Genomic DNA, 54,018 nt, shown 5'->3' on the forward strand with positions numbered 1-54,018 from the left:
CTCGCGCAGGCCCTCGGCCGCCTCAAGCAGGAACGCGGTCACGCGCTGCTCCCAAGACTTTTGGGACATCTCCCAATCCACCTCCGCCACGATCCGGGTCGTGACGGAGGTGCCAGATGAGGAGATGCCCCGAGGATGAGTTGACGGAGACGGAGGCCACGCCGCGCACCACCCTGGCAGGTCCGGGTGCGGCGCGGGCCGCCGAGACGAGACGCAAACACAAGGAACGGGCGCGCCAGCGCCGACGCCGGCACGCGCCCTGGGAGCGAAGCGCGCTCCATTCCGGCCGCCGGCCCCGATGAAAGGAGCCGGCCATGACCGGACGCGAGACCAACCCCGATCAGGACTTCACGATCGAACTGACACGCGTCGAGTACGAGGACGACGACCCCTTCGGCCCGGAGACCTACGTGATCACCTTCCGGGTCGAGCGGGAGGGCAGAGGATTCGACGTCACGGTCTGGCTGCTGGCTCACAGCGTGCCGACGGTCGATCTGATCCGGGCAGCGATGGTGCTGCTGCACGAAGTGGTGGCGAAGCTCACCGAGCAGACGAGGGCGTGGAAGGGCGGGACGGGCTGACCCAGGCACGCCGCTGTTCAGAAGTGCGAGCGCCGGGCGGCGAACGATTCGCGCGTGCCGCCCGGCGCCGCTACCATCCGAAGTTGCGACACGACGGGTGGAAGTCACATGCCGATCGAACTGAAGGATATCGTTGGTTGGGGCGTAACCGGCGGCCTCGGACTGGTAAGCTTGTGGCTCAACATACAGACGAGGCGAGACGCCAAGCGCACTTCGCGGAAACAAAAGGAGAGAATTTGGTCTCTCCATCAAGAAGACACCGTTGTCCCAGAGGCAGAAGGGGTTTTGTTGCGAATACATCTCGAAGAGCCAAATATGAACCGCTTTCGCCTTATATCTATAAAGGTCCAGCTGCCGAAAAGGGCGCTGGTATCCGAATTTGAAAACGTATTTGGTCATGACGGTCGATATATAGGCGCCAAGCCTATCTATTGGAAAAATATGATCGAGCCAAATATAGAGTTGAAGCAAGATCGAAGATACGCCGTCGATCGTGCAACCCATCTTTTCTTTGTGAAACCTGCGTCGATCAAAAGGCTGCGCAATCCCACAGATAGGGTGCGAATATCGATTAAGCTTGAGGAAGTCTCGTCCAGCAGATCCATCACGCGACTTAATGTCACTAGCGAGCCAATTGCATGGCCGAGCATACAGACGACGAGCGTCACGTGATCTGAAGTCTTGGATACGCCAGCTGATGTAGTTGCAGCGCACGCACCTGCGCGCGGTCTGCATATTGAGGAAGGCGCGGAGCACGGCGCGCGCTCTCAGCGCGCTGCGCAGACTATCACGTCCCGCGCACCACGCATCGATCCGCCGATCCGGCCAGGAGAGGAGGCAGCGGATCATTGTTCCTAATCCGCGCTTTTTGGGTGAATCAATGCAAGAAAACCAGCAGCCCGTTCAACAGACTCCCAATTTTCCAGGCGAGGTCTGGTTGTCCCCGACCTCCACCTTGTCCACGTAGACCTGTCTATATTGGCCCGCTCAAACAGCGCCCCAAGCGGCACGCCCGCCGCCTTCAGCGCTGATTCTATACGGCGAGTGCGGTCAGCGATCTGCATACATGTGCATATAGTGCATTAAAGCACGATGCACAAGCGGCAATGCACGATGCAGGCCTGCATCATATTTGGTATGATCCACCCGAGCGGAAGGCCCCTAGGCGTTGTAAGATGGAAGAAATAAGTGACTCAGCCACTGTTGCGTATATAAGGCATGTTCTCCATGAAATGCAGATAAGTCCAACCGCACTCGCAAAAAAGGCCGGTGTAAGCTCTACGACTTTGACTAGGCCTTTAAACAAGCCAGACCATAAATTTAATCTATCTGCGTCAACTATAGAAAAAATACACAAGATAAGTGGAATAAATCCGGGACCATTTTTTAATAATTCTGATTTTGCCTCGCGCTCGTTAGCGGCTATCCATGACAAAGATGCCTATGATCCAGAAATTTGGGGCGGCAATGACAGCGATTTAGTAGCGACCCTTGTTATCGGAGGAGCTGGACTAGGGGTTTGGCAGGAAATTGGAAAGGCATGGTCAACTCAATTAAACATAATGGACCTAACTTATACAGGATACAAAAGCAACGATTGCTTTGCAGTAAGAATACTTGACGATCATATTCTTAAACATGGCTACGTTGACGACTATTTGTTATGCATCAGATTCGGCGCTTATAAACATGAAGTCACTTCTGGCCAAACAGTCCTATTAGAACGCCGCCGTGACGGCGGCAGGCTCATTGAGCTTACCGCGCGCCGCGTGCAGAAGCTGAAAGAGGGTTGGCAACTTAGCACCTATGGCAGGGGCCGCCTGGCCCAGGATCAGGTCGTCCTTGCCGAATTGACAGGCGACCCTGACGCCGAGGTGATTGGTGTCGTCGGCTATGTGGTGAAGCCAATATAAATGATGCAGTGATGCATTTTCAGACTTGTGCATTTATGCATCGTCCCGCATGATGCCTTCCATCGCCGCTGGCGTGGAGGCCGCTCGTGCTATCCAACCACAACCCCTTCGTCCCCATCCTCATCGCCGCCGCCTACTTGTGCGCCGGCCACGCGCTCACCCGCCAGATGGAGGGTTGAGAGATGGAAGCGCTCACAACCTTCAACTTCGAGACCAAGCCGCTGCGCTTGGTCGATCGGAACGGCGAGAGTTGGTTCGTCGCTACCGACGCCGCCGGCATCCTCGGCTACGCCGCCGCCAAGGATCTGACCCGCACCCTGGATGACGACGAAAAGGGTGGGCACCGGGTGCCCACCCCTGGCGGCGAGCAGGAAGTCGCCATCATCAGCGAGGCGGGCCTGTACCGGGCCATCCTCCAGCGCCGGGCGACGAACTCCGTCCCGGCCGAGATCCGGCAGGCCATCACCCGCTTCCAGCGCTGGGTCTTCCACGAGGTGCTGCCGAGCTTCCGCCGGACCGGCACCTACGCGCCGGCTGAGCCCTCCGATGCGCCCGGGGTCGCCACTGCCTTCCGCTCCTACTTCTCCATCGGCGAGCTGATCGGCCTCGACCGCAACCAGGCGGCGTTGGCGGCCAACCGGGCGACGCGCACCACCACCGGCATCGATCCGCTGGCGCTGATGGGCGCGACCCATCTCCTGGCGCCGCAGCAGGCCCCGCTTCTCACCCCGACCGACCTCGGCAAGGAACTCGGCGGCCTCTCGGCCATCGCGACCAACAACATGCTGGCCGAGCGCGGCTTCCAGGAGGGGCGGCGCGATGCCAAGGACCGGCCCTACTGGGTTCCGACCGAAGCGGGCGAGCGCTTCGCCGTCTTCCTCGACACCGGCAAGAAGCATTCCGACGGCACGCCGGTGCGCCAGCTCAAGTGGTCGGCCGATATCGTCACCGCCCTGCGCGAAGCTACTGTGGCCGACGCGCCCGTAGCCTGACCCTCTTCTTCCCAGTTCCCGCCCTCGTCGGCTGAGAGCCGGCCCGGACGGGTCACCCCCGGGTCATCACGCCCGCTTCTTCCCACACAGCCAGACCCATCAGGAGGCTACCATGCTTCACGTCCCCGGTATGCCCGAAGGCGTTCACGTTTCATTCTCGCCGGAGCAGGTTTCTACCCTGGCTCTGAGCCAGCCCGATCCCGTCCTCGCCCTGATCGAGGCGCATCGAGCCGCCTATGCGGCGTGGGAGCCGCTTGGCGCTGCCTGGAACGACGCCCTCGGCGGAACGCCGGAATACGCTGCCGCGGAGGCCGCGCAGGCAGAGCCCTATCGGCGCGAACGGGAGGCATTCGGCGCCCTGCTGGCGACGCGACCGACCACGGCCGGCGGCCTCTGGGCCCTCACCACATACATCCCGGAGTTCCTTCACGAAGCGGGCTTCAGCGACGCATCGCACGAGCAGGCAACGCTCGATGCCTTGCGCGAGGGAGCGCTGCAGCTTGGGCTGGCGTCGGTGGTGTCCGAAGCCGTCAAAGTCCGGCCGGAGGGCTCGACCGCCGTCGATACCAGCCTGATCCAATGGGTTCGGGAACTCGCCGCGATCGAGGCTGAGCAGACCGCGATCCTGAAATCCGGCACCTATGCGGACGCCTACGACTCACCGGATTGGGTCCGGCTCGAAGGCCATCGCGAGACCATCCTGGAACGGGTGATCGCGACCCGTGCGCACACGATGGACGGGCTGAAGGCCAAGGCGTCCTTGCTCGATCTGGAGAGCGTCAAGCATTTTCAGAAGCCGACGGAGCGTCTGGCGGACTCGATGGCGACGGACATCGCCGCGATGCCCGTCGGCGCCCCGAAGACCTCAGAAGCCCTGGCCGCGCTGATCAAGGCGCACGAACTGGCCTACGGGCACGCCCTCTTCGCCGACACCTACGGCGAGCCGGATGCCGCCGCCCGCAGGCAGGCCAAGGAGGAGGCCTTCCGAGCGTTGCTGCACACCCCGCTGCATTCCGACGCCGATCGGGCCGCCTACGCCCTCGCCGTGATCGAGCGGCAGAGCAGCGCTCTCGTTGTCGATCGATCGCTCGGCCGGGACCACCCGATGCCGGTCGCCTACCGCAATCTCCGCCTCGGCGAGTACGCCCGGGAGCCGGTGGAGATGCGTGACATCGGCCGTGCGGCCGAGCCCGAGACACCCGAAGATCCCCACGTCGCGCTCCTGCCCGCCCTGCGGCAGGCCTTCGCGTGGAACTGCGCGGCCATGCCCATCCGCAACGATGCGCTGAGCGGAAGCCGAGAGGACGAGGCGTGCGGCGCCGTGCACGAGCATTGCTGGCGACTGGCCGGCCGCATCGTGGCGCTGCCGGCACCGAAGACCCCGGCCGGGTTGGGCGCGCTGGCGCTGGCGCTGTCCGTCGCGGCTGAAGGCGCGATCGGAGTGGAGCGCGGGGACGACCTCGACCACGAGCGCTACGGCGATGAGAAGCGCATGGCGGCTGCGATCCGCGCCATGATGGCGGCGACGGGTGTCGAACCTCTGCCGGGCTGGACCGGCTTCGGTGACGAGCCCGACCACGAGGCGCGGACGAACGCTGCAGCCGCGGCGGCCGGTTCGGGCTCCCTCCCGGCCTGGGCGCTGGCCGGCGAGGCGGGTCCGGATGCCGAGGACGTCATTGGCGAGGGATCGCCCGAGGTCGCTCCCTGCGCGCAGGCTCCTGCCGCCTCGCTGCCCAGCCACGATCTGTCCGGCTACTCCATCCCGCAGCTCTGCGCCCTGTTCGGTGTGTACGAGCGAGCCGAGGATCACTTCTACAGCGCTGCCTGGTGGCCGAAGCTCGGCGAGGCCGGCTCGTCCATGGTGACCAGCGAAGGCGACCGCTGCATGGCGCTCAAGGACGCCGTGGCGGACGAGTTGCAGAAGCGCACGCCGGTGCATGGCACAGATGCCGACGACCGCGGCGAAATGCTGATGCGCCGCACGCTTGTCCGGGGAAACTGGGACGCCACCGCCCAGCTGGTCTCCTGCCTTCGCGGCGAGGTCTCGGTCCTGCAGGGGGCGCACTGACCCATGGCGAATGCCATCTCCCTCCAGACCCGGCAGCCTCGTGCTGCCGGCCCCACCGGGGCGGCGCTTCCGCCGTTCCACCCGGCCACGGCCTGGGCCGGCCTTCCTCGCGAGACGCGGGACGCCCTCGGCACCACGCTGGTCGACCTCGTGTTCCAGGACTTCCTCTCGGGTGCCGCCTACGCCGAGGAGGACCGCGTGCTGACCGACGACGATCAGCGCAGCGCGGCCATCGAGCGGGCCGAGGGCTTGCTGAACCGGATCTACGACGACGTTGCCGCCGCGCTGCCGGCGCTGTTCGGCCCGGCCGGCGAGAACCCGGCTTGGGTCGAGGATTTCCGCGCCGGACGCCTAACCATCTCGCACGAGGGGGTGCTGTCGTGATCACCACCCACATCACCGACCCGCACGTTGCCTGCCGCCATCGCCTCCTGACCGCCTATGGCTGGTTCGTAGCTGCCCGGCCGATCGAAGGGGGTTCGAATCCCACCTCTTCCGCCCACAAATCCGCCCTGGCGGTGAACGAGGCGCGGCGCGAAGAAGTCCTACGCGTCCTCGCTTTACCGGCCCCGGTCACCCGGGACGGTCTGCGCGTCACCGGCTTGGCGATGGCGATAGCGGCGGAGGGGCGCGCCGCCGGCAGCGACGCGGGCCTGTACCTGACCCTCGCGGCCCGCGCGATCCTGGGCGCGACCGGGGAGAACCTGCCGCCGGGCTTCACCGGCTTCGGCGACGAGCCGGATCACGATGACCGCGACCGGGCTGCCTGGACCGGCACCGGGTCGCTGCCTGTCTGGGCTCAGTCCGGCAAGGCTGCGCCGGACGATGCCGACTTCCTGGCGGAGGTGCGGGCATGAACGCGATCTCCCGCATTCCTCCCACCCGCGGCCTCGTCGGGATCGATGTCCTGCTGATCGACGGACGCGCCATCCATCTCGACGACATCGCGACCGCCGAGGAGGGGCGCCAGTTGCTGGCGGTCCTCGACGGCGAGATTGCCAGGATCGAGGACCAGCTGTCCGCCGCCGATTTGCGCGGCGCGGACCCGGAGTGGCGCCGACGCGCCACCACCGCCCACAAGCGCAAGCGCCGGATCCGCCCCCGGCTGCAGGAGCGGATCGGCATCCTTCGGCGAGCCGAGCGGGACCAGGCGCATGCCGCCGACACCCTGGCTGCCTCCTCCGCCAAGGACGGCCGGCGCCGCGCCTTCATCCTCGCCGCCCAGGAACTCCTCAGCCACGAGGTCGTAACGGAGGTCTGGGCCCGCGCGGCCGAGATGAAGCCCGACCTGTTCGCGGACGGCAGGGTGGCAGGAGGATCGGCATGACCGAGCCCGATCCCATCCTTGCGGCCATCGCCACCCACCGCGCCGCCTACGACGCGTTCCAGGTCGCACCCGACGGCGAGGCCGCCATCCTCGCCGAGGAAGCCTACCGGGAGGCCGGCGAGGTCCTGGTCACGATGGCCTGCGCCACGCCCGCCGGTGCGATGAGGCTCCTCGAGCACCTGCGCTGGTGGCTCGCCGAGGAGGTCGCGTTCGCCGACAGCTACGGCCTGACCTACCGGGCCGCGCAGGTCCGCGTCGCCGATCTCACGGCGCTGGCCTGCTCGTGCTGGCCGGTCTCCGGGCGGGAGCCGGACCCGATCCTTCCGGCCATCGAAAAGGCGGAGGAGGCCGAGGGCGCTCATACTGCGGCACTCTCAGACCTCGACGAGACCGACGACGTGCAGGTGCGGGCCGCCAACACCGCGGCAGACGCGAGTTCGGCGGCCTTCGAGACGCTGACCACTATCCTGCCGACCACGCGGGCTGGGCTGTTCGCCCTGGCCGAGTTCTACGCCCGGGAGAGCGAGGAATTCGAGCCGATGTGCGCGGGCGGGCAGTACCTGCAGCATCTCGCGGCCGCCTTGAGGGTGAGTGATTCCACCGGCCTGATTTCGGGCACCTCATTGGCAAAAGCTGCGTCACATCAGCGGCTTGTCTGCATGATTCCGCGAACCGCTGCACACGCCTCATCATCGGCGAGGGCGCAGTGACGAACCGTGGCCCGATCGGCATGCTGATTCTTGCCCAGGTCCATCCAGGCCACCCGATAGCGCGCGGCCGCAGCCGTGTGCCGCTCGGGATGCCGCTGGTCGAGTGGCGAGCGGGGGGCGTCCCGGCCCCTACTGCTGAAGGGGAGAGGTGACGTGGAGCGGACGCAGATCCCCGGCGCCTGTCAGATCCTCGGCGTGTCCGCCCGGACCATTCAGCGGCTCGCGGTGGCGGGCCTGTTGCCGAGCGCCGTCAAAGTTGGTCGGGTGTGGACGTTCGACATCCAGGCGCTTCGGACCTGGCTCGTCGAGCAGGAGGTAAAACCGTGCCAGCGCATCGAAAGAAGGAAGCCCCAGAGGGCTGCTACTGGCGGGGCGAGGTCTTATGGGCTCGCTTCACCGTCGGGGGAAAAGAGTACCGTTTCAGCCTCAAGACAGGCGATCCGAGCGTTGCGCGAAATCGCGCGGCAGCAGAGCACGCCAAGATAGTGGCGGCCCATAGCTTCGGGGAGGACCGAAAGCTATGGGCCGATGCCGTGACTGCCTGGGGGCAGTACATGGTGAGCCAAGTCGGCGCTCGGACGTTCGATCGGTATACCAACTCCCTCGACATCATAGACGACCATCTGACCGGACTCCACGTCGATGAGGTGTCCGACGACACTGTTGCGGCCATCGTGCGGGCGCGGCGCGCGGCTGGCGTCTCCACGGCCACGATCCGTCGCGACCTGACCGCGCTGTCCAGCGTGCTTAGCTTCGCTGTCGACGAGAAGTGGCGGAAGGGCAACCCGGCGCTCGAGGCGATGCGCAGCCGGCGGCTGAAGGAGCGCCGCGACCCGATCGTGCTGCCGGATGATCGCGACATCGAGCGGGTGATCGCGCGGGCCCCCGGCCTCTTCGCGCATCTGATCCGGGCCGCGCTCCTTACCGGCTGCCGGCAGGACGAGCTCGTGACGCTGGAGCGACGGCACGTCGACCTGAACCGGCGCGCCATCTCCGTCCTCGGCAAGGGCAACAAGCGGCGCGAGGTCGGCTTGACCGAGGAGGCCGCCGCGCTGTTCGCGTCAATCCCGGTCAACCTGGCGACCCGAGCCGTCTTCTGGCACCCGGGGGCGAAGGGCCTGCCCGGCGGCCGCGCCCGGGAAGAGCCCGAGCCCGGCCCGTTCATCAACCCCGCCACGCGCTTCTCTTTATATACGCGCAGCGTCGCCGAGGCCGAGGCTACCGAGATCGCGGAGGCCGCTAAGCGTGGGAAGAAGCTCGAGCCGACGTTCCGGCGCTTCCGGTTTCACGACCTGCGCCACCGCTTCGCGGTCGACTACCTGCGGTCGGGCCGCGGTGGGATCTACACCCTCCAGCAGGAGATGGGGCACACGAGCATCAAGGTCACGGAGCTGTACCTGGCCTTCCTGACCCCCGAGGAGCAGGCTCGAGCGAAGGACATGCCTGCACAAAACACGGCACAGGTGCATCGGTTTCCGGGATTGACCGGGGCCTAACACGTTGCTACGGCTGCGGAATAGATGACCGCCGCGATTTCCGTCCATTGGTTTTGTAAACCGAAGGTCGGGAGTTCGATCCTCTCCACCGGCACCAGTTCCACCGGGCCGCCCGCGCGGTCCGTGCGTCGCGGAGGCCCCCGATGCCGTCCCTGCTCCGCTCGGCCTTCCCGCTGCTGCTCGCGCTGCTCGCCGGCCGGGCCCAGGCCGCCGACGAGCGGGGGCCTCATCGGAAGCCGGTGGCCGTCGTGGCCGACCGGAGCCTGGCCGTGGCGCCCGGCGCGCGGCTCCTGTTCTTCGCCTCCGCCGATCTCGACGCACCCCATCCCGAGACGACCCGGGCGGTGATCGTGCTGCACGGGCGGCTGCGGGATGCCGACGTCTACTACGCCTCCGCGCTCGCCGCCCGGGAGGCGGCCGGCCGGGCCGGGGACGGGGCGCTCCTCGTCGTGCCGCAATTCCTGAGCCAGACCGACTGGGCCGCGCATGCCCTCCCGCCGGACGTGCTGCGCTGGACGCTCGAAGGCTGGCAGGGCGGGGACGACGCGCTCGGCCCCGCACCCCTGAGCTCGTTCGACGCTCTCGACGCGATCCTGGCCCGGCTCGCCGACCGGCGCCTGTTCCCGAACCTGTCGCGGATCGTCGTCGCCGGCCATTCCGGCGGCGGCCAGGTGGCGCAGCGCTACGCGATGCTGTCGCGGGAAGGCGACGCCCTGGCGGGGCGGGGCGTCCGGGTGACCTACGTCGTCGCCAATCCCAGCAGCTACGCCTACGTCACGCCCGAGCGGCCCGGCCCGACCGCGGATTGCCCCGGCTACGACCGCTGGAAATACGGCCTGCAGGACCTGCCGCGCTATGCCGGCGGGGCCGCGCCGGCGGCCCTGGAGGCCGCCTACGTCGCCCGGCCGGTGACCTACCTGCTCGGCGGCTGGGACACCGACCCGCAGCATCCCGCCCTCGACCGGAGTTGCATGGCCGAGGCGCAGGGGCCGTTCCGGCTGGCCCGCGGCGAGGCCTACTGGGCGGCCCTGCGGGCTCGCCACCCCGACCTGCGCCAGCCGCTCCACGTCGTGCCGGGCGTCGGCCATGACGGGCGCCGGATGCTCGGCTCGGCCTGCGGCCTCGCGGCCCTGTTCGACGCGCCGGACTGCGGGCCCGGCGAGGACGGCGGTACGGATCCTGCCAGACCCCGCCCGATCGATCCCGCCGCCCCGGCCGGGGCGGCGCAGCCTCCACGGTAGCCCCACAGCATGAGCACGCTCCCCAAGGTCGCCTTCATCGGCACCGGCGGCACCCTATCGTCGGTGGGCCGCGACAGCCTCGACATCCTCGACTACACCGCCACCGGCCGGCGCCTCGAGGCCGAGGAGATCCTGGCGCGGGTGCCGGAGACCCGGGAGGTCGCCGAGGTGGTGCCGGTGCGCTACCGGGCGGTGACGAGCCCGGGGATCGGCTTCTCCGACTGGCGCACCCTGGTGCGGCTCTGCGAGGAGCTGGCGGGCGCGCACCCGGACCTCGCCGGCATCGTCATCGGGCACGGCACCGCCACCCTGGAGGAGACCGCCTACGCGCTGAGCCTCACCCTGACCGCCGACCTGCCGGTGGTGCTGGTCGGCTCGCAACGGCCGATCAGCGCCCTGTCGAGCGATGCCGGCCTCAACCTCGTCGCGGCGTTGCGCACCGCGGCCGCCCCGGAATCCCGCGGGCGCGGCGTGCTGGTGGTGCTCAACGACGAGATCCAGGCCGCCCGCGAGGTGACCAAGACCTCGGTGACCCGGATGCAGACCTTCCGCAGCCCGGATTTCGGGGTGCTCGGCCAGGTCGACGGCGAGCACGTGCGCTACTACCGCCGGTCCGAGCGCCGCCACGCCCCGGGTACGCCGTTCGACATCCGCACCCTCGACGCCCTGCCGCGGGTCGACATCTCCTACGCCTACGCGGATGCCGACGGCACGGCGGTGCGGGCCTTCGCGGCGGCGGGCGCCCGGGGCATCGTCTCGGCCGGACTCGCCCCCGGCATGACCCCTCCGGCGGAGGCCGAGGCCCTCGCCGAGGCCGCGGCCGCCGGCATCGCCGTCGTGCAATCGACCCGGGCCGGCAGCGGCGTCGTGCCCTCCACCGTGCGGCTGGCCTCCCACGGCATCGTCCCGGCCGACAACCTGACGCCGCAGAAGGCCCGCATCCTCCTCGCCCTCGCGCTCACGGTCACCCGCGATCCCGCCGCGCTGGCGGAAATCTTCGCGACCTACTGAGCCGGCCCGCGGGGCGCCCACACGCTTCCACAAGGCCTTGATGCCGCAGACGATTGCCAGGCCGACGGGGGCTGACTAGGCTTCCGGCGCCGAGCCCGGCGACTGCCCCCGCGGTCGGGCTGGCGGCAGGTCGGGCCGGCGCAGTCTGAACACCTCCGTCAGCGCCCGACCTGCTTGCGGGGGGGCAACAGGGAGGGCATCCGGGGAGTCCGCCGATGGTGCGCCTGAACGAGATCCGGGCCGGGGAGGTCGCCGTCGAGGCGCCCCGCGCGACCGATGCCGGTCTCGTCTTCGTCGGCCGGATCCGTACGCCCTGGACCGACCGCCTCGGCTGCCCGCGCCAGGGCCGCCTCGACGGGCCGACCTGCCGGATCGAGGTGTTTGCGCCCTGGCGCGACGCCCTCGACGGCGTGGCGCTCTACGAGCGCCTGGAGGTGCTGTACTGGCTCGACCGCTCGCGGCGCGACCTCGTGCGCCAGAGCCCGGCCAACGACGGCACGACCCGGGGCACCTTCTCGCTGCGCTCGCCGGTGCGGCCGAACCCGATCGGCACCAGCATCGTCGCGCTGGTCGGGATCGAGGACGGCGTGCTGCACGTGCGCGGCCTCGACTGCCTCGACGGGACGCCGCTCCTCGACATCAAGCCCGACCGCGGCCTGTTCGTGCCGCTGGCACCGCCCCAGGCCGGCGACGCGCAGGCGGGGGACGCGTGATGCGGGCCGCCGCCGTCGCGCTCCTCGCCGCGCTCCTCGGCGCGCCGGCCGCCTCGGCGCAAGACCCGCCCCCGGCCGCAGACGCTCCGGCGGCCGTGACGGCCCTGCCGATGCAGGAGGTCGCCCCGGGCATCTTCGTCTACGAAGCGCCCTACGCCCTCGCGGGGCGGCGCAACGACGGCGCCATCGCCAATGTCGGCTTCGTGATCGGGCGCGACGCGGTGGCGGTGATCGATACCGGCGGCAGCCTGCGGGCGGGGCAGCGCCTGCTCGCCGCCCTGCGCCAGCGCACCGCGCTGCCGGTGCGCTACGTCGTCAACACCCACGTCCATCCCGACCACGTGCTGGGCAACGCCGCCTTCGCGGGGGAGGGCACGACCTTCGTCGGCCACGCCGCCCTGCCCGACGCCCTGGCCGCCCGGGCGCAGGACTACCTGAAGGCCAATGCCGACCTCGTCGGCCCGGACTTCGCCGGAACTCGGATCGTGCCGCCGACGCTTCTCGTCTCGACGAGCCTCGACCTCGACCTCGGCGGCCGGGCGCTGCACCTCGAGGCCTGGCCGACCGCCCACACCAACAGCGACCTGACGGTGCGCGACCGGGAGACGGACACCTGGTTCCTCGGCGACCTCCTGTTCGTCGGCCACGTCCCGGCCCTTGACGGGCGCCTGTCGGGATGGATCGGGGTCCTGCGCCGCCTGCGGGCCGAGCCCGCCGCCCGGGTGGTGCCCGGCCACGGCCCCGCCTCGGTCGCCTGGCCCGCCGCCGCCGGTCCGATCGACCGCTACCTCGCAGTGCTCGAGAGCCAAGTGCGGGCGATGGTGCGCGACGGCGCGCCCATCGACCAGGCGGGGAAGGCCGCACGCGCGGAAGCCCAGAACTGGTCCCTCTTCGACGACTTCAACGCCCGCAACGCCACGACGGCCTACCAAGAGCTCGAGTGGGAGTAAGGAGCAGTTAAATATCCGGATGCGTCCAACCGCGGCACTTCCGTTGATGTGCGAACGGCAAAGCCGGCTCAACGTTCATGCTGCGCGGCACAATACCTATGCTGCCCTGCAGCATGGAAGGTCTCATATACCTTAGTTATGAAATTCGCGCTCGGGTGTCGCAGGCCGAGAGCCGGTTGGCGTGTTGACGGCGCCCCGATTTCTCTTAGAGTTCCTTCAGCTTCGGCTTCAACGGCGCCGCCAGGGGAGGGGGCGCTCGGTTCGCAAACACGGCAGGGATCTCACCGGTCCCCTCGTGCCAGGATCTCTGGCGGCCGGTTGTGACACGCTGACGAGGCCAACGACATCCCCAAACGCAAACAACAGGAACCGGCCCGATTCGTCCCGTTGCGGATGTCGGGATCAATGCACCTGTCGGAGGAATCCATGAGAGCGGTCCATCTCCTTGCGGTGAGCGCGGGTATCCTCGGCGCCGTCCCGGCGCTGGCGAACGAAGACGTCCTGAAGCGCACGGCCAACCCGGCCGAGCAGGTCCTCCAGACCGTCGACTACGCCAATACGCGCTACTCGAAGCTCGACCAGATCAACGCCGGCAACGTCAACAAGCTGCAGGTGGCCTGGACCTTCTCGACCGGCGTGCTGCGCGGCCACGAGGGCTCGCCGCTGGTCGTCGGCGACGTGATGTACGTCCACACGCCGTTCCCGAACATCGTCTACGCGCTCGACCTCAACCAGGATGGCAAGATCCTGTGGAAGTACGAGCCGAAGCAGGATCCGAACGTGATCCCGGTGATGTGCTGCGACACGGTCAACCGTGGCCTCGCCTATGCCGACGGCGCGATCTTCCTGCACCAGGCCGACACCACCATCGTGTCGCTCGACGCCAAGTCCGGCAAGGTGAACTGGTCGGTCCAGAACGGCGACCCGAAGATCGGCGAGACCAACACCGCCACCGTGCTGCCGGTGAAGGACAAGCTGATCGTCGGCATCGCGGGCGCCGAGTACGGCATCCGCGGCCACATCACCGCCTACGACCTGAAGACCGGCAAGCAGGCCTGGCGCGCCTACAACGTCGGCCCGGACGCCGAGATGAAGATCGACCCGGAGAAGACCACCGAGCTCGGCAAGCCGGTCGGCAAGGACTCGTCGATCAAGACCTGGGAAGGCGACCAGTGGAAGACCGGCGGCGCCTCGACCTGGGGCTGGTACTCCTATGACCCGAAGCTGAACCTGGTCTATTACGGCACCGGCAACCCCTCGACCTGGAACCCGAAGCAGCGCCCGGGCGACAACAAGTGGTCGATGACGATCTTCGCCCGTGACGCCGATACCGGCGTGGCGAAGTGGGTCTACCAGATGACCCCCCACGACGAGTGGGATTACGACGGCATCAACGAGATGATCCTCACGGATCAGAAGATCGGCGACAAGGAGCGGCCGCTCCTGACCCACTTCGATCGCAACGGCTTCGGCTACACCCTCGATCGCGCCACCGGCGAGCTGCTCGTCGCCGAGAAGTACGATCCGGCGGTGAACTGGGCCAGCAAGGTCGACCAGGACAAGTCCTCGAAGACCTACGGCCGTCCGCTCGTCGTCGCCAAGTACTCGACCGACCAGAACGGCGAGGACACCAACTCGAAGGGCATCTGCCCGGCGGCGCTCGGCTCCAAGGACCAGCAGCCGGCGGCCTACTCGCCCAAGACCAACCTGTTCTACGTGCCGACCAACCACGTCTGCATGGACTACGAGCCGTTCCGGGTGAGCTACACTCCGGGCCAGCCCTATGTCGGTGCGACCCTGTCGATGTACCCGGCGCCCAACAGCCACGGCGGCATGGGCAACTTCATCGCCTGGGACGGCACGGCCGGCAAGATCAAGTGGTCGAACCCCGAGCAGTTCTCGGTGTGGTCGGGTGCGCTCGCCACCGCGGGTGACGTGGTGTTCTACGGCACGCTCGAGGGCTACCTGAAGGCGGTCGACTCCAAGACCGGCAAGGAACTGTACAAGTTCAAGACCCCGTCGGGCATCATCGGCAACGTGATGACCTTCCAGCACAAGGGCAAGCAGAACATCGCCGTCCTGTCGGGCGTCGGCGGCTGGGCCGGCATCGGCCTCGCGGCCGGCCTGACCGACCCGAATGCCGGCCTCGGCGCGGTCGGCGGCTACGCCGCCCTGTCGAGCTACACCAACCTCGGCGGCCAGCTGACGGTCTTCAACCTGCCGAACTGATCCCCGGCACGGGCGGGCGCGCGGCGCGCCCGCCCATCAGACCTAAGTCCGGGCCGGCGCGGGTATCCGCGCCGGCCTCCTTATGATTAGATTATCATCAGAATCGCGAAACGCCGAACTGCGCGGCGGCGGTTCAATGATATCAGGGAGAAGCGTCCTTTGCGTCATCTCAGCAGAGTTGTCCTGCGGCCGCTCGCGGCCGGCCTCGCCCTAGCAGCCGTCAGCACGGCTGCCGTACATGCTGAGGATGCCAAGAAAGCCGATGCGAAGCCGGATCCGGCGCTGGCCAACCAGCTCAACCCCAACGACAAGACCGCCGAGCCCGACGAGAAGCTGCTCGCCAAGGACGCCGCCGTGAAGGTGGAGGACGGCAAGTACACCGACGCCTCCGGCAGCCCGACCTTCCACGTCACCGACAACGGCAAGAAGGTCGACTGGTACAGCTATTCCGGCTACCGCCGCTACCACGCCGAGTGCCACGTCTGCCACGGCCCGGACGGCATGGGCTCGACCTACGCCCCGGCGCTCAAGGATTCGCTGAAGTACCTCTCCTACGAGGAGTTCGTCGGCATCGTCGTCGGCGGCAAGCAGGACGTGAACTCGTCGACCCAGAAGGTCATGCCGGCCTTCGGCGACAACAAGAACGTCACCTGCTACATGGACGACCTCTACGTCTACCTGAAGGCCCGTGCCGCCGGGGCGATGGGCCGGATTCGTCCGAACGAGAAGGAAGACAAGCCGGACGCGGCGCGCAAGCAGGAGAAGGAGTGCCTCGGCGGCTGATGACGCGGGCCCTTCTCCTGGCGGCCGGCCTCGCGCTGGCCCTCGCGGGTCCGGCGCGGGCGCAATCCCTGCCGGACCTCGTCACCACGGACGCCCTGCGGGTCTGTGCCGATCCCGGCAACATGCCGTTCTCCGAGCGCCAGGGCGACGGGTTCGAGAACCGCATCGCGGCGATCCTCGCCGACGAGTTGAAGGTGAAGCTCCGGTACTACTGGCTCACCCAGGGCCCGGGCTTCGTGCGCAACACCCTCGGGGCAGGCCTGTGCGACGTCATCGTCGGCTCGGCCTTCGGCACCGAGCTCGTCCAGAGCACCAACCCCTATTACCGCTCGACCTACGTGCTGGTGTCGCGGCCCGGCACCTTCCCGGGCCTGACCGGGCTCGACGACGAGCGCCTGAAGGGCAAGCCGATCGGCGTGATCGTCGGTACGCCCCCGGTCGAGCGCATGGGCGCGGTCGGCCTGGTGCCGACGATGAAGCCCTATCCCCCCTACCAGTTCGACCCCTCGCGCAAGCACCAGACCGTCTCGGCCGAGATCGTCGCCGACGTGGCCTCGGGCAAGCTGGACGCCGCGGTGCTGTGGGGGCCCGCCGCCGGCTGGCTCGCCAAGGAGGCCGGCAAGGAAACCGACAAGCATGCCGGCGGCCTCGAGGTGGTGCCGCTGCTGCGCGAGCCCGACCGGCCGCCGCTCGCCTACCGTATCGCCATGGGGGTGCGCCACGGCGAGAACGAGTGGAAGCGGATCCTCAACACCGCGCTCCGCAAGCGCCGCGCCGAGATCGAGGCCGTGCTGCACGACTACGGCGTGCCGCTCCTCGACGAGGAGGAGAACAAGCTGCTGCCGGCGGACGCCAAGCCGTGAGGCGTGCCCTCGCGGCGGGTCTCGCGGCGCTCCTGCTCGCAGCACCCGCCGCCCGCGCCGCACCGCCGCAGCCCGACGGCTACCGCCTCGAGGATTTCCGCAGCCCGACGCCGGCGGCGCTGACCGGCGCCGAGACGGTGAGCACCGCCGAGGCCGAGCGGCTCTGGCGGGCGGGCGCCGCCTTCGTCGACGTGCTGCCGCGCCCGCCGCGGCCGACCACGCTGCCCCCCGGCACGATCTGGCGCGACGCGCCGCACGACAGCATCCCCCGCGCCCAGTGGCTGCCCAATACCGGCTTCGGCGAGCTGGCGCCGCAGACCGAGGACTACTTCCGGCACGGCCTGTCGGCCGCCACCGGCGGCGATCCGGACAAGCCCGTGGTGCTGTTCTGCCAACGGAATTGCTGGATGTCGTGGAACGCCGCCAAGCGGGCGCTCGCCCTCGGCTACCGCCACGTCCACTGGTACCCGGACGGGACCGACGGCTGGGGCGAGGCCGGCCTGCCTCTCGCCCGGGCCGAGCCGGCGGGGCCCTGACGCGAACCCGTCGGTTGTGTCATGGAACGCCCGATCCACGTCCGGGAGACCATCATGACCGTCGAGCGCGTCGCCATCGTCACCGCCGGGGGCAGCGGCATGGGGGCCGCGGCGGCCCGCAAGCTCGCCGCCGACGGGTTCCGGATCGCGATCCTGTCCTCGTCGGGCAAGGGCGAGGCCCTGGCCGAGGAACTCGGCGGGGTCGGGGTCACGGGCTCGAACCGCTCGCCGGAGGATCTCGGCCGCCTCGTCGCGCGCACGATGGAGCGGTGGGGGCGGGTCGACGTCCTCGTCAACAGCGCCGGCCACGGGCCCAAGGGCCCGCTCCTCGATCTCACCGACGAGGACTGGGCCCGGGGCATGGAGGTCTACTTCCTCAACGTGGTGCGGCCGACCCGCCTCGTCACGCCGATCATGCAGCGCCAGGGCGGCGGCGCGATCGTCAACATCTCGACCTTCGCGGCCTTCGAGCCGGAGCAGGCGTTCCCGACCTCCGGCGTCTTCCGCTCGGGGCTCGCCGCCTTCACCAAGCTGTTCGCCGACCGCTACGCCGCCGACAACATCCGCATGAACAACGTCCTGCCGGGCTTCGTCGACAGCCTGCCGGAGAAGCCGGGCATCCGCGAGCGCATCCCGCTCGGCCGCTACGGCAGCGCCGACGAGATCGCCGCCGTCGTGGCGTTCCTGGCCTCGCCGGGCGCGGGCTACATCACCGGGCAGAACCTGCGGGTGGATGGCGGCATCACCCGGTCGGTGTGAGCCAAAAGGATGCTACGCCGCGCCCGCGACCGGCTCGATCCCGCTGCGGTCGAGCCGGGCCAGCGCCTCGGAAACGGTCTCGCCGCCGGTAACGAGGTCCGGGGCGATCTCGGCGAGCGGCACCAGCACGAAGGCGCGCTCGCGCAGGAAGCGGTGGGGCAGCACCAGGCGCTCGTCGGAGACGGTCGCGCCGGCATAGTGCAGCACGTCGATGTCGATCGCCCGCGGGCCCCAGCGGCGCTCGCGCACCCGGCCGAGCCGTGCCTCGATCGACAGGCAGGCCTCCAGCAGGGCGTGGGGCGGGAGCGTGGTCTCGATCCCGAGCGCGCCGTTGAGGAACCAGTCCTGGTCGGTGTCGCCCCAGGGCGGGGTGCGGTAGTTGCGCGAGCGCGCCGTGACGGCGATGCCGGGCGTCGCGGCGAGCGCCGCCACCGCGGCATCGAGCATCGCGGCCTTGTCGCCGAGGTTGCTGCCGAGCCCCAGATAGGCCCTGGCCGAATTCGCCTCACGCATGCCGGGTCCTCGTGATCTCGACCGCGACCCCGTCGAGGACGAGGGGCACCGGGGCGCTCGGCTTGTCGATCCGCACCGTCAGCGCGTCGAGCTGGGGGAAGGCCGCCAGCGCCTCCGCGCAGATCGTCTCGGCCAGGGCCTCGATCAGCCGGAACCGGCGCTCGGTGGCGATGCGGTGGGCGAGGCCCGCGAGGTCGGCGTAGCTCACCGTGGCGCCGATCTCGTCGCTGCGGCCGGCCTCGCCGAGATCGAGCCGGGCCTCCAGGGAGAGGTAGAAGCGCTGGCCGAGGGTTTCCTCCTCCGGCAGCACGCCGTGGCGGGCGAAGACCGCGAGGCGGTGGATCAGGATGCGGTCCCGGGATTCAGGCACGATCTCAGGCTCCTGCGCGGGAGGCGGGACGCGTGATCGCGTCGACGACCTGGCAGGCCTCGACATGCGGGCGCACGTCGTGGACCCGGACGATGTCGGCCCCGAGCGCGGCGGCCGCTACGTGGGCGGCGATCGAGCCGAACAGGCGGTCGGCGGGCGCGGTGGCGGCGTTGTGGATGCGCCCGAGCACCGACTTGCGCGACACGCCGACGAGGAGCGGGAAGCCGAGCGCCCGCAATTCGGGCAGGCGCCGCAGGGCTTCGAGATGCTGCTCCCAGCTCTTGCCGAAGCCGACGCCCGGATCGAGCACGATATCTCGGTCGGGAATGCCGGCCTGCCGGGCGATGGTCAGCGAGCGCTCGAAGAAGGCCCGCATCTCGTCCATGATGTCGAGGCTCGGGTCGATGGTCTCGCGGTTGTGCATCACCACCACCGGAGCGCCGTGATGGGCCGCCACGCGGGCGATCTCGGGGTCGCGCTGCAGGCCCCAGACGTCGTTGACGATGCGGGCGCCGGCCTTCAGCGCCACGTCGGCGGTCGAGGCCTTGTAGGTGTCGATCGAGATCGGGACGGGGAGGGTGGGGGCGAGGGCCCGGATCGCCGGAAGCACCCGGGCCTGCTCCTCGTCGGCCGGGACCGGGACGTGGCCGGGCCTCGTCGACTCGCCGCCGATGTCGAGGAGTGCGGCGCCTTCCGCCGCCAGCCGGGCGGCCTGCTCCCGCGCGGCGTCGAGATCCTGGAAACGGCCGCCGTCGGAAAACGAATCGGGCGTGACGTTCAGGATGCCCATCACCAGGGTGCGGCGGCCGAGATCCGGCAGCAGGGCGGCGAGTGCGGTCAACGGCATTGTCCTCGGGCGGGAGACCGGCCCGGGATAGGCCGGCCCGGGCGCGGGCGCAACGGCGCCGGGGCGATCACCCTTCGGTTAGGATCGGCCGGAAACGGTGCGCCGCCAGGCCCTTATCTGGCGCCGGCGCGGGCGGCCCGCTACATTGGTCGGAGCATTGGTTCACGCGCGAGAGAAGCCCGCCAGGGCCCCGCCGCCGGAGGGAACGCCATGAGGAACAGCAAGACAGCGAGGCTGGTGCCGGCCCTGGTCGTCGCCGCGGCCCTCGCCGGGCCGGCGCGGGCGGAATCGGGCGTGACGCCGACGAGCGCCGTGGCCGCGCAGACGAGCCCCCCGCCGGCGCCGCCACGGCCCTCGCCGCTGCAGGACGACCGGCCCGAGACCACCTGGCAGGAATTGCGCACGAGCGTGACCGGCGACAAGCCGCTCGGCGACGGCAGCGGTCTCGTCACCCTGGAGGCGCCCAAGCGCGCCGAGGACGCCGCCATCGTGCCGATCACCCTACGGATCGCGGTGCCCGAGGGCGACCCGCGGCGCGTGAAGGCCCTGACCCTGGTGGTGGACGACAACCCCTCGCCGGTGGTCGGCACCTTCCGGTTCGCCGAGGGCCAGCGCCGCTTCAATCTCTCGACCCGGATCCGGGTGAACTCCTACTCCTACGTCCGCGCCATCGCCGAGACCGAGGACGGCGCGCTCCTGATGACCCGCGTCTTCGTCAAGGCGTCGGGCGGCTGCTCGGCCCCCGCCCTCAAGGATCCGGTGGCCTCCACCGCCCATCTCGGCGAGATGCGGTTCCGCAGCTTCGCCGAGCGCGGCGAGGCCCAGGTGCAGGTCCGCCACCCGAACTATTCCGGCCTGCAGATGGACCAGCTGACCCGGACCTACACCCCGGCCTGGTTCGTCGAGAACATGACCGTGCGCCAGGGCGACAAGCCGGTCTTCACCATGACGGGCGGCATCTCGATCAGCGAGGACCCGACCTTCCGGTTCTCCTTCGCGGGCAACACCGAGCCGGTGACGGTCACCGCCAAGGACACCGAGGGGCGGGTCTTCACCCAGAGCTTCCCGGCGGCCAACGGGACCTGACGACGCATCCTGTGTCGGGGAGCGGGTCGGGATGAAGCTGGGCTACGTGATCCTGTACGTGCCGGACGTGGCGGCGAGCGTCGCGTTCTACGGGCGGGCCTTCGGGCTCGCGCCGCGCTTCGTCCACGACAGCGGGCAGTATGCCGAGCTCGAGACCGGCGGGACGGCCCTGGCCTTCGCGGAGGAGGGGTTCGTCGGCGAGGCCTGCCCGGGCTTCCGCCTCAACCGCCGGAGCGAGGCACCGGCGGGCTTCGAGGTCGGCCTCGTCGCCGAGGACGTCGCGGCGGCCTTCGCCCGGGCGGTGGCGGCCGGCGCCCTGCCGGTCGCCGCGCCGGTGACGAAGCCCTGGGGACAGACCGTCGCCTACGTGCGGGACGGCGACGGGGTGCTGGTGGAACTGTGCAGCGCCATGGGCGCCTGAGCCCCGGCGGCGCCGCTCACCGCCCCGTCTGCCGGTAGCAGCGGATCTCGGCCTCGGCCTGGGCCCGGCGCAGCTCCGCCACCTGGTCGTCGAACATCTTGGTCGAGCGGAACTCGTTGGCGCGCTGGCCGATGCCCTGGCGCATGCCCAGGATGGTCGAGGCCTGGACGTACTTGTCGTAGGGCAGGATGGCCGCGATGGCGTCGATCGAGCAGGCGCACTTCGTCAGCGCCTCCCGGGTCTGGCCGTTCGCCGCCATGCAGCCGAAGACGTAATCGGCCCGGGCCTCGGTCGGGTAGTCGTTGTCGTCGGCACGCGCGGGGGTGAGCCCCGCCGCGACGGCGAAACCGCCGAGGAAGACCGCCTTAGCCAGCATTCGGTTCATGGGTCAGCGTTTCCTGGAGCAGGATTCCGCCCTCCGGGTTGGTGGCCCGCGCGTCGATCGAGACGATCTGGCCGGGCACCGCGGGGGAGAGTACGAAGGTATAGGTCAGGCCGTCGAAGCCGCGCAGGCGGTCGCGCACCGGGTCGTCGACGAAGGGCCGGACGACGATCTGCCAGCCCGGCTTCTTCGCGCCATCCACCTCGACCTCGGTCGCGGTCACGCTGGCATTCTCGCGCAAAGCGCGCCGGATGCCGTTCTTGATGTAGCGCGGGTTGCCCTTGAGCACCTTGGCGAGGTCCTCGAGGTGATGCTCGAGGAAGCGCACCAGCACCGGGTTGCCGGGAAAATCCTGGTAGGTCGCGGTCGGCATCCGGCGCTCGCCGGAGAACATCTCGACTCGCAGGTTGCGGGTGTCCGGCTTCTCGCCCGCGCTCACCTCCTCGCGGATCCTGTCCTCGATCGGCGGCCCGAACGGCGCGCCCTCGATGCCGCTGAAGCGGGTGTAGCGGTAGCTCAGCGCCTGCCCGACCGGGGCGTTGCCGATCTGGTTGGTCTCGAACAGCAGGGTGGCGGGATCGGGCGCCCCGTCCTTTCGCGCCGCGTTCGCCGGAGCGGCATCGTGTTGGGTCACGGCCTTCGCGCCGGGCGCGGCGTCCTGCGCGGACGCGGCGCCCGCGAGGCCGGCGGCCAGGGCGGCAACCAGGACGAGACGTCTCTTCACACGGGCGCTCCCTCGGGGGTGGCGACGCGGGGCGCGCCGCCGATGGTGCGATACTGATAGTCCGGCGCCGTCTCCAGCGCCGATTCCGCCACCGCCAGGGCCTGGACCTTGCCGTGCAGCGGCGAGAGCGAACAGGCCGGGTCGGTGGCCTTGGCGTCGCCGGCGAGCGCCAGGGCCTGGCAGCGGCAGCCGCCCCAGTCCTTCTCGCGCCGGTCGCAGGAGCGGCAGGGCTCCTGCATCCAATCGGTGCCGCGATAGGCCCGGAAGGCGGGCGAATCCGCCCAGATCTCGCCGAGCGGGCGGTCCTGGACGTGCCAGAATTCGAGGCCGGGGATCGTCTCGGCGGCGTGGCAGGGCAGCACCTTGCCGGTGGGCGTGACGTTCATCAGCCGCCGGCCCCAGCCGCCGGCGCAGGCCTTCGGGTACTTGGCGTAGTAGTCCGGCACCACGAGATCGATGACGAGCTGGCCTTTCAGCCGCTCGCGCGCCTCCTCGACGGTGCGGATCGAGCGGTCGACATCGGCCTTCGCCGGCATCAGGGCGGCGCGGTTGACGTAGGCCCAGCCGTAATACTGCGTGTGGGCCACCTCGAGCCGCTTGGCGCCAAGGCGCATGGCGAGGTCGATCAGCGCCGGCACCTCGGCGATGTTGCCGCGATGGATCACGGCGTTCAGGGTCAGCGGCAGGCCGAGCGCCGTCACCCGCTCGGCGAAGGCGAACTTTTGCGGCTGCGCGTCCTTCAGCCCGCCGATCCGCTCGGCATTGCCGGCTTCCGCCGCCTGGACCGAGAGCTGGACGTGGTCGAGCCCGGCCTCCGACAGGGCGTCGAGCTTCCCCAGCGCACCCGCCACCCCGGAGGTGATCAGGTTCGAGTAGAGGCCGAGCTCGGCACAGGTGCGGGTGATCTCGACGATGTCCTGGCGCGCCGTCGGCTCGCCGCCCGAGAGGTGGATGTGGAGCACGCCGAGCGCCGCCGCCTCCCTCAGCACCCGCTGCCAGGTCGCGGTGTCGAGCTCGGCCGAGCGCCGGTCGAGCTCCAGCGGGTTCGAGCAGTACGGGCAGCGCAGCGGGCAGCGGTGCGTCAGCTCGGCCAGGAGCCCGATCGGAGCCGGCAGGGGCGGGGGCGCGACGGCGTTCATGGTAGCTCTCCCAGGCTCTGCACCCGCGGCGTCAGGCGGCCGGCACGGTCTCGAGCACGCGCTTCACGAGGAGGCCGTCCAGCATCGCGATCACGTCGGGCTCGATGACGCTGCGCTCGGCCTCGTATTGCTGCGCCAGCGCCTCCGCGATGGCGCGGATGCTGCGGGCGCCGTCGACGAGGCTGAGCACCGCCACGGCGTTCGGATCGAGGTCGAAGGTGCGCTCGGGCGCCAGAAGGACGTGGGCGTCGCGCACCGTGTCGTGGCGCAGCCGCACCCCGCGGGGCAGGCGCGGCACGCTGTCGGGGGTCAGGCTCACGCGGCAACGCTCCCGATCGCATCCGCCCGCAGGCCCTCGCCCGGGCGCCAGGCATCCGGCGGGATCATCCCGGGCGCCACGTAGGCGAAGTAGAGCGCGTCGAGCTGGGTCCACAGCACGCTGCACTTGAAGCGCAGGGCGTCGAGGGCCTGGCGCTGCTGCTCCGGCGTCACGGCGTGGCGCACGACGTAGTCGAGGGCGAAGTCGGCGTCCCGCGGCGCCTGCGTCAGGCGCTTGTCGAAATACGCCAGGGTCTCGCGGGTGATGAAGTCGTAGTTCTTCAGCATCCCGGCGACGCGCTCGGAGATGATGGTCGGCGAGAACATCTCGGTGAGCGAGGAGGCGATGGCCTCGAGCAGCGAGCGCTCGGCGACGAAGTGGACGTAGGCCTCGACCGAGAAGCGGGTGGCCGATAGGATGCCCCGCGTCGAGAGCACGTAGTCGCGCTCGAAGCCGACGCCCTCGGCGAGCTTCAGCCAGCGCTCGATGCCGCCGTCGCCATCGTGGTCGCCGTCGTGATCGACGATGCGCTGGCGCCAGACCCGGCGGAGCGCGGCATCCGGCAGGCGCGCCAGCAGGGTGGCGTCCTTCACCGGGATCATCGCCTGGTAATAGTAGCGGTTGAGCGCCCAGGCCCGGACTTGGTCCTTCTCGAGCTTGCCGTCGTGCAGCAGCCGGTGGAACGGGTGCAGGTTGTGGTAGCGCCGCGCACCGATATCGCGGAGCGCCGCCTCGAGCTCGGCCGGCGAGAGCAGGCGGTCCGAGGCCTCGGCCGGGGGAAGGGGCATCGAGAGGGCGGTGGTGGCGAGGGAAGCGGGCATGGCGTCGGGCGTCCTGGCGTATCCGGTTTCTTCGTTGTCCGTGATCCCGTGGGGAGGACATTGATCCGCCTCAACGACGGGTCAAGAGCGACCAAAGTGCCCGGGGCGTCCCCTCGTATCCCGGCGAGGCCGAGAGGATCCTACGCCGTCCTCGTCGAACGGATGCGCACCTTGGGGAAGGGCGGCCACGAGCCGCCCCCTCACAGGCTCAGCGCCAGCCCGTCATGCGCCACGACCCAGCCGGCGGCCTCGATGCGGCGACGCTCGGGCGAGTCCTCGACCAGCACCGGATTGGTGTTGTTGATGTGGACGAAGACCTTCTGGCCGATCGGCACCTCGGCGAGCGCCGCCACCGAGCCGCCCTCGCCGGTCATCGGCACGTGGCCCATGCGCCAGCCGGTCTTGGTGCCGACCCCGGCCCGGATCATGTCGTCGTCGGCCAGCACGGTCCCGTCGAACAGGAGCGCGTCCACGCCCGAGAGCCGATCCTTGAGGCCGTCGGTGACGCGGGCGCAGCCCGGCACGTAGGCGAGGCGCCTGGACCCGGCCTCGATCATCGCGCCGACCGTGCTCTCGGTCTCGGCGCCGATCTCCGGCGTGCCGTCCTCGAGCCAGAGCGGTACCTTGCCGGGAACCGGGAAGAGCGTGACGGAGAGGCCCGGCACCGGCGAGAACGTCTCGTTCAGCGCGATCTCGGTGCGCTCCACCACGCCCTGGGCCATCACGTCGAACACGCGGTTGGCCGCGATCGAATCGAGGATGCCGCGCGTGGCGTGGAGGCGGAAGGGCTGGCCCTCGCGCAGGGTGAGAAGGCCCGCGACGTGGTCGACGTCGCCGTTGGTCAGCAGCACGGCCCGGATCGGCGAGTGCCGCAGGCCCTCGCGCGGGTGCAGGGCCGGCGTGTCGAAGAGCTGCTGGCGGATGTCCGGCGAGGCGTTCACCAGGAGCCACTCATCGCCGTCGGCGGAGACGGCCAGGCTCGACTGGGTGCGCGGCAGGACGCGGCGGTCTCCCGACCGCGCCATCGCGCAGATCGGGCAGCGACAGTTCCACTGCGGCACGCCCCCGCCCGCACCGGAACCCAGAACGATGGCCTGCATGGTCCGTCCCGGTGCGGTGGCTTGATCTCAAACTGGAGGACTTGCCTCAGTTGAAGGGATCGATCTCGGCGGACTCGTAGCTGGTGACTTCCATGCCGACGCAGACCTCGGCGACGACGGGCATCGACCACTTCATGATGCTTCTCCTGGACAGTGCGTGAGAGTTCGGGACGACGATATCGAGGCTGGGCGCCATCCGGCGGGGATCGCCGGAGGCGCTTCAGGCGAGCCCTTAGTTGAAGGGGTCGATCTCGGCGGACTCGTAGCTGGTGACTTCCATGCCGACACAGACCTCGGCGACGACGGGCATCGACCACTTCATGGCGCTTCTCCTATCGGCGGAAACCTCTAAGAGTTTCCTAAGATGTTGAGATGACAGTGGTTTTCTGTCACGCAGGATATATCGGCAATCCAGGCCCGGAGCGCAAGCGCTATTTTGCCGAAATCCGGGGACGCGGTGGGCCCGGGCTTCTCAGACCGGTCTTATTGTGCAGGACGGGCATGACCTTAGCCCGCATCGATTGCGCCCAAAACAATTTTGTCACTGGCGAAACCCGGCCTCGTGCAGGTCGAGCATGAAGCCGCGGCCGCGCACGGTGACGAGGCTCGGGCCGCCCGCGCGGGCGATGTCGGCGAGCTTGGTGCGCAGGTAGCCGACATAGACGTCGACCACGTTGAGGGAGAGGCCGCCCTGGCTGGCCCAGAGCCGGTCGAAGATGTCGCCCCGGGTCACCGGGCGGCTCGCCTGCTCCATCAGGATCGCCAGCAGCTCGGCCTCGCGCTGGGTCAGGCGGGCGGTGGTCTCGCCGAACCGCACCTGGCGCGTGGCAAGGTCGAGGGAGAGCCGCCCGGCGGTCATCAGGGTGCGGGCCTCGCCGGCCGCGCGCCGCCGCTGCAGGTGGACGCGCAGGCGCGCGAGCAGCTCGTCGAACACGAACGGCTTGACGATGTAGTCGTCGGCCCCGACCGACAGGCCCTCGACCCGGTCGCCGACCTCGTCCTTGGCGCTGAGAAAAAGGATCGCGCCGGGATAGCCGCCCTCGCGCAGGGAGCGGCAGACGTCCTGGCCGGTGCCGTCCGGCAGCATGTTGTCGAGGAGCACCGCCTCGGGCACCCGCTCGCGGGCCGCCGAGAGCGCCTCGTCGACACCGCCCGCGAGGTCGACCGCGAACCCCTCCGCGCTCAGGCCCCGGGCCAGCATGGCGCGGATGTCGCCGTCGTCCTCGACGATCAGAACGCTGTTCATGATTGCCCCCGGATGCCCTCTCGCCGGCTCATGCCGCGTCCTCTCTCATGGTCTCGCCGGGCAGCTCCAGGACCACGCGGGCCCCGGTCGCCCGGTCGTCCGGTCCCCCCGCCTGCGGGCGGATGGTTTCCAGGCGGATCGCGCCATCATGGCGCTCAACGACCCAGCGCGCCAGTGCGAGCCCGATCCCGAATCCGGCCGAGACGGCGCCCCGCGCCTCGCCGCGCCGGAAGCGCTCGAACAGGGCCTCGGCCGCCGGCGGGAAGCCGGGGCCGTCATCCGTCACCGTGACGACGGCGCCGTCGGCCTCGCCGCGGGCGGAGAACCCGACCCGCACCCGGGTCGCACCGGCGGCGTGCCGCAGGGCGTTGTCGATCAGCCCCTCGACGATCTGGCGCAGCCACTCGGCATCGGCCACGACCTCGACGTCGGCCGGGCTCGGCGCCAGGGCGAGGTCGATGCGGCGACGCCTCGCCTCCGGGGCGCAGCTCTCCACCGCCTCGGCAAGGATCGTCGCGAGGCCGACCGGGCGGCGCTCCAGCTCGATCTGGCCGGATTCCGAGCGGGCCACCCGCAGCATGTCACCGACCCGGCGGTGCAGGCGCAGCGCCCGGTTGCGGATGGTGGCGATGACCGGCCGGAAGGCGTCGGGCGTGTCGGGGGAGCGGGCGGCGAGGTCGCATTCGCCGAGGATCACGGTGAGCGGCGTGCGCAGCTCGTGGCTGACATCGGCGAAGAAGCGCCGGCGCGAGCGGTCGATCTCCTCCAGCCGGGCGTTGGCGCCGCGCAGGTCGGCGGTGGCGCGGGCGACGATTTCCTCCAGCGCGGCTCGGTCGGCGGCGACTCGGGCCTCGCGCCGCTTCAGCCGCGCCGCCATCCGGTTGAAGCTGGCGACCAGGAGGCCGAGCTCGTCGCGGCTCGCCACCGGCAGGCGGGTGTCGAGCTCGCCCCGGCCGATGGCGGCGGCGCCGGCCCGGATCGCCTCGAGGCGGCGCAGGATCGGCCGGGTCAGGCTCTGGTGCAGCAGCAGCAGCAGGATCACAATCAGCCCGGCCGCCGCGAGGGCGACGCCGCGCATCCGGCCGGCCAGGGTGCGGACCTCGGCGGAGGAGGCCTCGACGGCCCGGCGCTCGGCCTCGACCAGGAAGGTGAGGGGCTGCCCGGTCATCGCCCCGAAGGCGTTGAGTGCGCCGCGGATCGCGTCGGCGCGGCGGGCTGGTTCCGGCTCGCGCTGGATCTGCGCCACCTGGCGGTCGAGGGTGGCGCGGGCCGCCCGCAGGCGGGCGAGCGGCCGTGCGCGCGCGGTGTACTGGGTGCGGTCGAGGACGCCGCCGGAGCCGGCGACCGCGCGGCTGAGGCCGTCGTCGACCGCGATCAAGGCCCGGTCGACCTCGTTGCGGGCGTTGGCGAGCCGCTCGGGCCGGCCCGGATTGTCGCCGACCGCCTCGATCGCCGCGAGGCCGAACTCGGTCAGGCGGCCGGACAATTCGGCGATCAGCTCCAGGCGCACTTGCGCGTCGAGCGTCGCGTCGAGCGTGCGCTCGGCGGTGTGGAGCGCCGCGTAGAGGCCGATCGCCGCCAGCACCACGAGGGCCGCCGCGCTGCCGACGAGCAGTCCGAACCGTAGCCTGAGCGATCCCATTCCGGCGCCGTCCTCCCGCGTCGTCTGCCGCATCCATCCTGCACGGGACCGGGGAGGGGGGCGAGCGGCGGACCTCGCGTGAGCTGGTGCCTCAACCGGGCAGGCACCTCAATCCCACCAAGGTCTCCCGCACCGCCCGGTCGAGGGGCGTGTGCGGTTCGGCGCCTAGGAACGCCACGAGCCCGGCATTGTCCATCCGCAGGGGCTCGCGCCAGAGGTAGCGCATCTCGCCGATCTCCCGGGCGAGCGGCCAGAACGGCGCGGCGAGCGGCAGCAGGAACCAGGGGAAGCGCCGCACCGGAACCCTGCCGCCGGCCGCCCGGACGATGGCGGCGACCATCTGCCGTCCGTCCGGGTCCCAGTGGCCGTCCATGCCGAAGGCGGCAGCCCGGGGCAGGTCCGCCTCCCGCTCGGCGAGCCGCACCATCGTCTCGGCGACGTCGGGCAGGTAGGCCCATTGGTGGCCGACGCCCGGCGTGCCGGGATCGAGCACGCGCCGCACCGGCTTGCCCGGACTGACGAGGGCGGAGGAGAACCAGGAATTGGCGGTGGTGTTCGGCCCGAAGAAGTCGCCGGCCCGTACGACCAGGCTGCGGATGTCGGCCTCCCGCAGACGGCGCTCCATCGCGATGCGGATGCGGCCCTTCACTGTCCGCGGCGTCTGGGGGGCGTCGTCGCCCGGGTTCGGGCCGGCGTCGCGGCCGTAGACGTAGACGTTGCCCGGCAGGAGCAGCCGGGCATCCGCGGCCTTCGCCGCCGCGATTCCGGCGTCGAGCATCGGCAGGACCAGCCGGTCCCAGTCGCGGTAGCCGGGCGGGTTGACCGCGTGGACGATCAGGGACGCGCCCGCCGCCGCCGCCGTCACGTCGGCCGGCACCATCGCGTCGCCCCGCACCCAGTCGAGCCCGTCCGCTTCCATCGCCACCCGGGCGGGATCGCGGTGCAGGGCCCGCACCCGCCATCCGCCGGCGGCGAGCCGCCGCGCCACCGCGCCGCCCACCCCGCCGGTCGCCCCCAGGACCAGTGCCGTCCTCGTCGTCATCGCGCATCCCTTCCCGTCGATGCGCCGAGATGTGCCAAAACACCGGCCCTTCGAAAATTGCCGAAGCGCGATGATCGGCTATACGAAATCGCATGAGCGAGCCGAGCTGGGACCATTACCGCGCCGCGCTCGCCGTGCTGGAGGAGGGCTCGCTCTCCGGCGCGGCGCGGGCGCTCGGCCTGACGCAGCCGACGCTGGGCCGGCAGGTCGCGGCCCTGGAGCAGGCGCTCGGCGTCGCACTGTTCACTCGCTCGCCCACGGGTCTGGCGCCGACCGAGGCGGCGCTGATCCTGGCGCCCTATGCCCGCTCCCTGAAGGCGACCGCGGACGCGCTGCACCGCGCGGTGGCCTCGGACGCCGAGGGCGTGTCGGGCCGGGTCCGGATCACCGCCTCCGAGGTGGTCGGGGCCGAGGTGCTGCCGCCGATCCTCGCCGCGCTGCATGACCGCCATCCCGGCCTGTCGGTCGACGTGATCCTGTCCGACCGGATGCAGGACCTCCTGCGCCGCGACGCCGATATCGCGGTGCGGATGGCGCCGCCGACGCAGGCCGCCCTGGTGGCGCGCCGGGTCGGCACCGTCCGCCTCGGCCTCTACGGCCATCGCCGCTACCTTGCGGCCCGCGGCCTCCCGGAGCGGCCGGCGGACCTCGCCCACCACAGCGTAATCGGCTTCGACGCCGAGACGCCGTTCCTGCGAGCGATGATGCGGGACACCCCCGCCCTCGCGGCGGCGCGCTTCGCCTGGCGCAGCGACAGCACGCTGGCGCAGCTCGCCGCGCTCCGGGCCGGGTTCGGCCTCGGCGCCTGCCACACCGCGCTGGCCACCCGCGACCCGGACCTGGTCCGGGTCCTCCCGGAGATCGTCTGGGACTTGCCGACCTTCGTGGCGATGCACGAGGACCTGCGCTCCCTGCGCCGTTGCCGGGTCGCCTTCGACGCCCTGGCCGACGGGATGGCGGCGTATTGCGCGGGGTGAGACGAGGGGGCTCGGGCGGCCCTCCAGGACGATTCCATCGACGTCGCCCGGAGAGGCCCCCGTCGAAGGGCCTCGATGGGCCGGGGGGTTGGAGCCGGGCGGTCCTCAGCGGGCGTAGGGCGCTCCCGCGCCGCCGCCAGGGTTGGCGGCCCCACCGGCGGCGTCGAGCTCGCTCTGGCAGGGCGCGCTGATGCGGTCGTAGTTGCGGCGCAGGCAGCGCTCGATGCGCCGCGTGTCGGGCACGTCCCGCGAGCACAGCGTCATGGCGTCCGTCATGCAGGCCAGGCGCTGCCGCTCGGTGCCCTGGGCATTCGCCAGGGCGGGCATCAGGATCGCAACGGCCCCAACCGCTGCCGCCACGTTGGCGGCGCGGATCCACGGCATCGGCATTCGAGGTCTCCGGCTCTTTCCGAGGCGTCAACACCGAGCCCGGCCTTTCGGTTCGCGGCACAGCTGGATTGCGTTGTCGGAAGGGCCCGGACGGCGATCACGCGTGGATCACCCGCCCATAGGCGTCGAGCACGCTCTCGTGCATCATCTCCGAGAGAGTCGGATGCGGGAACACCGTGTGCATCAGCTCTTCCTCGGTGGTCTCCAGATTCATCGCCACGACGTAGCCCTGGATCAGCTCGGTCACCTCGGCCCCGACCATGTGGGCGCCGAGCAGCTGGCCGGTCTTGCGGTCGAAGATCGTCTTGACCAAGCCGTCGGGCTCGCCGAGCGCGATCGCCTTGCCGTTGCCCGCGAAAGGGAACCGGCCGACCCGCACGTCGAAGCCCTGCTCCTTGGCCTTCGCCTCGGTGAGACCAACGGAGGCGATCTGCGGCTGGCAGTAGGTGCAGCCCGGAATCTTGCCCTTGTCCATCGGGTGGGTGTGCAGGCCCTTGATGGTCTCGACGCAGAGGACGCCCTCGTGCTCGGCCTTGTGGGCGAGCATCGGCGGGCCGGCGACGTCGCCGATGGCGTAGATCCCCGGCACATTCGTGCGCCCGAGCCCGTCGGTGGCGACGATGCCGCGCTCGATGGTGACTCCCAGCTTCTCGAGGCCGAGGCTCTCGATGTTGCCGACGACGCCGACCGCGGAGATCAGGATCTCGGCCGTGATCGCTTGCGTCTTGCCGCCCTCGCTCTCGATGGTCGCGGTGACCGCATCGCCCTTCTCGACCTTGGTCACCTTGGCGCCGGTGAGGATCTTGATGCCCTGCTTCTCGAAGCGCTTGCGGGCATGCGCGGCGATCTCGTGGTCCTCCACCGGCAGGATCTGCGGCAGCAATTCCACCACCGTCACCTCGGCGCCCATGGTGCGGTAGAACGAGGCGAACTCGATGCCGATCGCGCCCGAGCCCATCACCAAGAGGCTCTTGGGCATCCGCTCCGGGACCATCGCCTCGTAATAGGTCCAGATCTGGCGTCTGTCCGGCTCGATGCCCGGAATCGCCCGTGGCCGGGCGCCGGTCGCCACGACGATGTGCTTGGCTTGGTAGGTGCCCGCCGCCTTGGCGCCCTTCGGCGCCTCGGCGCGCGTGGTCTCCTTGACCACGACCCGGCCGGGCTCGTTGCCCTTCGGTGCGACCTCGATCGCGGCCTCGCCCCAGATCACGTCGACCTTGTTCTTCTTGAGCAGCATGCCGACGCCGCCGTTGAGCCGAGCCGACACGCCGCGCGAGCGCTTGACGATGGCGGAGACGTCGAAGCCGACATTGTCCGCCGTCAGGCCGTAATCCTTGGCGTGCTGCATGTAGTGGTAGATCTCGGCCGAGCGCAGCAGCGCCTTGGTGGGGATGCAGCCCCAGTTGAGGCAGATGCCGCCCAGGTGCTCGCGGTCGACCACCGCCGTCTTGAAGCCGAGCTGGGCGGCCCGGATCGCCGCGACGTAGCCGCCGGGACCGGCGCCGATGATGAGGACGTCGTAGGTGTCGGACATTCAGGTCTCCGGGGAGGGCGGGGCGGCAGCGCTCAGACCAGCATGCCCATCGGGCTCTCGATCAGCCCCTTGAAGGCGGCGAGCAACTCGGCGCCGAGCGCCCCGTCGACCACACGGTGGTCGCAGGAGAGCGTCACCGTCATCGCCTGGACCACCGCGGGAGCGCCGTTCTTCGCCACCACCCGGGCCTCCCCGGCGCCGACCGCCAGGATGGTGCCGTGGGGCGGGTTGATGACCGCGCCGAACGACTTGATGCCGAACATGCCGAGGTTCGACACCGCCGTGGTGCCGCCCTGGTACTCGTCGGGCTTGAGCTTCTTGGTGCGGGCGCGGGCGGCGAGGTCCTTCATCTCGGCCGAGATGGTCGAGAGCGTCTTCTGCTCCGCCTTGCGGATCACCGGCGTGAACAGCCCGCCGTCGATCGCCACCGCGACGCCGACGTCGGAGTGGCGGAAGCGCAGGATCCGGTCCTCGGCCCAGACGGCATTCGCCGCCGGCACCCGCTGCAGCGCCAGCGCCAGCGCCTTGATGACGAAGTCGTTGACCGAGAGCTTGAAGGCCGGCTTGCCGTCCTTGTCCTTCGACGCCCCGGCATTGACCTGCTCGCGCAGGGAGAGCAGCGCGTCGAGCTCGACGTCGAGGGACAGGTAGAAGTGCGGGACGGTCTGCTTCGACTCGACCAGACGCTTGGCGATGGTCTTGCGCATGCCGTCGAGGGGCACCTCCTCGAACGAGCCCGGCTCGAACATCCCCATCACCTGCTTGGCCGTGAGGCCGGATGGTGCGGCCGCCGCAGGAGCGGGCTTCGCCGCGGGGGTCTCCTTGGCGGCCGGGGCCTCCCGATTCTCGGGCTTCGGCGCGGAGGCCGGCGCGTCCTTCGGAGCCCGCGTGGCGGGGGCCTTGGCGGCCCCGCCTTCGAGGGCGGCGCGCACATCGCGCTCGATGATCCGGCCATGCGGGCCCGAGCCCTGCACGGCGCCGAGGTCAACGCCTTCCTGCTTGGCGATGCGCCGGGCGAGCGGCGAGGCGAACCGGCGGCCGCCCTCCGGCTGCCCGGCAGGAGCGCCATCCGCGGTCGTGCCGCCCGCCGGGCGCGCGCCTTCCGGGGCCGTGTCGACCCGCTCGTACGACATCGTGCCGCCGCCGGGCGTCTCGTTGCCGGCGGGCGCCTGGGTCTTCGCCGCGTCGGGCTTATCCGGCTTGGCGGGCGCATCCGCCGTCTTCTCCGGCTGGGCGCGGCCGGCCGTCACGCTGCCGGGATCCTCGCCCTCCTCGGCGATGAGCGCGATCAGCTCGTTGACCGGCACGTCGGCGGTGCCCTCCGGCACCACGATCCTGGCGAGCACGCCCTCGTCGACCGCCTCGACCTCCATGGTCGCCTTGTCGGTCTCGATCTCGGCGAGCACGTCGCCGGACTTGATCGCGTCGCCCTCCTTCTTGAGCCACTTGGCGAGGTTGCCCTTCTCCATCGTCGGCGAGAGGGCGGGCATCAGGACGTTGATCGGCATGGATTCAGGTCTCGGCGGGAGGAGGGGCGGCCGGATCGTCGAAGGGAAACAGGTCGTCGAGGGGAAAGGAGACGGCGTCGAAGGGCAGCAGGGTCACTGTCCCGCCGCGCACCACGGTCTCGAGCAGCAGCCAGCGGCCACCGGTGAGGGCGAAGCCTTCGAGCACGCCGTTCCAGGGATCGAGGAGCCAGAGATGGTTCACGCCGGCCTCGGCGTAGATCCGTCGCTTCCGCCCCCGATCGAGCCGGGCGGTGGCGGGAGACAGGATCTCGCAGACCCAGTCGGGCGAGGTCTCGATGAAGGCGGCGTCCGGATCGATGGACAGGCGACCGCGGCGCCAGCCCGCATAATCCGGGACCAGGACCTGTCGTCCGAAGTGGAATTCGGTCCGGGGCATGAAGATCCAGCCGCCGGGGCCGCCGCGCCCACGGGAGAAGGGCAGTCCCAGCTCGCCGGCCAAGGCCGCGAGGGTGGCTCCGAGCCGCGGCAGTGTATGCGCGTGGGTCTCTAGCACCCCGTCGACGATCTCGGCCACGAGGTGGTCCGGCACCGCCTCGAGATCGGCATAGGTGGCCCAACGCGGCGCGGCCTCGGCCATCGGGAGCCTCAGTTGAAGCTCTCGGGATCGAGGCTCTCGGCCTCCATCCCGGCGCGGATGCGCGCGAAGGCCTCCTCCTCGGACATCTCGGTCTCGCGGGCATAGACCACGGCCGCCTGGCGGGCGAGGTCGATGAAGAGGCGCCCCCAGGTCGCCGGGTCGTCGAAGGAGCGACGCAGCGCGATGCTCACCGCCCCGTCGACCACGGCGGCGCGCAGGACCTCGATCCCGCCCTGCTCCAGGGCGTCGGGCGGGATGTCGAGGGCCTCGAAGCGGGGCTCGTCGTCGGTCATGCCGCTCACCGGTAGCAGACGGCCTTGGCCGCCTCGATCACCTCGGCGACGTTCGGCAGCGCGAGCTTCTCGAGGTTCGCCGCGTAGGGCATCGGCACGTCCTTGCCGGTGATGCGCAGCACGGGAGCGTCGAGGTAGTCGAAGGCGTCGACCATCAGGCGCGCGGCGAGCTCGGCGCCGACGCCCGATTGCGGAAAGCCTTCCTCCACGGTGATGCAGCGGCCGGTCTTCTTCACCGAGGCGACCACCGTCTCCGAATCCATCGGCCGGATGGTGCGCAGGTCGATCACCTCGGCCTCGATGCCGGCCTCGGCGAGCTCGTGCGCGGCCTTCAGCGCGTAGGTCATGCCGATGCCGAACGACACGATCGTCACGTCACGCCCCTCGCGATGCACCTTGGCCTTGCCGATCGGCACCGTGAAGTCGTCGAGCTGCGGCACCGGGAAGGACTGGCCGTAGAGAATTTCGTTCTCCAGGAAGACCACCGGGTTCGGGTCGCGGATGGCGCTCTTGAGCAAGCCCTTCGCGTCGGAGGCGGTGTAGGGCATCACCACCTTCAGGCCCGGCACGTTGGAGTACCAGGCGGCGTAGTCGTGGCTGTGCTGGGCGCCGACCCGGGCTGCCGCGCCGTTGGGGCCGCGGAACACGATCGGGCAGCCGAGCTGGCCGCCCGACATGTACAGGGTCTTTGCCGCCGAGTTGATGATCTGGTCGATCGCCTGCATGGCGAAGTTGAAGGTCATGAACTCGACGATGGGCTTCAAGCCCGTGAACGCCGCGCCGACGCCGACGCCGGCAAAGCCGTGCTCGGTGATCGGGGTGTCGACGACGCGCTTCGCGCCGAATTCCTGCAGCAGGCCTTGCGTGATCTTGTAGGCGCCCTGGTATTCGGCGACCTCCTCGCCCATGACGAAGACGTTCTCGTCCCGGCGCATCTCCTCGGCCATCGCGTCGCGCAGGGCCTCGCGGACGGTCTGGGTCACCATCTGGGTGCCCTCGGGAATCTCGGCCATCGCCGGATCCTGGCCGCGGTTGGTGATCACCGCCGGCGCGGCGGGTTTCTCGACCGGCTTGTCGTCCTCGGTCTTGGCCGCCGGGGCGGGGCGCTCGGCCTGGCCCTCGGCCTGCATGTCGGGGGCGGGGGCCTTCTGAGCCTCGCCCCCGGCCTTGCCGTCGGGCTTCGCGCCGCCGGCCTCCACGCCCGCCGGGTCCTCGCCCTCCTCGGCCAGCACCGCGATCGGGGTGTTGACCGCGACGTTGTCGGTGCCGTCGGCGACGAGGATCTTGGCGAGCACGCCCTCGTCGACCGCCTCGACCTCCATGGTCGCCTTGTCGGTCTCGATCTCGGCCAGGATGTCGCCGGCCTTGACCGGGTCGCCTTCCTTCTTGAGCCACTTCGCCAGCTTGCCCTGCTCCATCGTCGGCGAAAGGGCAGGCATCAGGATGTCGGTCGCCATAGGGTGCTCTGTCGATCCGGGAGAGGGGCGCCGGGTCGGGCGCCGGCCGAAGGCGAGGGGAGCCGTCCGCGGGGCGGACGGCCGGGGCGCGCGGGGAGGGGCGCTAGAGCAGGATATCGGTCCAGAGCTCGGAGGGATCCGGCTCGGGATCGCTGGTGGCGAAGTCCGCCGACTCGTTGACGATCGCCCGCACCTTGGCGTCGACCGCCTTGATCTCGTCCTCCGGCACCTTGTGGGCGCCGAGCAGGCGCTTGCGGACCTGCTCGATCGGGTCGGATTCCTCGCGCATCCGGGCGACCTCGTCCTTGGTCCGGTACTTGGCCGGGTCGGACATCGAGTGGCCGCGGTAGCGGTAGGTCTGCATCTCGAGGATGTAGGGGCCCTCGCCGTCGCGGGCGTGCGCGATGGCGCGGGTCGCCGCCTCGCGCACGGCGCGCACGTCCATCCCGTCGACCTGTTCGCCCGGGATGCCGAAGGAGACGCCGCGCTTGGAAAAGTCGGTCTGGGCCGAGGCCCGCGAGACCGAGGTGCCCATGGCGTAGCGGTTGTTCTCGATCACGTAGACCACGGGCAGCTTCCACAGCTGCGCCATGTTGAAGCTCTCGTAGACCTGGCCCTGGTTGGCCGCGCCGTCGCCCATGTAGGTGAGGCTCACCGCGCCGTCGCCGCGGTACTTGTTGGCAAAGCCGAGCCCGGTGCCGAGGGACACCTGCGCCCCGACGATGCCGTGGCCGCCGTAAAAGTTCTTCTCGCGGGAGAACATGTGCATCGAGCCGCCCTTGCCGCGGGAGTAGCCTCCCTTGCGGCCGGTCAGCTCGGCCATCACGCCCTTCGGCTCCATGCCGCAGGCCAGCATGTGGCCGTGGTCGCGGTAGCCGGTGATGACCTGGTCGCCGTCCTTCGAGGCCATCTGGACCCCGATCACCACGGCCTCCTGGCCGATATAGAGGTGGCAGAAGCCGCCGATCAGGCCCATGCCGTAGAGCTGGCCGGCCTTCTCCTCGAAGCGGCGGATCAGCAGCATCTCGCGATAGGCGTGAAGATCCTCGTCCCGGCTGAAGGCCGGCACGTTCGAGGCCGGCGGCAGCGCCGCCATCTCGCGGGCCTCGTCGCTCCCGCGGTGGGCCTCTTTCGCGGCATCCATCGGCACCCTCCCGGCTGCTACCTTTATGGGAGAGCTTTTAGGGCAGGCGGGAGCGCAAATCGAGCGCTTTGGGACCGAAAGCCGCTGGCCTGGGGATGGGTTGGGGACGACGGACGCGACGCGTCAGGGGTTGATGATGACGACGTCGTTGGGATGGACGCGGCCGAGCACCACCCGGGCGCGCTCCTCCAGGAGGTCGCGGTCGATCTGGTCGCTGCGCAGGAGCGCGACGCGGCGCTCCCACTCGGTCCGGTCGGCCTTGGTGGCGTCGAGCTCCTGCTGCAGGCCGTAGGCCTGGATCTTCAGGGCCCGCTTGGCCTCGAGGCCGCGGCTTCCGCTCTCGGCCTCGTGCAGGAAGTAGCCGACCACGAGGATCGACACGGCGTAGAGGCCGAGCGGCAACAGGATGGCACGGGCGCGACGACGGACTACCATGCCGGACAGAATGGGGCGGGAGGGTTAAGGAAGGCTCAAGGCGTCACGCCGCGCCCCGCCACGCCGCCGGGGTGAAACCGGTCGCCTGCTTGAAGCGGCGGGTGAAGTGGCTCTGCGAGGCGAAGCCGCAGGCCAGCGCGATCTGGGCGAGGCTCGCGCCTCCTTCCGCCAGCAGATCCTTGGCCCTGGCGATCCGCCGCTCGGTCACGTAGCGGTGCGGCGGCACGCCGAAGCTCGCCTTGAACATCTTGGCGAAGTGGAAGGGGCTCAAGCCCGCGGCCTCGGCGAGGTCGTCGAGGGACAGGGCCTCGGCGAGGCGGGCCTTGATGACCTCGGCGGTCCGGCGCCGGATCGCCGGCGAGAGGCCGCCGGTCACCGGCCGCGCGCCGCGGGCGCCGGCATGGCGCCGCAGCAGGGCGTGGAGCAGGAGGTGGCAGGCGCTCCCGAGCGCCATCCGGTCGGCGCCCGCCGCCCAGTCGAGGGGCAGCACCGCGCCGCGCATCAGCATCGCGGTGGCGGGGTCCTCCGCGAAGGTCAATTCGTGCAGCGCGATGGCGCGGGGATCGACGTCGAGGGCGCTCACCGCCTGGTAGGCCAGGGTCTCGGGCGCGACGTAGAGGTGCAGCATCCGCAACGGACCGCCGATCAGCCAGCGGCTCTCGTGGCCGGCCGGCAGCAGGCAGAGCTTGTCCGGCCCGCCGCCCGACACCGCGCCGTCCTCCCGCACCACGCCCTCGCCGCCCTCGAGGTAGAGGCTCAGCGTGTGGTGGTCCGGCCGGTCGTAACGGGCGCGGTTGTCGCGATTCTGCCACTCGGCGAGCGAGAGGCCGCGGCCGAGATCGGCGCTGCGCAGGAGCGCCGCGCCGGTGCGGGAGAGGGCGTCGCGGACGTCGGGATTCGGCGCGGTCACGGTCTCGGGGCCAGGACGAGTGTGCCGGGGAACTGTACGGGCCGGCCCCCGCCGCCCGCAACGGGGCGGGGGGCATGAAACCCCAAGAACCGGCAACGCCGCCGCCGGAACCGGGAAGCCGCCCGGTCCGGGTCGGGTCTATGCCGGCCGCCCGAGCCCACCGGAAACCCGACGCCGTGACCGCCTTCCTGTACGCCCTCACCGTCCTCATCTGGGGCACGACCTGGATCGCCATCAAGCACCAGCTCGGCCCCGTCGCCTTCGAGGCCTCGATCGCCTACCGCTTCGCGCTCGCCGGCACCGTGCTCGCCGGCGCGCTGATCCTCTCCGGGCGGCTCGCGCCGATCCCGCGGCGGCACCTGCCCTTCGTGGCGCTGCAGGCCGTGTGCCTGTTCTCGTGCAACTTCGCCTGCTTCTACCTCGCCGCGCGCTCGGTCCCGAGCGGGATCGTCTCGGTGGTGTTTTCCGCCGCCACGATCTTCAACGTCGCCAACGCCTACCTCTTCCACCGCCGCAGGCCCGCCCCCCGGATCCTCGCCGGGGCGTCGATCGGGCTTCTCGGCATCGCCTGCCTGTTCCGCGACACGCTCGCCGGCACGGCGCTCGACCGGGACACCGCGATCGGCCTCGCCTTGGCGCTCCTCGGCACCTGGTTCTTCTCGGCCGGCAACCTCGTCTCGGCCCGCAACCAGCGCCACGGGCTGCCGGTCGCGACGGTGAACGCCTACGGGATGCTGATCGGGGCCGCCCTGGTGGCCGGGGTCGCGGCGTTGCGCGGGGTGCCGTTCGGCTTCGATCCGTCGCCGGCCTATGTCGTGGCGCTCCTCTACCTCGCCATCCCCGGCTCGGTGATCGGCTTCACCGCCTACCTGACGGTGGTGCACCGGATCGGCCCCGAGAAGGCCGCCTACATGACCGTGCTGTTCCCGGTCGTGGCGCTCACGATCTCGGTCTTCGCCGAGGGCTACCGGGTGACGCCGCTGGCGGGCCTCGGCTTCGCCCTGGTGCTGGCCGGGAACGTCGCGGTGTTCGCGCCCCTGCGGCGGCGGCGCGGCCAGCAAAAAGGCCGCCCGGAGGCGGCCTGCGACGCGTAAGATCCCGCGAAGGATCGGGGAGGGGCCGTCCGGCCTCTCCGGAGGTGGTCAGCCGACCTTCAGCGCGGCGCGGCCGAGGTAGCGGGCCTGGGAGCCCAGGCCCTCCTCGATGCGGATGAGCTGGTTGTACTTCGCCAGTCTGTCCGAGCGGGCGAGCGAGCCGGTCTTGATCTGCCCGCAATTGGTCGCGACGGCGAGGTCGGCGATGGTCGCGTCCTCGGTCTCGCCGGAGCGGTGCGACATCACCGCGGTGTAGCCGGCACGGTGGGCCATGTCGACGGCGGCGAGCGTCTCGGTGAGCGAGCCAATCTGGTTGACCTTGACCAGGATCGAGTTCGCCGTGCCCTTGGAAATACCCTCCGACAGGCGGGTGACGTTGGTCACGAACAGGTCGTCGCCGACGAGCTGGCAGCGGTTGCCGACCTTGTCGGTGAGCGCCTTCCAGCCGGCCCAGTCGTCCTCCGACATGCCGTCCTCGATCGACAGGATCGGGTAGGCGTCGACGAGCTTGGCCAGATAGGTGGCCTGGGCCTCGGGGTCGCGGGTCTGGCCCTCGCCCTCGTAGACGTACGACCCGTTCTTGAAGAACTCGGTGGCGGCGCAGTCGAGCGCCAGCACGATGTCGCGGCCCGGCTCGAAGCCGGCGGCGCGGATCGAGTCCATCACGAAGTCGAGCGCGGCCTCGGCCGAGGGCAAGTTGGGGGCGAAACCGCCCTCGTCGCCGACGTTGGTGTTGTGGCCGGCCTTCTTCAGGGCGCCCTTGAGGGTGTGGAAGACTTCGGTGCCCCAGCGCACCGCCTCGGCGAGCGACTCGGCGCCCACCGGCATGATCATGAATTCCTGGAAGTCGATCGGGTTGTCGGCATGCGCCCCGCCGTTGATGATGTTCATCATCGGCACCGGCAGGATGCGAGCCTGGGTGCCGCCGACGTAGCGGTAGAGCGGCAGGCCGGAGGCCTCGGCGGCGGCCTTGGCGACGGCGAGCGAGACGCCCAGGATCGCGTTGGCGCCGAGGCGGGCCTTGTTCGGCGTGCCGTCGAGCTCGATCATCGCCTCGTCGATGGCGGCCTGCTCCTCGGCGTCCATGCCGCCGATGGCGTCCAGGATCTCGCCGTTGACGGCCTCGAGCGCCTTCAGCACGCCCTTGCCGCCGTAGCGCGACTTGTCGCCGTCGCGCAGCTCCACCGCCTCGTGGGCGCCGGTCGAGGCGCCGGACGGAACGGCGGCGCGGCCGAAGGAACCATCCTCCAGGAGGACGTCGACCTCCACCGTGGGATTGCCCCGGCTGTCGAGGATCTGGCGGGCGGCGATGTTGGTGATCGCGGTCATGAGAGGATCTCTCGGGCAGGCTTTACGGCGTTCGCGCGGCTTATCGGCCAAGATGCTCCCTGCGGCAAGCCGTCCGAGGGTCGAGACCGGCCAGGGCTGGGGACCGGCGAACGAAGGGACGGCCGGCGGTCGTCCGGGAGACCGTGCGCGGGGCGCCTGGTTTCGCGCCGGCCCGCGCGGGTCTATAGGGCGGGCATGACGCAAGACATCACCGACCATGCCCGGCAGCTCGGGCAGCCCATCGCCCAGCCGCGCTCGCCGGAGGAGGCCCAGCTCGACCGGGTGCCGAACCCGCACCCGGACACCGATTACTGCGCCCGCTTCACCGCGCCGGAATTCACCTCGCTCTGCCCGGTGACCGGCCAGCCCGACTTCGCCATCCTGGTGATCGACTACGTGCCGGACCAATGGCTCGTCGAGTCGAAGTCGCTGAAGCTCTACCTGCACAGCTTCCGCGATCACGGCGCCTTCCACGAGGATTGCACCGTCGGCATCGGCCGCCGGCTGACCACGCTCCTGGAGCCGCGCTACCTGCGCATCGGCGGCTACTGGTACCCGCGCGGCGGCATCCCGATCGACGTGTTCTGGCAGACCGGCACCCCGCCGGCCTCGGTCTGGCTGCCCGACCAGGGCGTGCCGCCCTACCGGGCGCGGGGCTGATAAAGAGAAAGGGCGGCCGGGTCACCCCGGCCGCCCTTTGTCATCTTGGATCGGCTGCGATCTCAGTAGCCGTAGCCATACCCGTAGGCCGGGGCCGGAGCACCGTAGCCATAGCCGTAGCCGTTGCGGCGGGCGGCATCGGCGGCGGCCGCCGCACCGATCGCGCCCACGGCGGCACCGGCGATGCCGAGGCCGACGGCGGCGCCCGGCGAGATGCCGCGGCGGCGCCCGCCATAGGCGTAGTTCCGGCCGACATAGCCTCGGCCATAGCCGCCGCCGTGACCATAGGAGTGGCCGTAGCCGTGACCGCGCCAGCCCTGGGCCTGGGCCGGGGAGGGGGCGACGGTGGACACGGCGCCGAGGGCCACCGCGAGGGCCGGGATGATCGCCAGCTTGCGCATCGTTGATCTCCTGCTTTCGTTCAAGCGATTGACCCGAACAACGAGCTCGGCCGGGAAGGGTTCCCGTAATCGCTCGGCCCGGGGCCGCCCGCCGGCGCGGCGATGGACCGGTCGTCCGGTCCCCGCCACGGGGGACGTGACTGTCGCTGATCCTGGCGGCCACCGCCTGAACTCGGGCTGAACTGGCGCTCGACCGGGACGTCAGCCCGGCCGGGCGAGCCGCCGGGCGGTGACGAGGCCGACGGCGAGGATCGTGGCGGCGCACAGGGCGAGCGCCGGCAGCTGGCCGAGGGTCTCGAGGCCGAGGCCCAGCACCGCCACGCCGATGGCCTGGCCGCAGAAGAACGAGAAGGCGTGCAGCGCCACCGCCGAGGCCCGGGCCTCCGGCACCACCTCGGTCACCTGCACCTGGAAGGTGTTGTGCAGCATGTAGAAGCCGAGGCCGAGGGCCACGAGCGCCGCGGCGTCGGTCTGCCAAGCGCCGGCGAGGCCGACGGTGAGGAGCGCGCCGCCCGAGACCGCGCCACCCGCCATCAGCATCCGGGTCTGGCCGAGGAGGCGCAGCAGGAGCCCGACCGTCAGCGAGTAGGTCAGGCCGCCGGCGGCGAAGCCCGCCAGCACCAGCCCGGCCTCCCGGGGACCGCCCTCGCCGCGGGCCTCGATCAGGTGGGCGAGGTGCGGGAAGATGCCGAACACCGCGACCGCCTCGACGAAGACGGCGGCGAAGAGCACCCGGGCGCGGGGGGTGCGCAGGATCGTGCGGTAGCGCGCCAGCGCCGGCGCCAGGACGAAGCGGCCCCCGGGCGCGCGCAGGCGCCGGGCGAAGCCGAGGGCGACGCCGAGGAGGCCGACGATCCCGACCCCGGTCGCGAGGGCGAACACGCCGCGCCAGCCGATCGCCCCCTCGATCAGCCCGGCGATGGTCGAGCCCGAGAGCTGGCCGAGGATCACCGCGACGAGGAAGCGGCCGATCGCCACCTGGCGCTGGGCCATCGGGATGCGGTCGCCCATCATGGCGAGCGAGAGCGGGATCACCCCGCCGGCCGCCGCGCCCGCGACCATGCGCAGGCCGAACAGGGTGCCGATGTCGCCCGCGACCGTGCAGGCGGCGAGCGCGACGCTCATCACAAGCAGGCAGGTGACCACCACCCGCTCCTTGCCGAGCGCGTCGCCGACCGGGCCGAGGATCGGCTGGATCAGCGCGTAGGGCAGGGCGAAGGCGGTGGAGAGGAGCGCCACGGTGGCGGGCGGGCTCGCGAGGTCGCGGGCGAGCACGCCGACCAGCGGCTCGACCACCCGTCCCGCGAAGGTGCTGGCAAAGCCCCCGGCGGCCAGGACCGCGATCAGGCGGGCGGGCGACCCGTGTTGGAGCGATCCTCGCTGCGGCGTCTCGGCGGCCTGCATCGCCCCCGCCTCAGCCGCCGGCCCCGTCCGTCGCTCGCGCCTTGGCGAGCCGGTCGAAGGCCTGGAGCTCGGCGAGCAGGGCCGGCATCTGGCGCAACGGCACCATGTTGGGCCCGTCCGAGGGCGCCCGGTCGGGATCGGCGTGGGTCTCGATGAACACGCCGGCGACGCCCACCGCCACCGCGGCCCGGGCGAGCACCGGCACGAACTCGCGCTGGCCACCCGAGGTGGCGCCCTGGCCGCCGGGCTGCTGCACCGAGTGGGTGGCGTCGAACACCACCGGCAGGCCGCCGCTCACCTGCGCCATGATCGGCAGAGCGCGCATGTCGGAGACGAGGGTGTTGTAGCCGAACGAGGCGCCGCGCTCGGTGAGGAGCACGTTGGGGTTGCCCGCGCCGGTGATCTTGGCCGCGACGTGGGCCATGTCCCAGGGAGCGAGGAACTGCCCCTTCTTGACGTTGACGACCCGGCCGGTGGCGGCGGCCGCCAGCAGCAGGTCGGTCTGCCGGCACAGGAAGGCCGGGATCTGCAGCACGTCGACGGCCTGCGCGGCCTCGGCGCAATGGCCGGCCTCGTGCACGTCGGTGACGACCGGGAGCCCCAGGGTCTCGCGGATCTCGGCGAAGATCGGCAGCGCCTGGCTCAAGCCGAGGCCGCGGCTCGACCCGGCCGAGGTGCGGTTGGCCTTGTCGAAGGACGACTTGAACACGAGGCCGATGCCGAGCCGCGCCGTCATCTCCTTGAGGGCGCCGGCGACCTCGAGGGCGTGGGCCCGGCTCTCCAGCGCGCAGGGGCCGGCGATCAGGCCGAGCGGCAAGTGGTTGCCGAAGCGGACGGAGCCGGCGGCGACGGTGACGGGCGAGGCCGAAGGGGATGGGGTCGACATGGTGGGGAGGCGTAGCGGGTTTCGGCGGGCGCGGGAAGGTGGCGGGCCGCAGGGCACGCACTCGCACGTCGTGGCGGGCGCTCCGTCGAGATCCGACCCGCGAGATCCCACCCGTCCCGATGCGGGAGGACCGCGCCCTCGTGTCCGTGGCCGGGCGTCGACCCTCCACCGGTCGCCCGGAGGACGCCCGCCGCTCTCGCGCATGCGTATCTGGTATTTGACAATCGTCCATCATAGGAGATGATCGCAGCATCATAGGAGCCGCGCCATGCCATCACGTCCCGTTCCCGCGCCACCATCCACGGCAGCCGCCCGATGACCGGCGCGGCGATCCTCTGCCTCGTCGCCGGGGCGGGACTGGTGGTGCAGAACGCGCTGATGGGCGCCATGGCGGCGCGGGGCGCCGGGCTGACCGGGGCACTCCTGTGCAACTCGCTGGTCGGGCTGTCGCTGCTCGGCCTCGTCGAGGCCTGGCGCAGCGGGCCGGGCTTTCCGCTGCGGCTGATCGAGCGGGTGGAGCCGTGGTTCGTGGTGCCGGGGCTGCTCGGCACGCTGTTCGTCGCCGCCTGCCTGTACGGCTACCGCCAGCAGGGCGCGACCGTCACGGTGACGATGGTGGTGGCCGGCCAGCTCGCGGCGGGGATCGCCGCCGACGCGGCCGGCTTGACCGGGCGCCGGAGCGGGATCGAGGCCCCGCTCGGCTGGCAGACCTGGATCGGGGCCGCGCTGCTCGTCGCCGGCGCTGTCCTGGTCCTGCGCGGGCGGGGGACGGCGTGAAGGACAGGGGCCCGACGGGACCGCCCCGCCGGCCGGCCCCTCGGCTGGCCCCCGGCCGTCAGCCTCGGGCGCCGCGGGGCGCCTCGGTGGCGGTGGCGGCGAGGCCGTCCGGTGCCGCGGCACCCGGGCCGAGCAGGTTGACGGCGACGTGCAGGCCGATGGCGGGTCCGAAGACCAGGGCCAGCATGAGAAGCAGAACGACCACGACGCTGCGGTCGCGGGTGGCGGCGCCGCCGGAGCGGGCGGTCATCGTCGTCATTGTCATGGCTCACCTCGTTCGACCGGCCGCATCGGCGCCGGTCGCGGGCGAGCCCGATCAGCGATCAGGCGCGGGTCACGCGAGGCGGCACCGAGGCGGCGCGGTCCGTCGACTACTGTCGCTGGGCATGGGGGATTCAGGATTCCGGTGATGCCGCGCGGCGCCGAGTCGTCGGACCCCACGCGGACCAGGGCCACATGCGTGCGAACCCCGCCCACGTCAAGGGGGCGGGCACGGTTTTTCCCGCGCCGCACCATGCCGCGCCGGCGCGACGCCACACCCCGGGCGGAACGTCCCGCGAAACGCACGATCCCTTTGTTCTCGCCGCATTTCTTTGCCACAAGCCGAGGGGACCGGCGGAAGGCCGGGCGAAGGCTCATCGCCGCCGATCGTGGCGCGCCTCACGACGACCGTCCCTGCCGCGCGGCGCCCACCGGGTGCGCCGATGCGGCCGGACGCGTCGGGAGGCGTGCGACGGACGGACCTGTCACGAGACCCGCTTGCCGAAGGCCCGCCCGCCGTCCATGCCCGATCCCCAGCTTTCGCCACCCGACGACGCCGCCCCGATCCCGACCGGCGTGCCGGGCCTCGATTCGATCCTGGAGGGCGGCTACGCGGCCAACCGCGCCCACCTGATCGAGGGCCGGCCGGGCTCGGGCAAGACCACCCAGGCGCTGCAATTCCTCATCGACGGGGCGCGGCTCGGCGAGCGCTGCCTCTACATCACCCTGTCGGAGAGCCGGCGCGAGCTGATCTCGGTCGCAACCCGCCACGGCTGGTCGCTCGACGGCATCGAGATCTTCGAGCTGGTGCCCCCCGAGCTCAGCCTCGACCCGCGCCAGCAGCAGAGCCTCGTCCATTCCTCCGACCTCGAGCTCGGCGAGACGATCAGGCTCGCCATCGCGGAGATCGACCGGGTCAAGCCGCAGCGGGTGGTGTTCGACAGCCTGTCGGAGATCCGCCTCCTGTCCCAGGGCTCGCTGCGCTACCGCCGTCAGGTGCTGGCCTTGCGCAGCTACCTCCTCATCCACGACACCACCGCGCTCCTCCTCGACGACCTCACCGCCGAGCAGGACGACCTCAACCTGCACAGCCTCTGCCACGCGGTGATCCAGCTCGAGCAGCTCGCCCCGCTCTACGGCGGCGAGCGCCGTCGCCTGCGGGTGATCAAGATGCGCGGCACGCGGTTCCGCGGCGGCTTCCACGACTTCGTCATCCGCCGCGGCGGCCTCACGGTGTTTCCCCGCCTGGTCGCGGCCGAGCACGGCCATTCCTACGCGATCGACCGGCTCGGCAGCGGCAATCAGGGCCTCGACGCGCTGCTGGGCGGCGGGCTCGACCGGGGCACCAGCACGATGCTGCTCGGCCCCTCGGGGGTCGGCAAGTCGTCGACGGCGCTGGCCTACGTCACGGCGGCGCTGGCGCGCGGCGAGCGCGGGCTGATCCTCAGCTTCGACGAGCCGATCGGGATTCTGCGGCGTCGGGCCGCCGGTCTCGGCATGGCCGTCGACGGGCCGATCGCCGACGGCCGCCTGCGGGTCGAGCAGATCGACCCGGCGGAGGTCTCGCCGGGCGAGCTCGCCGCGATGGTGCGCAACGCCGTCGAGCGCGACGGCGCGCGCGTGGTGCTGATCGATTCGCTCACCGGCTACCACAACGCGATGCCGGGCGAGCAGTATCTGCTGCTGCAGATGCACGAGATCCTGACATACCTGAACCAGCAGGGCGTGACGACGCTGCTGGTACTGGCCCAGCACGGGCTTGTCGGCCAGATGTCGGCGGCAGTCGACCTCACCTACCTCAGCGACACCGTGGTGCTGTTCCGGTACTTCGAGGCGGACGGGCACTTGCGCCGGGCGGTGTCGGTGGTCAAGAAGAGGGTGGGGCCGCACGAGGCTACCATCCGGGAACTCCGGATCGACGGCGACGGTTTGCGTGTCGGCGAGCCGCTGGTGGGCTTCCGGGGCGTCCTGACGGGCGTGCCGGTCTTCCAGGGCCGCCTGCCGGCCGAGGGCGCGGGACCCGAGCGGGATCTGCCGGTGGGGTCGGGCGATCGGGACAGCCATGAGAGAGAATGATCCCCCGGTCCTGATCCTGGCCCCGACGGGCCGCGACGCCGAGGTGGCGTCGAGCATCCTCGAGGAGGCCGGCCTGCGGGCGGAGGTCTGCGCCGACCTGCCGGCGCTGGTCGCCCGGCTCGACGAGGGCAGCTGCGCCGTCCTGACCGAGGAGGCCCTGCGCGCCTCCGACCGGCACGGGCTCGCCGCCTACCTCGCCGGGCAGGAGCCGTGGTCGGACTATCCGTTCGTGCTGCTCACCCTGCGGGGCACCCCGCCGGAGGCGCGGTTGATGGAATCCCTCGGCAACGTCACGCTGCTGGAACGGCCGTTCCACCCCGCCACCCTGGTGACCGCGACCCGCTTCGCCGTCCGGGCGCGCCGGCGCCAGCGCGAGGCCGCGGCCTTCCTGCACGAGCGCCAGCAGACCGCCGAGCGCCAGGCCCTGCTGATCCGCGAGCTGCACCACCGGGTGAAGAACACGCTCGCCACCGTGCAGGCGCTGCTCGGCGCCTCGGCCCGCGGCGCCACCAGCGTCGACGAGTTCTACCAGGGCTTCTCGGCCCGGGTGATCTCGCTCGCCAAGACCCACAACCTCCTGACGGAGGATTACTGGCAGATGGCCTCGCTCCAGGAGATGCTGGAGAACGAGCTCGGCCCCTACAACGACGAAGCCGGCAAGCGCATCGCCCTGAAGGGCCCGCTGGTCGAGCTCACCGCCGACCTCGCGGTGCCGACCGGCATGGCGATCCACGAGCTGACCACCAACGCCGCCAAGCACGGCGCCCTCTCGGTGCCCGAGGGGCGCATCACCGTGACGTGGGACGTGGCGCAGGACGAGGCCGGCCGCCGCCTGCGGCTCGACTGGACCGAGCGCGGCGGCCCGCGGACCGCGGAGCCGACCCGCAAGGGCTTCGGCTCGACCCTGCTGCAGCGGGTGCTCACCATGCAGTGCGGCGCCGACATCAAGTTCGACTTCAAGCCGACCGGGCTGCACTTCCGCATGGAAGCGCCACTGGTCGAGCACCGGACGGTGCCGCACTACTGACGCACGCTCCGGACGCCTGCGTCCGGAGCGTCCTCACGCCGCCCGGGCGGCGGCGGGCAGGAGCGCGGCCGCCACCGCCGCGGGGCTGTCGAACAGGTGATCGGGCCCGGCGGCCGCGAGCGCCGGCCCGCGCGTGTAGCCCCAGGTCACCGCCCCGAAGGCGAGGCCCGCCCGCGCGGCGGCCACGTGGTCGCGCAGCTCGTCGCCGAGGCACAGGACGCGGGACGGCGCGATGCCGCTCGCCCGCACCACGGCGGCGAACCGGCGCGCCTTGCCGAACACGCCGGCGCCGCAGGCGTAGTGCCCGATCAGGCCGGCGCAATCCGGGCCGAGCACTCGGCGCGCCACGTCCTCGCGGTTCGAGCTGACGAGGGCGAGCGCGATGCCGCCCTCCCGCAACCGCCCGAGCAGGGCCGGGATGCCGGGAAACGGCGCCAGCAGGCCGGCGTCGCGGGCGGCGAGGCCGTGCATGTGGCGGGCGATGAAGGGCAGCTTCCAGCCGGGGACGCCGAGGCGCCGCATCACGCCCCGGGCGTCGAGCGTCCGCAGGGCCTCGACCTCGTCGGGCGCGGGCCGGCGGAAGCCGTAGCGGTCGGCGACGCCCGGCAGGACGCCGGCGAACCACGGGAAGGTGTCGGCCAGCGTGCCGTCGAAATCGAGGACGACCAGCCGGTACGGCGGACCGCCCCGGTCGGCTACCAGCACACGCGGGGCAGCCGGCGCTTCCAGCGCTGGCCGACGCGCAGGTCCTCGTCGCCGGCGCGGCGCTTGGCCCGCAGGCGCATCTCCCCGGTCTCGGCCGCCTCGGCCTCGGGTCGGGTCGGGTTGGGCTGGGGCGCGGCGGCCTGGATCCGCGGGGGGGCCGGCAGGGCGATGGGGGCGGGGGTCTGGATCGGCGCCTCGTCGGGCCAGTCCTCGGGCCAGACGAAGGCCGGCCGCGGGCCGGGCGTGCGGCGCTGCACCGGGGCGGCGGTCCGGTAGCGGCGCACCCGCGGCAGCTTCGGCTCGGGTTCCGGCGCGGCATCCGGCTCCGGCTCGGGCTCCGGCGGGGCGATCAGGCTCGGCAGGACGCGCTTGGCGCCCTTGGCATCGGCGTTCCTGGGGTCGGACGCGGCAGCCGGCGAAGGTTTGGAGAAGACGTCTCTCGCAAGGGCGTCCCGCGCCGACGAGTCCTTCGCGGAGGGCGACTTGACGGAGGGAGCCTTGAGCGAGTGATCCTTGGCGAAGGCCGGGGCCTCCGGCGGGTCGAAACGGCCCGACTGGGTCGCCGCGGCGGCCTCCTCGAACAGGCCGGTCCCGGCCCAGAGGTTGCGGCCGGTGGCGGCGGGCCGACGCTCGGGCTCTCCCGTCGCGGCGGGGCTCGCCGGGAGCTTGCCCGCGGGGCGCTCGCTCTGGGGCCGCTCGCTGTCGGGGGTGGCGATCAAGGGGGAAGTGCGGCTGCGCTTGATCTCGACCGTGAATGACGGTCTCGCGCGGTGGCGCGTCATTGAATGTCCTGAAGCGATCTGTTCGGAATCAGTCGCCCGCGGCCATGCGCGCGGGCACGATCCTCACTTAGGATGGGTTAGGGGAATTGTCCATGGCAAGAATTGATAAAGTCTCAACGGAGGTCACAGTGACGGCATCGCGATGGTCTGGCGTCCGCAATGTTCTGTCGGCCGCGAGATTTGACTCAATCGTGTCGCAGTCGTGCCGTGTCCCGGCGGGAGGCCGCGCGTGAGCCGGCCGGTCGCCCGCGTCTTCGTGCTCACGGGCGCCGGGATCTCGGCCGAGAGCGGGCTCGGCACCTTCCGGGATCCGGGCGGGCTGTGGCGCCGCTTCGACCCAATGCGGCTCGCCACCCCCGAGGCCTTCGCCCGCGAGCCCGAGGAGGTCCACGCCTTCTACAACCTGCGCCGGCAGGGGGTGCGAGAGGCCGCGCCCAACGCCGCCCACGCGGCGCTGGCGCGGCTGGAGGCGGGCCTTGCCGCCCGCGGCGGCGGGCTCTTCCTGTGCACCCAGAACGTCGACGACCTGCACGAGCGCGCCGGCTCGCGATCGGTCGTGCACATGCACGGCGAATTGATGCGGGCGCGCTGCACCGCCTGCGGCGCGGCCACGCCCTGGATGGAGGATCTCGGTCTCGACACCGCCTGCCCGGCCTGCGGGCGGCGGGGCGGGATGCGCCCGGACGTGGTGTGGTTCGGCGAGGTGCCGCTCCACCTCGACGCGATCGGCGACGCCCTCGCGGCGGCCGACCTGTTCGTCGCCATCGGCACCTCCGGGGCGGTCTATCCGGCGGCGGGCTTCGTGGCGCAGGCCCGCGCCGCCGGGATCCCCACCCGGGAGATCAACCTCGCGCCCTCCGACACCGCCGGCCTGTTCGACGAGTCCAGCTACGGCCCGGCCACCCGGGCGGTGCCGGACTTCGTCGCGGCGCTTCTCGACAACGATCTACCGGGCGGAGATGGGCCGGGCCGAGACCGGCACGGCGGACGGGAGGCGTGACCTTCGTCCGGGCGCACGGTCAGGGCGCGTAGGCGCTGGCGGCCGCCGGCAGGGACAGGGCCGGGAGCGTGCGCGCCGCGAGCGGCCGCAGCACCGGCCGCAGCCAGGGGCCCTCGATGGCGAAGTGCCCGGCGGGCCGCCCGTCGGGCCCGGGCTCGATCCTCGCCTCGGCGCCGAGGCGGCGCTCGGCCAGGAAGACCCGGCCGCCGAGGCTCGCCGTCAACCCCCCGCCGCGGACCTGGCCCTGGCCGATCTCGGCGACCCCGTCGGCCACCGTCAGGCTGACCCGGGCGCGCTCGAAATGGGTGCGGCCGCCCCGGCGCAGGGCGACGGCGGCGGAATCGGGCCGCTGGGCGAGATCGGCGAGGTTGAGGCCGAGGATCTCGCCGCCCTCCACCGTGGCGACGGCGCGCCCGCCGAGGCGGCCGACGAGGTCGGCGAGGCTCGAACCGGCCGTGTCGAGCACCGCCGAGCCCTGGCCGCGGCCGAGGATCCAGCGCGGCCAGCCGAGATCGGCGAACAGGCCGCCGAGGTCGACCCGGTCGGCACTGCCCTGGAGCCGGGCGTCGAGGCCGGAGGGCAGGGCGGCCAAAGCCGCCCGCCCCTTGACGGTGCCGCCCTGCACGGTGGCGCGCCCGAGCGTCGCCTCGACGGTGCCGTCGCGCACCAGGAGGCCGGCGGCGACGTCCTGCGCCTCCAGGGATCCGAGGCGGGCGGAGGCCGCGGAGAGCCGCAGGTCGAGGTCGCCGCGGGTGAGGGCGTCGAGGCCGAGGGGCGCCCGGCTCCAGCCGCCGCCGGGCTCGACGTCGGGCAGGAGACCCGACAGGTCGAGCCGCTCGGCCGCCAGGGTACCGCTGACGGACAACCGCCCCCGCACCAGGGCGAGGGCGCCGGCCCCCTCGAGCCGGTTGTCGCCGAACCGCACCTGGATCTCGGGCCATTCGACGCCGCCCGGACGAGCCGTGAAGCGTCCCTCGACGCCGACCGGGCCGGCGAGCGCGGCAGGACCGGGCTCGACCCCGAGCCAGGCCAGGGTGCGGGCCAGGGCCGGGGTGGTGAACCGGCCCTGGCCGGACAGGCGCGGTCCGTCCGTGGCGGCGCCCGCGGACGCCTCGTCGGCGGGGACATTCGCGGCGGGAGAATTCGCCGCGGGGAGATTCGCGACGGTCGTCCCGGCCCAGACCAGGCTGCCCTCGATCTCGGCGCTGCCCTCGGCGGAGGGCCCGTCGAGGCCGGGGCCGGCGACCCAGGTCAGGGCGGCGTTGAGCGGGGTCTCGGTGCCGGCCGCGAGCGCGGGCGGGCGCAGGCCCGACACGGTGAGCGTCGCCGGCACGCCGCGCCAGGTGAAGGCGGCCGAGAGGTCGAGCCCGGCGCTCGGGCGCGGCCAGTTCGCCACCAGGTTCAGGCCGGTGACCGTCTCGCGGCTGCCGGTGCGGGGATCGCGGCCGGAGAGCGTGGCGTCGACGAGGACGAGGCGGCGCAGGTGGCGGCCGCGCCCGGCGGCGACGCGGGCGGCCAGCCGCGCGGCCGGCTCGGCCCAGTCGACGGCCGCGCCGTCCGGCAGGGCGATCCGGGCCCGGTCGAGGACGAGGCCGGTGACCTCGGCCCGGCCGGCGAGGAGCCCGGCGAGGCCGAGCTGCACCTGCAGGCCGGCGCTCTCGACGAGGTCGTGGTCGCCGCGGCGCAGCCGCACGCGGGAGAAGCTGAGGGACGGGGCCGGCAGCAGCGTCAGGGTGGCGGGCCCGGCGGCCGAGAGGCCCAGGCCGTAGCGCCGCGCGAGGTCCCGCTCGGCGAAGGCGACCGCCCGGGGCGCCGCGATCGTCCAGGGCAGGGAGGCGGCCGTGAGCGCGAGGGCCGCGGTGGCGGCGCCGCTCAGGGCCAGGATGGTTCGGCGCGACATCGCTCTCCGGCTGCCGGCGTGGACGAGAAGACGATGCCCCCCCGGGCCGCCGCCGCCTGCGGTCCCTCGGACCTGCCCGCGGCGGGCGCCATCCCAAAACTTCCCTGTGACGCTCCCGTATAATCCCTCGCGCACGCCTTGTCTCCCCGGGCCCGGCCCTGCGTGCCGCGGCCCGGCGAAGCGGGACATTTTCCCAGCCGCGCCCGGTGGTGCGGCGGCGCAACGGTGCTAAACAGGGCGGCGAGGCGCCGCATCCGTGCGGGAACGAGGGCATCCGAGCCCCGGCGGCACCAGAATGGATTGGGGAAACGAGGGATGAAGAAGGTATACCCCGACGCCACAGCCGCCCTGGCGGGCGTCCTGCGGGACGGCATGACGATCATGGCCGGCGGCTTCGGCCTGTGCGGCATTCCCGACGTCCTCATCGACGCGGTGCGCGAGAGCGGCGCCAAGGACCTCACGGTCATCTCGAACAATGCCGGCATCGACGGCGTCGGCCTCGGCGTGCTGCTCGAGACCCGCCAGATCAAGAAGATGATCTCGTCCTATGTCGGCGAGAACAAGACCTTCGCCAAGCAGTACCTTGCCGGCGAGCTCGAGATCGAGTTCAACCCGCAGGGCACGCTGGCCGAGCGCATCCGCGCCG

59 protein-coding genes and 1 pseudogene (2 of these 60 running past the window's edge) are annotated in these 54,018 nt (G+C 71.3%); 29 read left to right on the plus strand and 31 right to left on the minus strand.

Annotation, left to right across the window (positions count from 1 at the left end; translation table 11 throughout):
* Positions 1–42, minus strand: partial view of a hypothetical protein gene (locus tag BMX97_RS14480; protein ID WP_143074624.1) — the 5' end (the start) only. Its footprint begins 318 nt before the window's first position; 42 of the gene's 360 nt are visible here — the first part of the coding sequence; the start codon lies at positions 40–42; its stop codon lies off the left edge, out of view.
* Between the two features lie 272 nt (positions 43–314).
* Here BMX97_RS14480 and BMX97_RS14485 point away from each other — a divergent pair, with 272 nt between their 5' ends.
* The 19 genes from BMX97_RS14485 (at position 315) to BMX97_RS14575 (ending at position 18,172) form a co-directional block, all read left to right on the plus strand.
* Positions 315–581 (plus strand): hypothetical protein, encoded by a 267-nt coding sequence (locus BMX97_RS14485; RefSeq protein WP_091751231.1) that lies wholly within the window; start codon positions 315–317, stop codon positions 579–581.
* Positions 582–689: 108 nt separating this feature from the next.
* On the plus strand, positions 690–1,253 hold the full coding sequence (locus BMX97_RS32090) for a hypothetical protein (RefSeq protein WP_143074625.1): 564 nt from the start codon (positions 690–692) through the stop codon (positions 1,251–1,253).
* 503 nt (positions 1,254–1,756) lie between these two features.
* Positions 1,757–2,494: a helix-turn-helix domain-containing protein gene (locus BMX97_RS32095; protein ID WP_177202228.1), complete on the plus strand. Its 738-nt coding sequence runs from the start codon at positions 1,757–1,759 to the stop codon at positions 2,492–2,494.
* 182 nt (positions 2,495–2,676) lie between these two features.
* Positions 2,677–3,486, plus strand: coding sequence for a BRO-N domain-containing protein (locus BMX97_RS14495; RefSeq protein ID WP_091751235.1), 810 nt, complete (start codon positions 2,677–2,679; stop codon positions 3,484–3,486).
* A 112-nt stretch (positions 3,487–3,598) separates the two neighbouring features.
* Positions 3,599–5,554: a hypothetical protein gene (locus BMX97_RS14500; RefSeq protein ID WP_143074627.1), complete on the plus strand. Its 1,956-nt coding sequence runs from the start codon at positions 3,599–3,601 to the stop codon at positions 5,552–5,554.
* A 3-nt stretch (positions 5,555–5,557) separates the two neighbouring features.
* A complete protein-coding gene (locus tag BMX97_RS14505; RefSeq protein WP_091751241.1) occupies positions 5,558–5,938 on the plus strand; it encodes a hypothetical protein in 381 nt (126 codons plus the stop codon).
* The gene (locus tag BMX97_RS14510; RefSeq protein ID WP_091751245.1) at positions 5,935–6,411 is read left to right on the plus strand and encodes a hypothetical protein; all 477 of its coding nucleotides are present in this window, start codon (positions 5,935–5,937) and stop codon (positions 6,409–6,411) included. The genes BMX97_RS14505 and BMX97_RS14510 overlap by 4 nt, the downstream gene beginning before the upstream one ends.
* Complete coding sequence (locus BMX97_RS14515) at positions 6,408–6,881, plus strand: hypothetical protein (RefSeq protein ID WP_091751248.1); 474 nt, start codon at positions 6,408–6,410, stop codon at positions 6,879–6,881. Before BMX97_RS14510 ends, BMX97_RS14515 begins: the two co-directional genes overlap by 4 nt.
* A complete protein-coding gene (locus BMX97_RS14520; protein WP_091751250.1) occupies positions 6,878–7,591 on the plus strand; it encodes a hypothetical protein in 714 nt (237 codons plus the stop codon). Before BMX97_RS14515 ends, BMX97_RS14520 begins: the two co-directional genes overlap by 4 nt.
* A 323-nt stretch (positions 7,592–7,914) precedes the next feature.
* Positions 7,915–9,087: a tyrosine-type recombinase/integrase gene (locus BMX97_RS14530; RefSeq protein ID WP_244538432.1), complete on the plus strand. Its 1,173-nt coding sequence runs from the start codon at positions 7,915–7,917 to the stop codon at positions 9,085–9,087.
* A gap of 143 nt (positions 9,088–9,230) precedes the next feature.
* Positions 9,231–10,328 carry an alpha/beta hydrolase gene (locus BMX97_RS14535; RefSeq protein WP_244538433.1) on the plus strand — a complete coding sequence of 366 codons (1,098 nt, stop codon included), beginning with the start codon at positions 9,231–9,233 and terminating at the stop codon, positions 10,326–10,328.
* Between the two features lie 9 nt (positions 10,329–10,337).
* Positions 10,338–11,339 (plus strand): asparaginase, encoded by a 1,002-nt coding sequence (locus tag BMX97_RS14540; RefSeq protein WP_091751259.1) that lies wholly within the window; start codon positions 10,338–10,340, stop codon positions 11,337–11,339.
* Positions 11,340–11,554: 215 nt separating this feature from the next.
* The gene (tsaA, locus tag BMX97_RS14545) at positions 11,555–12,052 is read left to right on the plus strand and encodes a tRNA (N6-threonylcarbamoyladenosine(37)-N6)-methyltransferase TrmO (RefSeq protein WP_091751263.1); all 498 of its coding nucleotides are present in this window, start codon (positions 11,555–11,557) and stop codon (positions 12,050–12,052) included.
* The gene (locus BMX97_RS14550) at positions 12,052–13,002 is read left to right on the plus strand and encodes a quinoprotein relay system zinc metallohydrolase 2 (RefSeq protein ID WP_091751266.1); all 951 of its coding nucleotides are present in this window, start codon (positions 12,052–12,054) and stop codon (positions 13,000–13,002) included. The genes tsaA and BMX97_RS14550 overlap by 1 nt, the downstream gene beginning before the upstream one ends.
* 426 nt (positions 13,003–13,428) lie before the next feature.
* The gene (gene xoxF5, locus BMX97_RS14555; protein ID WP_091751452.1) at positions 13,429–15,231 is read left to right on the plus strand and encodes a lanthanide-dependent methanol dehydrogenase XoxF5; all 1,803 of its coding nucleotides are present in this window, start codon (positions 13,429–13,431) and stop codon (positions 15,229–15,231) included.
* Between the two features lie 159 nt (positions 15,232–15,390).
* Positions 15,391–16,014, plus strand: coding sequence for a c-type cytochrome, methanol metabolism-related (locus BMX97_RS14560; RefSeq protein ID WP_091751269.1), 624 nt, complete (start codon positions 15,391–15,393; stop codon positions 16,012–16,014).
* Complete coding sequence (gene xoxJ / locus BMX97_RS14565; protein ID WP_091751272.1) at positions 16,014–16,877, plus strand: rare earth element methanol dehydrogenase accessory protein XoxJ; 864 nt, start codon at positions 16,014–16,016, stop codon at positions 16,875–16,877. The genes BMX97_RS14560 and xoxJ overlap by 1 nt, the downstream gene beginning before the upstream one ends.
* Entirely contained in the window at positions 16,874–17,413 is a 540-nt protein-coding gene (locus BMX97_RS14570) for a PQQ-dependent catabolism-associated CXXCW motif protein (protein WP_091751275.1), read from the plus strand. Before xoxJ ends, BMX97_RS14570 begins: the two co-directional genes overlap by 4 nt.
* 54 nt (positions 17,414–17,467) lie before the next feature.
* Complete coding sequence (locus BMX97_RS14575) at positions 17,468–18,172, plus strand: SDR family oxidoreductase (protein WP_091751455.1); 705 nt, start codon at positions 17,468–17,470, stop codon at positions 18,170–18,172.
* Between the two features lie 12 nt (positions 18,173–18,184).
* Here BMX97_RS14575 and folK read toward each other — a convergent pair whose 3' ends face one another.
* From folK to folP, 3 genes are read right to left on the minus strand one after another with little or no spacing between them, the layout of a single operon-like run.
* Positions 18,185–18,685: a 2-amino-4-hydroxy-6-hydroxymethyldihydropteridine diphosphokinase gene (folK, locus tag BMX97_RS14580; RefSeq protein WP_091751278.1), complete on the minus strand. Its 501-nt coding sequence runs from the start codon at positions 18,683–18,685 to the stop codon at positions 18,185–18,187.
* Positions 18,678–19,055 carry a dihydroneopterin aldolase gene (folB, locus tag BMX97_RS14585; RefSeq protein ID WP_060845952.1) on the minus strand — a complete coding sequence of 126 codons (378 nt, stop codon included), beginning with the start codon at positions 19,053–19,055 and terminating at the stop codon, positions 18,678–18,680. Before folB ends, folK begins: the two co-directional genes overlap by 8 nt.
* 4 nt (positions 19,056–19,059) lie before the next feature.
* Positions 19,060–19,902 carry a dihydropteroate synthase gene (gene folP, locus BMX97_RS14590; RefSeq protein ID WP_091751284.1) on the minus strand — a complete coding sequence of 281 codons (843 nt, stop codon included), beginning with the start codon at positions 19,900–19,902 and terminating at the stop codon, positions 19,060–19,062.
* Between the two features lie 210 nt (positions 19,903–20,112).
* Between folP and BMX97_RS14595 the strand changes: the two genes are divergently transcribed.
* Entirely contained in the window at positions 20,113–20,988 is an 876-nt protein-coding gene (locus BMX97_RS14595; protein ID WP_091751287.1) for a quinoprotein dehydrogenase-associated SoxYZ-like carrier, read from the plus strand.
* 31 nt (positions 20,989–21,019) lie between these two features.
* Complete coding sequence (locus BMX97_RS14600) at positions 21,020–21,409, plus strand: VOC family protein (RefSeq protein WP_091751289.1); 390 nt, start codon at positions 21,020–21,022, stop codon at positions 21,407–21,409.
* Positions 21,410–21,425: 16 nt separating this feature from the next.
* Here BMX97_RS14600 and BMX97_RS14605 read toward each other — a convergent pair whose 3' ends face one another.
* The 10 genes and pseudogenes from BMX97_RS14605 to BMX97_RS14655 form a co-directional block, all read right to left on the minus strand.
* A complete protein-coding gene (locus tag BMX97_RS14605) occupies positions 21,426–21,785 on the minus strand; it encodes a hypothetical protein (protein WP_091751292.1) in 360 nt (119 codons plus the stop codon).
* Entirely contained in the window at positions 21,775–22,515 is a 741-nt protein-coding gene (locus tag BMX97_RS14610; RefSeq protein WP_091751295.1) for a hypothetical protein, read from the minus strand. Before BMX97_RS14610 ends, BMX97_RS14605 begins: the two co-directional genes overlap by 11 nt.
* Positions 22,512–23,654 (minus strand): pyrroloquinoline quinone biosynthesis protein PqqE, encoded by a 1,143-nt coding sequence (pqqE, locus tag BMX97_RS14615; RefSeq protein WP_091751298.1) that lies wholly within the window; start codon positions 23,652–23,654, stop codon positions 22,512–22,514. Before pqqE ends, BMX97_RS14610 begins: the two co-directional genes overlap by 4 nt.
* A gap of 31 nt (positions 23,655–23,685) precedes the next feature.
* Positions 23,686–24,761, minus strand: a pseudogene (gene pqqC / locus BMX97_RS14625) (pyrroloquinoline-quinone synthase PqqC).
* A gap of 233 nt (positions 24,762–24,994) precedes the next feature.
* Positions 24,995–25,894 carry a pyrroloquinoline quinone biosynthesis protein PqqB gene (pqqB, locus tag BMX97_RS14630; protein WP_091751303.1) on the minus strand — a complete coding sequence of 300 codons (900 nt, stop codon included), beginning with the start codon at positions 25,892–25,894 and terminating at the stop codon, positions 24,995–24,997.
* Between the two features lie 46 nt (positions 25,895–25,940).
* Positions 25,941–26,030: a pyrroloquinoline quinone precursor peptide PqqA gene (gene pqqA, locus BMX97_RS14635; RefSeq protein WP_048426854.1), complete on the minus strand. Its 90-nt coding sequence runs from the start codon at positions 26,028–26,030 to the stop codon at positions 25,941–25,943.
* Positions 26,031–26,126: 96 nt separating this feature from the next.
* On the minus strand, positions 26,127–26,216 hold the full coding sequence (gene pqqA / locus BMX97_RS14640) for a pyrroloquinoline quinone precursor peptide PqqA (RefSeq protein ID WP_048426854.1): 90 nt from the start codon (positions 26,214–26,216) through the stop codon (positions 26,127–26,129).
* Positions 26,217–26,435: 219 nt separating this feature from the next.
* The gene (locus BMX97_RS14645) at positions 26,436–27,140 is read right to left on the minus strand and encodes a response regulator transcription factor (protein WP_060845960.1); all 705 of its coding nucleotides are present in this window, start codon (positions 27,138–27,140) and stop codon (positions 26,436–26,438) included.
* Positions 27,141–27,168: 28 nt separating this feature from the next.
* Positions 27,169–28,782, minus strand: coding sequence for a sensor histidine kinase (locus BMX97_RS14650; protein WP_091751461.1), 1,614 nt, complete (start codon positions 28,780–28,782; stop codon positions 27,169–27,171).
* A gap of 91 nt (positions 28,783–28,873) precedes the next feature.
* The gene (locus BMX97_RS14655; protein WP_091751305.1) at positions 28,874–29,824 is read right to left on the minus strand and encodes an NAD(P)H-binding protein; all 951 of its coding nucleotides are present in this window, start codon (positions 29,822–29,824) and stop codon (positions 28,874–28,876) included.
* A 92-nt stretch (positions 29,825–29,916) separates the two neighbouring features.
* Between BMX97_RS14655 and BMX97_RS14660 the strand changes: the two genes are divergently transcribed.
* The gene (locus BMX97_RS14660; protein WP_091751308.1) at positions 29,917–30,801 is read left to right on the plus strand and encodes a LysR family transcriptional regulator; all 885 of its coding nucleotides are present in this window, start codon (positions 29,917–29,919) and stop codon (positions 30,799–30,801) included.
* A 105-nt stretch (positions 30,802–30,906) separates the two neighbouring features.
* Here the strand turns inward: BMX97_RS14660 and BMX97_RS14665 are convergent, their stop codons facing one another.
* From BMX97_RS14665 to BMX97_RS14705, 9 genes are all read right to left on the minus strand, one after another.
* The gene (locus BMX97_RS14665; protein ID WP_244538434.1) at positions 30,907–31,191 is read right to left on the minus strand and encodes a hypothetical protein; all 285 of its coding nucleotides are present in this window, start codon (positions 31,189–31,191) and stop codon (positions 30,907–30,909) included.
* 97 nt (positions 31,192–31,288) lie between these two features.
* The gene (lpdA, locus tag BMX97_RS14670; RefSeq protein WP_091751311.1) at positions 31,289–32,725 is read right to left on the minus strand and encodes a dihydrolipoyl dehydrogenase; all 1,437 of its coding nucleotides are present in this window, start codon (positions 32,723–32,725) and stop codon (positions 31,289–31,291) included.
* Positions 32,726–32,757: 32 nt separating this feature from the next.
* The gene (locus BMX97_RS14675; RefSeq protein WP_091751314.1) at positions 32,758–34,233 is read right to left on the minus strand and encodes a pyruvate dehydrogenase complex dihydrolipoamide acetyltransferase; all 1,476 of its coding nucleotides are present in this window, start codon (positions 34,231–34,233) and stop codon (positions 32,758–32,760) included.
* A gap of 4 nt (positions 34,234–34,237) precedes the next feature.
* Positions 34,238–34,831: a Uma2 family endonuclease gene (locus tag BMX97_RS14680; protein WP_091751316.1), complete on the minus strand. Its 594-nt coding sequence runs from the start codon at positions 34,829–34,831 to the stop codon at positions 34,238–34,240.
* Positions 34,832–34,839: 8 nt separating this feature from the next.
* A complete protein-coding gene (locus BMX97_RS14685; protein WP_060847633.1) occupies positions 34,840–35,124 on the minus strand; it encodes a DUF5076 domain-containing protein in 285 nt (94 codons plus the stop codon).
* A gap of 5 nt (positions 35,125–35,129) precedes the next feature.
* Entirely contained in the window at positions 35,130–36,581 is a 1,452-nt protein-coding gene (locus tag BMX97_RS14690; RefSeq protein ID WP_091751319.1) for a pyruvate dehydrogenase complex E1 component subunit beta, read from the minus strand.
* Between the two features lie 103 nt (positions 36,582–36,684).
* Positions 36,685–37,677 carry a pyruvate dehydrogenase (acetyl-transferring) E1 component subunit alpha gene (gene pdhA / locus BMX97_RS14695; RefSeq protein WP_091751467.1) on the minus strand — a complete coding sequence of 331 codons (993 nt, stop codon included), beginning with the start codon at positions 37,675–37,677 and terminating at the stop codon, positions 36,685–36,687.
* A gap of 171 nt (positions 37,678–37,848) precedes the next feature.
* On the minus strand, positions 37,849–38,160 hold the full coding sequence (locus BMX97_RS14700) for an FtsB family cell division protein (RefSeq protein WP_048428464.1): 312 nt from the start codon (positions 38,158–38,160) through the stop codon (positions 37,849–37,851).
* A gap of 43 nt (positions 38,161–38,203) precedes the next feature.
* Positions 38,204–39,070, minus strand: a complete 867-nt coding sequence (locus tag BMX97_RS14705) for a helix-turn-helix transcriptional regulator (RefSeq protein WP_244538435.1) — start codon at positions 39,068–39,070, stop codon at positions 38,204–38,206.
* 176 nt (positions 39,071–39,246) lie between these two features.
* Between BMX97_RS14705 and BMX97_RS14710 the strand changes: the two genes are divergently transcribed.
* On the plus strand, positions 39,247–40,164 hold the full coding sequence (locus tag BMX97_RS14710; RefSeq protein WP_091751322.1) for a DMT family transporter: 918 nt from the start codon (positions 39,247–39,249) through the stop codon (positions 40,162–40,164).
* Positions 40,165–40,212: 48 nt separating this feature from the next.
* On the opposite strand, the gene eno is transcribed toward BMX97_RS14710, so the two are convergent.
* Positions 40,213–41,493, minus strand: a complete 1,281-nt coding sequence (gene eno, locus BMX97_RS14715; protein WP_091751326.1) for a phosphopyruvate hydratase — start codon at positions 41,491–41,493, stop codon at positions 40,213–40,215.
* Positions 41,494–41,688: 195 nt separating this feature from the next.
* On the opposite strand from eno, the gene queF reads away from it, so the two are divergent.
* A complete protein-coding gene (gene queF / locus BMX97_RS14720) occupies positions 41,689–42,153 on the plus strand; it encodes a preQ(1) synthase (protein WP_091751329.1) in 465 nt (154 codons plus the stop codon).
* A 62-nt stretch (positions 42,154–42,215) separates the two neighbouring features.
* On the opposite strand, the gene BMX97_RS14725 is transcribed toward queF, so the two are convergent.
* From BMX97_RS14725 to kdsA, 3 genes are all read right to left on the minus strand, one after another.
* On the minus strand, positions 42,216–42,554 hold the full coding sequence (locus BMX97_RS14725; protein WP_091751332.1) for a hypothetical protein: 339 nt from the start codon (positions 42,552–42,554) through the stop codon (positions 42,216–42,218).
* Between the two features lie 201 nt (positions 42,555–42,755).
* Complete coding sequence (locus BMX97_RS14730; RefSeq protein WP_091751334.1) at positions 42,756–43,958, minus strand: MFS transporter; 1,203 nt, start codon at positions 43,956–43,958, stop codon at positions 42,756–42,758.
* 10 nt (positions 43,959–43,968) lie between these two features.
* Complete coding sequence (gene kdsA, locus BMX97_RS14735) at positions 43,969–44,844, minus strand: 3-deoxy-8-phosphooctulonate synthase (RefSeq protein ID WP_060847641.1); 876 nt, start codon at positions 44,842–44,844, stop codon at positions 43,969–43,971.
* A 315-nt stretch (positions 44,845–45,159) separates the two neighbouring features.
* Between kdsA and BMX97_RS14740 the strand changes: the two genes are divergently transcribed.
* Positions 45,160–45,621, plus strand: coding sequence for a DMT family transporter (locus tag BMX97_RS14740; RefSeq protein ID WP_091751337.1), 462 nt, complete (start codon positions 45,160–45,162; stop codon positions 45,619–45,621).
* 58 nt (positions 45,622–45,679) lie between these two features.
* Here the strand turns inward: BMX97_RS14740 and BMX97_RS14745 are convergent, their stop codons facing one another.
* Positions 45,680–45,886, minus strand: coding sequence for a hypothetical protein (locus tag BMX97_RS14745; RefSeq protein ID WP_091751340.1), 207 nt, complete (start codon positions 45,884–45,886; stop codon positions 45,680–45,682).
* A gap of 518 nt (positions 45,887–46,404) precedes the next feature.
* Between BMX97_RS14745 and BMX97_RS14750 the strand changes: the two genes are divergently transcribed.
* Entirely contained in the window at positions 46,405–47,958 is a 1,554-nt protein-coding gene (locus BMX97_RS14750) for an ATPase domain-containing protein (protein ID WP_091751473.1), read from the plus strand.
* Positions 47,945–48,985, plus strand: a complete 1,041-nt coding sequence (locus BMX97_RS14755) for a sensor histidine kinase (RefSeq protein ID WP_060847645.1) — start codon at positions 47,945–47,947, stop codon at positions 48,983–48,985. The genes BMX97_RS14750 and BMX97_RS14755 overlap by 14 nt, the downstream gene beginning before the upstream one ends.
* Before the next feature lie 33 nt (positions 48,986–49,018).
* Here BMX97_RS14755 and BMX97_RS14760 read toward each other — a convergent pair whose 3' ends face one another.
* Both BMX97_RS14760 and BMX97_RS14765 read right to left on the minus strand, forming a co-directional pair.
* Entirely contained in the window at positions 49,019–49,690 is a 672-nt protein-coding gene (locus BMX97_RS14760) for an HAD hydrolase-like protein (protein WP_091751343.1), read from the minus strand.
* Positions 49,681–50,472 (minus strand): hypothetical protein, encoded by a 792-nt coding sequence (locus tag BMX97_RS14765; RefSeq protein ID WP_091751345.1) that lies wholly within the window; start codon positions 50,470–50,472, stop codon positions 49,681–49,683. The genes BMX97_RS14760 and BMX97_RS14765 overlap by 10 nt, the downstream gene beginning before the upstream one ends.
* A 229-nt stretch (positions 50,473–50,701) precedes the next feature.
* Between BMX97_RS14765 and BMX97_RS14770 the strand changes: the two genes are divergently transcribed.
* Positions 50,702–51,472: an NAD-dependent deacylase gene (locus tag BMX97_RS14770; protein ID WP_091751348.1), complete on the plus strand. Its 771-nt coding sequence runs from the start codon at positions 50,702–50,704 to the stop codon at positions 51,470–51,472.
* A gap of 19 nt (positions 51,473–51,491) precedes the next feature.
* Here the strand turns inward: BMX97_RS14770 and BMX97_RS14775 are convergent, their stop codons facing one another.
* Positions 51,492–53,372 (minus strand): AsmA family protein, encoded by a 1,881-nt coding sequence (locus BMX97_RS14775; protein WP_091751351.1) that lies wholly within the window; start codon positions 53,370–53,372, stop codon positions 51,492–51,494.
* 315 nt (positions 53,373–53,687) lie between these two features.
* On the opposite strand from BMX97_RS14775, the gene BMX97_RS14780 reads away from it, so the two are divergent.
* Positions 53,688–54,018, plus strand: partial view of a CoA transferase subunit A gene (locus BMX97_RS14780; protein ID WP_060847649.1) — the beginning only. Its footprint extends 425 nt past the window's final position; 331 of the gene's 756 nt are visible here — the first part of the coding sequence; it begins with the start codon at positions 53,688–53,690; its stop codon lies off the right edge, out of view.

It is taken from the genome of Methylobacterium sp. ap11 (assembly GCF_900110515.1).
Taxonomy (GTDB): domain Bacteria; phylum Pseudomonadota; class Alphaproteobacteria; order Rhizobiales; family Beijerinckiaceae; genus Methylobacterium; species Methylobacterium ajmalii.

Excerpts from the sequence above, each read along its gene's own strand:
- BMX97_RS14485 (WP_091751231.1), top strand. The coding sequence starts at position 315 with ATGACCGGACGCGAGACCAACCCCGATCAGGACTTCACGATCGAACTG.
- BMX97_RS32090 (WP_143074625.1), top strand. The coding sequence starts at position 690 with ATGCCGATCGAACTGAAGGATATCGTTGGTTGGGGCGTAACCGGCGGC.
- BMX97_RS32095 (WP_177202228.1), top strand. The coding sequence starts at position 1,757 with ATGGAAGAAATAAGTGACTCAGCCACTGTTGCGTATATAAGGCATGTT.
- BMX97_RS14495 (WP_091751235.1), top strand. The coding sequence starts at position 2,677 with ATGGAAGCGCTCACAACCTTCAACTTCGAGACCAAGCCGCTGCGCTTG.
- BMX97_RS14500 (WP_143074627.1), top strand. The coding sequence starts at position 3,599 with ATGCTTCACGTCCCCGGTATGCCCGAAGGCGTTCACGTTTCATTCTCG.
- BMX97_RS14505 (WP_091751241.1), top strand. The coding sequence starts at position 5,558 with ATGGCGAATGCCATCTCCCTCCAGACCCGGCAGCCTCGTGCTGCCGGC.
- BMX97_RS14515 (WP_091751248.1), top strand. The coding sequence starts at position 6,408 with ATGAACGCGATCTCCCGCATTCCTCCCACCCGCGGCCTCGTCGGGATC.
- BMX97_RS14520 (WP_091751250.1), top strand. The coding sequence starts at position 6,878 with ATGACCGAGCCCGATCCCATCCTTGCGGCCATCGCCACCCACCGCGCC.
- BMX97_RS14535 (WP_244538433.1), top strand. The coding sequence starts at position 9,231 with ATGCCGTCCCTGCTCCGCTCGGCCTTCCCGCTGCTGCTCGCGCTGCTC.
- BMX97_RS14540 (WP_091751259.1), top strand. The coding sequence starts at position 10,338 with ATGAGCACGCTCCCCAAGGTCGCCTTCATCGGCACCGGCGGCACCCTA.
- tsaA (WP_091751263.1), top strand. The coding sequence starts at position 11,555 with ATGGTGCGCCTGAACGAGATCCGGGCCGGGGAGGTCGCCGTCGAGGCG.
- BMX97_RS14550 (WP_091751266.1), top strand. The coding sequence starts at position 12,052 with ATGCGGGCCGCCGCCGTCGCGCTCCTCGCCGCGCTCCTCGGCGCGCCG.
- xoxF5 (WP_091751452.1), top strand. The coding sequence starts at position 13,429 with ATGAGAGCGGTCCATCTCCTTGCGGTGAGCGCGGGTATCCTCGGCGCC.
- xoxJ (WP_091751272.1), top strand. The coding sequence starts at position 16,014 with ATGACGCGGGCCCTTCTCCTGGCGGCCGGCCTCGCGCTGGCCCTCGCG.
- BMX97_RS14575 (WP_091751455.1), top strand. The coding sequence starts at position 17,468 with ATGACCGTCGAGCGCGTCGCCATCGTCACCGCCGGGGGCAGCGGCATG.
- folK (WP_091751278.1), bottom strand. The coding sequence starts at position 18,685 with ATGCGTGAGGCGAATTCGGCCAGGGCCTATCTGGGGCTCGGCAGCAAC.
- folP (WP_091751284.1), bottom strand. The coding sequence starts at position 19,902 with ATGCCGTTGACCGCACTCGCCGCCCTGCTGCCGGATCTCGGCCGCCGC.
- BMX97_RS14595 (WP_091751287.1), top strand. The coding sequence starts at position 20,113 with ATGAGGAACAGCAAGACAGCGAGGCTGGTGCCGGCCCTGGTCGTCGCC.
- BMX97_RS14600 (WP_091751289.1), top strand. The coding sequence starts at position 21,020 with ATGAAGCTGGGCTACGTGATCCTGTACGTGCCGGACGTGGCGGCGAGC.
- BMX97_RS14605 (WP_091751292.1), bottom strand. The coding sequence starts at position 21,785 with ATGCTGGCTAAGGCGGTCTTCCTCGGCGGTTTCGCCGTCGCGGCGGGG.
- pqqE (WP_091751298.1), bottom strand. The coding sequence starts at position 23,654 with ATGAACGCCGTCGCGCCCCCGCCCCTGCCGGCTCCGATCGGGCTCCTG.
- pqqB (WP_091751303.1), bottom strand. The coding sequence starts at position 25,894 with ATGCAGGCCATCGTTCTGGGTTCCGGTGCGGGCGGGGGCGTGCCGCAG.
- pqqA (WP_048426854.1), bottom strand. The coding sequence starts at position 26,030 with ATGAAGTGGTCGATGCCCGTCGTCGCCGAGGTCTGCGTCGGCATGGAA.
- pqqA (WP_048426854.1), bottom strand. The coding sequence starts at position 26,216 with ATGAAGTGGTCGATGCCCGTCGTCGCCGAGGTCTGTGTCGGCATGGAA.
- BMX97_RS14645 (WP_060845960.1), bottom strand. The coding sequence starts at position 27,140 with ATGAACAGCGTTCTGATCGTCGAGGACGACGGCGACATCCGCGCCATG.
- BMX97_RS14650 (WP_091751461.1), bottom strand. The coding sequence starts at position 28,782 with ATGGGATCGCTCAGGCTACGGTTCGGACTGCTCGTCGGCAGCGCGGCG.
- BMX97_RS14655 (WP_091751305.1), bottom strand. The coding sequence starts at position 29,824 with ATGACGACGAGGACGGCACTGGTCCTGGGGGCGACCGGCGGGGTGGGC.
- BMX97_RS14660 (WP_091751308.1), top strand. The coding sequence starts at position 29,917 with ATGAGCGAGCCGAGCTGGGACCATTACCGCGCCGCGCTCGCCGTGCTG.
- BMX97_RS14665 (WP_244538434.1), bottom strand. The coding sequence starts at position 31,191 with ATGCCGATGCCGTGGATCCGCGCCGCCAACGTGGCGGCAGCGGTTGGG.
- lpdA (WP_091751311.1), bottom strand. The coding sequence starts at position 32,725 with ATGTCCGACACCTACGACGTCCTCATCATCGGCGCCGGTCCCGGCGGC.
- BMX97_RS14675 (WP_091751314.1), bottom strand. The coding sequence starts at position 34,233 with ATGCCGATCAACGTCCTGATGCCCGCCCTCTCGCCGACGATGGAGAAG.
- BMX97_RS14680 (WP_091751316.1), bottom strand. The coding sequence starts at position 34,831 with ATGGCCGAGGCCGCGCCGCGTTGGGCCACCTATGCCGATCTCGAGGCG.
- BMX97_RS14685 (WP_060847633.1), bottom strand. The coding sequence starts at position 35,124 with ATGACCGACGACGAGCCCCGCTTCGAGGCCCTCGACATCCCGCCCGAC.
- BMX97_RS14690 (WP_091751319.1), bottom strand. The coding sequence starts at position 36,581 with ATGGCGACCGACATCCTGATGCCTGCCCTTTCGCCGACGATGGAGCAG.
- pdhA (WP_091751467.1), bottom strand. The coding sequence starts at position 37,677 with ATGGCGGCGCTGCCGCCGGCCTCGAACGTGCCGGCCTTCAGCCGGGAC.
- BMX97_RS14700 (WP_048428464.1), bottom strand. The coding sequence starts at position 38,160 with ATGGTAGTCCGTCGTCGCGCCCGTGCCATCCTGTTGCCGCTCGGCCTC.
- eno (WP_091751326.1), bottom strand. The coding sequence starts at position 41,493 with ATGACCGCGATCACCAACATCGCCGCCCGCCAGATCCTCGACAGCCGG.
- queF (WP_091751329.1), top strand. The coding sequence starts at position 41,689 with ATGACGCAAGACATCACCGACCATGCCCGGCAGCTCGGGCAGCCCATC.
- BMX97_RS14725 (WP_091751332.1), bottom strand. The coding sequence starts at position 42,554 with ATGCGCAAGCTGGCGATCATCCCGGCCCTCGCGGTGGCCCTCGGCGCC.
- BMX97_RS14730 (WP_091751334.1), bottom strand. The coding sequence starts at position 43,958 with ATGCAGGCCGCCGAGACGCCGCAGCGAGGATCGCTCCAACACGGGTCG.
- kdsA (WP_060847641.1), bottom strand. The coding sequence starts at position 44,844 with ATGTCGACCCCATCCCCTTCGGCCTCGCCCGTCACCGTCGCCGCCGGC.
- BMX97_RS14740 (WP_091751337.1), top strand. The coding sequence starts at position 45,160 with ATGACCGGCGCGGCGATCCTCTGCCTCGTCGCCGGGGCGGGACTGGTG.
- BMX97_RS14745 (WP_091751340.1), bottom strand. The coding sequence starts at position 45,886 with ATGACAATGACGACGATGACCGCCCGCTCCGGCGGCGCCGCCACCCGC.
- BMX97_RS14750 (WP_091751473.1), top strand. The coding sequence starts at position 46,405 with ATGCCCGATCCCCAGCTTTCGCCACCCGACGACGCCGCCCCGATCCCG.
- BMX97_RS14755 (WP_060847645.1), top strand. The coding sequence starts at position 47,945 with ATGAGAGAGAATGATCCCCCGGTCCTGATCCTGGCCCCGACGGGCCGC.
- BMX97_RS14765 (WP_091751345.1), bottom strand. The coding sequence starts at position 50,472 with ATGACGCGCCACCGCGCGAGACCGTCATTCACGGTCGAGATCAAGCGC.
- BMX97_RS14775 (WP_091751351.1), bottom strand. The coding sequence starts at position 53,372 with ATGTCGCGCCGAACCATCCTGGCCCTGAGCGGCGCCGCCACCGCGGCC.